At 43.5% G+C, this 57,671-nt stretch carries 50 protein-coding genes and 1 pseudogene (2 of these 51 only partly in view); 22 read left to right on the plus strand and 29 right to left on the minus strand.

Annotated elements, in window-relative coordinates; all coding sequences use genetic code 11:
- A protein-coding gene (locus VTAP4600_RS03880; RefSeq protein ID WP_102521591.1) for a diacylglycerol/lipid kinase family protein crosses the window boundary here: on the minus strand, positions 1-120 show its 5' portion. Its footprint begins 786 nt before the window's first position; the window shows 120 of its 906 coding nt (coding positions 1-120); the start codon lies at positions 118-120; the stop codon falls past the left edge of the window.
- Between the two features lie 312 nt (positions 121-432).
- On the opposite strand from VTAP4600_RS03880, the gene VTAP4600_RS03885 reads away from it, so the two are divergent.
- The gene (locus VTAP4600_RS03885; protein ID WP_102521592.1) at positions 433-1,197 is read left to right on the plus strand and encodes a carbohydrate deacetylase; all 765 of its coding nucleotides are present in this window, start codon (positions 433-435) and stop codon (positions 1,195-1,197) included.
- Positions 1,198-1,371: 174 nt separating this feature from the next.
- Positions 1,372-2,670: a methyl-accepting chemotaxis protein gene (locus tag VTAP4600_RS03890; RefSeq protein ID WP_102521593.1), complete on the plus strand. Its 1,299-nt coding sequence runs from the start codon at positions 1,372-1,374 to the stop codon at positions 2,668-2,670.
- A gap of 82 nt (positions 2,671-2,752) precedes the next feature.
- Here VTAP4600_RS03890 and VTAP4600_RS03895 read toward each other — a convergent pair whose 3' ends face one another.
- From VTAP4600_RS03895 to VTAP4600_RS03940, 10 genes are all read right to left on the minus strand, one after another.
- On the minus strand, positions 2,753-3,118 hold the full coding sequence (locus VTAP4600_RS03895) for a DUF1304 domain-containing protein (protein WP_102521594.1): 366 nt from the start codon (positions 3,116-3,118) through the stop codon (positions 2,753-2,755).
- Positions 3,119-3,226: 108 nt separating this feature from the next.
- Positions 3,227-3,628 (minus strand): VOC family protein, encoded by a 402-nt coding sequence (locus VTAP4600_RS03900; RefSeq protein WP_102521595.1) that lies wholly within the window; start codon positions 3,626-3,628, stop codon positions 3,227-3,229.
- Positions 3,621-4,061, minus strand: coding sequence for a MarR family winged helix-turn-helix transcriptional regulator (locus VTAP4600_RS03905; protein WP_102521596.1), 441 nt, complete (start codon positions 4,059-4,061; stop codon positions 3,621-3,623). Before VTAP4600_RS03905 ends, VTAP4600_RS03900 begins: the two co-directional genes overlap by 8 nt.
- A gap of 174 nt (positions 4,062-4,235) precedes the next feature.
- A complete protein-coding gene (locus VTAP4600_RS03910) occupies positions 4,236-4,904 on the minus strand; it encodes a DUF3047 domain-containing protein (protein ID WP_102521597.1) in 669 nt (222 codons plus the stop codon).
- 60 nt (positions 4,905-4,964) lie between these two features.
- Complete coding sequence (locus VTAP4600_RS03915; RefSeq protein WP_102521598.1) at positions 4,965-5,438, minus strand: DUF2947 domain-containing protein; 474 nt, start codon at positions 5,436-5,438, stop codon at positions 4,965-4,967.
- A 54-nt stretch (positions 5,439-5,492) separates the two neighbouring features.
- A complete protein-coding gene (gene rimJ, locus VTAP4600_RS03920) occupies positions 5,493-6,050 on the minus strand; it encodes a ribosomal protein S5-alanine N-acetyltransferase (RefSeq protein WP_102521599.1) in 558 nt (185 codons plus the stop codon).
- Between the two features lie 8 nt (positions 6,051-6,058).
- Complete coding sequence (gene tyrR, locus VTAP4600_RS03925) at positions 6,059-7,600, minus strand: transcriptional regulator TyrR (RefSeq protein ID WP_102521600.1); 1,542 nt, start codon at positions 7,598-7,600, stop codon at positions 6,059-6,061.
- Positions 7,601-7,719: 119 nt separating this feature from the next.
- Positions 7,720-8,745 (minus strand): YcjF family protein, encoded by a 1,026-nt coding sequence (locus tag VTAP4600_RS03930; protein ID WP_102521601.1) that lies wholly within the window; start codon positions 8,743-8,745, stop codon positions 7,720-7,722.
- The gene (locus VTAP4600_RS03935; protein WP_102521602.1) at positions 8,742-10,136 is read right to left on the minus strand and encodes a YcjX family GTP-binding protein; all 1,395 of its coding nucleotides are present in this window, start codon (positions 10,134-10,136) and stop codon (positions 8,742-8,744) included. Before VTAP4600_RS03935 ends, VTAP4600_RS03930 begins: the two co-directional genes overlap by 4 nt.
- 167 nt (positions 10,137-10,303) lie before the next feature.
- Complete coding sequence (locus tag VTAP4600_RS03940) at positions 10,304-11,818, minus strand: fumarate hydratase (RefSeq protein ID WP_102521603.1); 1,515 nt, start codon at positions 11,816-11,818, stop codon at positions 10,304-10,306.
- Between the two features lie 174 nt (positions 11,819-11,992).
- Between VTAP4600_RS03940 and pabB the strand changes: the two genes are divergently transcribed.
- The 6 genes from pabB (at position 11,993) to VTAP4600_RS03970 (ending at position 19,424) form a co-directional block, all read left to right on the plus strand.
- A complete protein-coding gene (gene pabB, locus VTAP4600_RS03945; RefSeq protein WP_102521604.1) occupies positions 11,993-13,378 on the plus strand; it encodes an aminodeoxychorismate synthase component I in 1,386 nt (461 codons plus the stop codon).
- Between the two features lie 248 nt (positions 13,379-13,626).
- A complete protein-coding gene (locus VTAP4600_RS03950) occupies positions 13,627-14,907 on the plus strand; it encodes a GGDEF domain-containing response regulator (RefSeq protein WP_197708654.1) in 1,281 nt (426 codons plus the stop codon).
- 323 nt (positions 14,908-15,230) lie between these two features.
- Positions 15,231-15,785 carry a CoA pyrophosphatase gene (locus tag VTAP4600_RS03955; RefSeq protein WP_102521605.1) on the plus strand — a complete coding sequence of 185 codons (555 nt, stop codon included), beginning with the start codon at positions 15,231-15,233 and terminating at the stop codon, positions 15,783-15,785.
- Positions 15,786-16,111: 326 nt separating this feature from the next.
- Complete coding sequence (locus VTAP4600_RS03960) at positions 16,112-17,368, plus strand: aromatic amino acid transport family protein (protein WP_102521606.1); 1,257 nt, start codon at positions 16,112-16,114, stop codon at positions 17,366-17,368.
- 121 nt (positions 17,369-17,489) lie between these two features.
- A complete protein-coding gene (locus tag VTAP4600_RS03965) occupies positions 17,490-18,851 on the plus strand; it encodes an L-serine ammonia-lyase (protein WP_102521607.1) in 1,362 nt (453 codons plus the stop codon).
- 96 nt (positions 18,852-18,947) lie between these two features.
- Positions 18,948-19,424, plus strand: a complete 477-nt coding sequence (locus tag VTAP4600_RS03970) for a GNAT family N-acetyltransferase (RefSeq protein ID WP_102521608.1) — start codon at positions 18,948-18,950, stop codon at positions 19,422-19,424.
- A gap of 87 nt (positions 19,425-19,511) precedes the next feature.
- Here the strand turns inward: VTAP4600_RS03970 and queD are convergent, their stop codons facing one another.
- The gene (gene queD, locus VTAP4600_RS03975; RefSeq protein WP_102521609.1) at positions 19,512-19,874 is read right to left on the minus strand and encodes a 6-carboxytetrahydropterin synthase QueD; all 363 of its coding nucleotides are present in this window, start codon (positions 19,872-19,874) and stop codon (positions 19,512-19,514) included.
- A gap of 286 nt (positions 19,875-20,160) precedes the next feature.
- Between queD and VTAP4600_RS03980 the strand changes: the two genes are divergently transcribed.
- From VTAP4600_RS03980 to VTAP4600_RS04015, 8 genes are all read left to right on the plus strand, one after another.
- Complete coding sequence (locus VTAP4600_RS03980) at positions 20,161-21,780, plus strand: methyl-accepting chemotaxis protein (protein WP_102521610.1); 1,620 nt, start codon at positions 20,161-20,163, stop codon at positions 21,778-21,780.
- Positions 21,781-21,920: 140 nt separating this feature from the next.
- Positions 21,921-23,321 (plus strand): asparagine--tRNA ligase, encoded by a 1,401-nt coding sequence (gene asnS / locus VTAP4600_RS03985; RefSeq protein WP_102521611.1) that lies wholly within the window; start codon positions 21,921-21,923, stop codon positions 23,319-23,321.
- Positions 23,322-23,604: 283 nt separating this feature from the next.
- A complete protein-coding gene (locus VTAP4600_RS03990) occupies positions 23,605-23,904 on the plus strand; it encodes a hypothetical protein (protein ID WP_102521612.1) in 300 nt (99 codons plus the stop codon).
- Between the two features lie 210 nt (positions 23,905-24,114).
- Positions 24,115-25,614, plus strand: coding sequence for an HD domain-containing phosphohydrolase (locus VTAP4600_RS03995; protein WP_102521613.1), 1,500 nt, complete (start codon positions 24,115-24,117; stop codon positions 25,612-25,614).
- A gap of 245 nt (positions 25,615-25,859) precedes the next feature.
- Complete coding sequence (locus VTAP4600_RS04000; RefSeq protein WP_102521614.1) at positions 25,860-27,050, plus strand: amino acid aminotransferase; 1,191 nt, start codon at positions 25,860-25,862, stop codon at positions 27,048-27,050.
- A gap of 253 nt (positions 27,051-27,303) precedes the next feature.
- Positions 27,304-28,848, plus strand: a complete 1,545-nt coding sequence (locus VTAP4600_RS04005; RefSeq protein ID WP_102521615.1) for a methyl-accepting chemotaxis protein — start codon at positions 27,304-27,306, stop codon at positions 28,846-28,848.
- Between the two features lie 128 nt (positions 28,849-28,976).
- Positions 28,977-30,860, plus strand: a complete 1,884-nt coding sequence (locus tag VTAP4600_RS04010; RefSeq protein ID WP_102521616.1) for a putative nucleotidyltransferase substrate binding domain-containing protein — start codon at positions 28,977-28,979, stop codon at positions 30,858-30,860.
- 17 nt (positions 30,861-30,877) lie between these two features.
- Entirely contained in the window at positions 30,878-31,594 is a 717-nt protein-coding gene (locus VTAP4600_RS04015; protein ID WP_415239684.1) for a 3'-5' exonuclease, read from the plus strand.
- A gap of 86 nt (positions 31,595-31,680) precedes the next feature.
- Here VTAP4600_RS04015 and VTAP4600_RS04020 read toward each other — a convergent pair whose 3' ends face one another.
- Entirely contained in the window at positions 31,681-33,258 is a 1,578-nt protein-coding gene (locus tag VTAP4600_RS04020; protein WP_102521618.1) for a BCCT family transporter, read from the minus strand.
- Positions 33,259-33,652: 394 nt separating this feature from the next.
- On the opposite strand from VTAP4600_RS04020, the gene VTAP4600_RS04025 reads away from it, so the two are divergent.
- Positions 33,653-34,129 carry a MarR family winged helix-turn-helix transcriptional regulator gene (locus VTAP4600_RS04025; protein ID WP_102521619.1) on the plus strand — a complete coding sequence of 159 codons (477 nt, stop codon included), beginning with the start codon at positions 33,653-33,655 and terminating at the stop codon, positions 34,127-34,129.
- 79 nt (positions 34,130-34,208) lie between these two features.
- Here VTAP4600_RS04025 and VTAP4600_RS04030 read toward each other — a convergent pair whose 3' ends face one another.
- The 8 genes from VTAP4600_RS04030 to VTAP4600_RS04065 all read right to left on the minus strand — a co-directional run bounded on the left by VTAP4600_RS04030 (position 34,209) and on the right by VTAP4600_RS04065 (position 42,911).
- A complete protein-coding gene (locus VTAP4600_RS04030; RefSeq protein ID WP_102521620.1) occupies positions 34,209-34,847 on the minus strand; it encodes a response regulator transcription factor in 639 nt (212 codons plus the stop codon).
- Positions 34,844-36,196, minus strand: a complete 1,353-nt coding sequence (locus tag VTAP4600_RS04035) for a cache domain-containing protein (protein ID WP_102521621.1) — start codon at positions 36,194-36,196, stop codon at positions 34,844-34,846. Before VTAP4600_RS04035 ends, VTAP4600_RS04030 begins: the two co-directional genes overlap by 4 nt.
- A gap of 110 nt (positions 36,197-36,306) precedes the next feature.
- On the minus strand, positions 36,307-37,590 hold the full coding sequence (locus tag VTAP4600_RS04040; RefSeq protein WP_102521622.1) for a TRAP transporter large permease: 1,284 nt from the start codon (positions 37,588-37,590) through the stop codon (positions 36,307-36,309).
- Between the two features lie 12 nt (positions 37,591-37,602).
- A complete protein-coding gene (locus tag VTAP4600_RS04045) occupies positions 37,603-38,133 on the minus strand; it encodes a TRAP transporter small permease subunit (RefSeq protein WP_102521623.1) in 531 nt (176 codons plus the stop codon).
- 156 nt (positions 38,134-38,289) lie between these two features.
- A complete protein-coding gene (locus VTAP4600_RS04050; protein WP_102521624.1) occupies positions 38,290-39,384 on the minus strand; it encodes a TRAP transporter substrate-binding protein in 1,095 nt (364 codons plus the stop codon).
- 406 nt (positions 39,385-39,790) lie between these two features.
- Positions 39,791-40,723, minus strand: a complete 933-nt coding sequence (locus VTAP4600_RS04055) for a class I SAM-dependent methyltransferase (RefSeq protein WP_102523893.1) — start codon at positions 40,721-40,723, stop codon at positions 39,791-39,793.
- Between the two features lie 8 nt (positions 40,724-40,731).
- Positions 40,732-41,424 (minus strand): TIGR01621 family pseudouridine synthase, encoded by a 693-nt coding sequence (locus tag VTAP4600_RS04060; protein WP_102521625.1) that lies wholly within the window; start codon positions 41,422-41,424, stop codon positions 40,732-40,734.
- 152 nt (positions 41,425-41,576) lie between these two features.
- Positions 41,577-42,911, minus strand: coding sequence for a sodium-dependent transporter (locus VTAP4600_RS04065; RefSeq protein ID WP_102521626.1), 1,335 nt, complete (start codon positions 42,909-42,911; stop codon positions 41,577-41,579).
- A gap of 379 nt (positions 42,912-43,290) precedes the next feature.
- On the opposite strand from VTAP4600_RS04065, the gene cls reads away from it, so the two are divergent.
- Positions 43,291-44,745: a cardiolipin synthase gene (cls, locus tag VTAP4600_RS04070; RefSeq protein ID WP_102521627.1), complete on the plus strand. Its 1,455-nt coding sequence runs from the start codon at positions 43,291-43,293 to the stop codon at positions 44,743-44,745.
- A 114-nt stretch (positions 44,746-44,859) separates the two neighbouring features.
- Positions 44,860-46,062 carry a cystathionine beta-lyase gene (locus VTAP4600_RS04075; RefSeq protein ID WP_102521628.1) on the plus strand — a complete coding sequence of 401 codons (1,203 nt, stop codon included), beginning with the start codon at positions 44,860-44,862 and terminating at the stop codon, positions 46,060-46,062.
- A gap of 116 nt (positions 46,063-46,178) precedes the next feature.
- Here the strand turns inward: VTAP4600_RS04075 and ltrA are convergent, their stop codons facing one another.
- From ltrA to pspA, 8 genes and pseudogenes are all read right to left on the minus strand, one after another.
- Positions 46,179-47,462, minus strand: a complete 1,284-nt coding sequence (ltrA, locus tag VTAP4600_RS04080; protein ID WP_102521018.1) for a group II intron reverse transcriptase/maturase — start codon at positions 47,460-47,462, stop codon at positions 46,179-46,181.
- A gap of 833 nt (positions 47,463-48,295) precedes the next feature.
- On the minus strand, positions 48,296-48,871 hold the full coding sequence (locus VTAP4600_RS04085) for a DNA-3-methyladenine glycosylase I (RefSeq protein WP_102521629.1): 576 nt from the start codon (positions 48,869-48,871) through the stop codon (positions 48,296-48,298).
- Between the two features lie 4 nt (positions 48,872-48,875).
- Positions 48,876-51,985: pseudogene (locus VTAP4600_RS04090) on the minus strand (efflux RND transporter permease subunit).
- The gene (locus VTAP4600_RS04095) at positions 51,982-53,067 is read right to left on the minus strand and encodes an efflux RND transporter periplasmic adaptor subunit (RefSeq protein WP_415239674.1); all 1,086 of its coding nucleotides are present in this window, start codon (positions 53,065-53,067) and stop codon (positions 51,982-51,984) included. The pseudogene VTAP4600_RS04090 and the gene VTAP4600_RS04095 overlap by 4 nt, the downstream one beginning before the upstream one ends.
- Complete coding sequence (locus VTAP4600_RS04100; RefSeq protein WP_102523894.1) at positions 53,064-54,098, minus strand: efflux RND transporter periplasmic adaptor subunit; 1,035 nt, start codon at positions 54,096-54,098, stop codon at positions 53,064-53,066. The genes VTAP4600_RS04095 and VTAP4600_RS04100 overlap by 4 nt, the downstream gene beginning before the upstream one ends.
- A 193-nt stretch (positions 54,099-54,291) precedes the next feature.
- Positions 54,292-54,678 (minus strand): envelope stress response membrane protein PspC, encoded by a 387-nt coding sequence (pspC, locus tag VTAP4600_RS04105; protein WP_102521630.1) that lies wholly within the window; start codon positions 54,676-54,678, stop codon positions 54,292-54,294.
- The gene (pspB, locus tag VTAP4600_RS04110; protein WP_102521631.1) at positions 54,675-54,905 is read right to left on the minus strand and encodes an envelope stress response membrane protein PspB; all 231 of its coding nucleotides are present in this window, start codon (positions 54,903-54,905) and stop codon (positions 54,675-54,677) included. The genes pspC and pspB overlap by 4 nt, the downstream gene beginning before the upstream one ends.
- Before the next feature lie 23 nt (positions 54,906-54,928).
- Positions 54,929-55,594 (minus strand): phage shock protein PspA, encoded by a 666-nt coding sequence (pspA, locus tag VTAP4600_RS04115; protein ID WP_102521632.1) that lies wholly within the window; start codon positions 55,592-55,594, stop codon positions 54,929-54,931.
- A gap of 227 nt (positions 55,595-55,821) precedes the next feature.
- Here pspA and pspF point away from each other — a divergent pair, with 227 nt between their 5' ends.
- From pspF to sapA, 3 genes are all read left to right on the plus strand, one after another.
- Positions 55,822-56,772, plus strand: a complete 951-nt coding sequence (gene pspF / locus VTAP4600_RS04120; RefSeq protein ID WP_415239675.1) for a phage shock protein operon transcriptional activator — start codon at positions 55,822-55,824, stop codon at positions 56,770-56,772.
- Positions 56,721-56,834, plus strand: coding sequence for a helix-turn-helix domain-containing protein (locus VTAP4600_RS26660; RefSeq protein ID WP_415239685.1), 114 nt, complete (start codon positions 56,721-56,723; stop codon positions 56,832-56,834). The genes pspF and VTAP4600_RS26660 overlap by 52 nt, the downstream gene beginning before the upstream one ends.
- 111 nt (positions 56,835-56,945) lie before the next feature.
- A protein-coding gene (gene sapA, locus VTAP4600_RS04125; protein WP_102523896.1) for an ABC transporter substrate-binding protein SapA crosses the window boundary here: on the plus strand, positions 56,946-57,671 show its beginning. 894 nt of this gene lie beyond the right edge of the window; only the first 726 of its 1,620 coding nucleotides appear in the window; it begins with the start codon at positions 56,946-56,948; its stop codon lies off the right edge, out of view.

A 57,671-nucleotide genomic window follows, 5' to 3' on the forward strand; every position in this document is an offset into this window, starting at 1 on the left:
GGTTGTTTCGGTAATAATGTAATCAATAACATTCTCGTTAAGTAGGGCTGTTAGGCGAGGCAAATTTCTTTTTGCCTTTCCACCACCCGCCATCGGGTTGACAACAAAACACCAATGCATAGACACCTTTTACCAGATTCATAATTATTAAAAGAGCGTACTCACTCGACATAAAATCACGTTAAGAAAAAGTACATATTAAATTGTGCCCGTATAAGATAGTGCCGTTGTTAATGACAACTGGGATCGATAAAATGCACGAAATTTCATGCAATTAAAATGATGACACTCAGAAGTGGTGACCGCAATCAAACTCTTGAGACTCAGGAATAATATTAGTTAACGATTGCTGTAACATATCAAGTATTGGCAGAGAACACGGTTTATCATCGTTGTCTATGCCCCCAAATAACGTCCATTGTTGGTATTGATATGAAGCTAATATTGAATGCGGATGATTTCGGTTTAACTGAACGAGTCAATCAAGCTATCTTAAAAACCATGACAACGGGCATTGTCCGCTCTACTACGATTATGATGAATCAACCGGGAACACAAGACGCAATTAGGCTTGTAAAATCCGAAAAGATCCAAGATCTTGGCCTTCATCTTAACCTCACTGCCGGACCACCACTGTCCTCTGTCGATAAACTCCCCAACCTCACCGATGACCAAGGCCAGTTCTTTCATATTCGGACTCTCGAAACCTTCGAAAAGGTTGATACAGAGCAAGTATATGGTGAAATCAAAGCCCAATATAAGGCAGCATTACAGGCTGGTTTGAACATAAACCACCTAGATTGCCATCATTTTTCTGCCATTCTTCCTTCCACGAGAGAGGCCTTTATTGCGCTTGCTAATGAAACAGGTTTGCCTTGCAGGCGAATTGATCTTTTCGTTGAGGGTCAGCAAGGATTAACTAGCCAAACACCAGACGCCTTTGACTATAGTTTTTTTGATCATGGCGTAGACAGTGAGTTATTCAAAGCCAGCTTACTAAAGCATAAACTTCACAAGCCAAACGCTTGCGTTGAATACATGTGCCACCCTGGCTATGGGGACGACAAAGTACTTCGTTCTCTGAGCAGTTATGTATCAATGAGAGAAACAGAACTCAACCTTTTAACCAACCCTCAGTTGGTTGACTGGATACGTTCCCATGAAATTGAATTGGTCGGCTATGAACTCTTTAGATAAAATGAAACAACCTGCTAGTTTCAATAGCAATTTGTCTATTCACTTTATAACCGACCGAACCAAAGAAAGATGAACTATACTAATTATTTAGAGAGAGCTCTCACGCACACTCACATCCAGATCTGATATCACTGGTATATTCAAAGCCTAACTTTCGGGGTAATGGTTATAAATATGTTTAGCTTTAATAAAAATAATATCGACAAACTAACCGTTGAAAATGAGCAACTACACTCTGTGGTCAACTCAATTAATCAATGCATTGCAATGATCGAATTCGATACAAAAGGAAATATTCTGGATGCAAATGAACTATTTCTTGCGATTGCTGGTTATTCCAAACAGGATATCCTAGGCAAGCATCACTCTGCTATGTGCTTCCAGTCCTATACCGAAAGCAATGAATATAAACAGTTTTGGAACAGACTAGCCAATGGCGAAATTATTAAAGGTACGTTTAAACGAAAGAATAGTCGCGGCAAGGTGATCTGGCTTGAAGCGACTTACTTCCCTATAAAACAAAACGGTAAAGTGATAAAAATTGCCAAATTTGCGTCAGATGTGACATCTACAACCAATGATGCTCGCGATAAAGATAATATTTTATCCGCTCTTGATAAATCTCAGGCCACGATAGAATTTACTCCCGAAGGCGAGATTCTTAGTGCCAACCAGAATTTCCTTTCCACAGTCGGTTATAATTTATCTCAAGTGAAAGGGCAGCATCACAGAATATTTTGTGATGAACTATTTTATCAAGAAAATCCAACCTTTTGGGCTGATTTAGCTTCGGGGCAATTTAAATCTGGCCAATTCGCAAGGAAAAACAGTTACGGCGAGGTGATTTGGCTTGAGGCAACGTATAACCCAATATTCAACAGCTCAGGCAAAGTGATTAAGGTGATTAAATTTGCCACCGATATAACAGAGCGAGTGAAACGAAATGAATTGGTTAGTCAAGCTGCAGAAATCGCCTACACGACTTCGGTAGAGACCGCTCAAATTGCAAAACAAGGGTCCGATTCATTAAATGAGTCCGTTAATGTCTCTACTAATATCGCGAAACAAGTAAAAGAAACGTCGTGCCAAATTCAGCAACTCAATACTAAATCTCAAAGTATCGAAGCGATAGTGTCGACAATTAAAGGGATCGCCGATCAAACTAATTTATTAGCCTTGAACGCGGCTATAGAGGCAGCAAGAGCCGGCGAACAAGGTAGAGGCTTTGCTGTTGTTGCTGATGAAGTACGTCAACTTGCATCCCGTACCGCTCAATCGACTAACGAAATAGCGACGGTGGTAGCTGAAAACAAAACCCTCACAGATACCGTCACTCATAGCATGTCAGAAGTTGCCAACATTACCGATATAGGCCTCAAGAAAATTGCGGAAGTCGCTTCAGTAATGGATGAGATTCAAGCTGGCGCAGAAAATGTGTCGCAAACTGTTATGAATCTATCGGAAAACGATTAAGTAAAAAACGAAAATAGGGCAACCGTTCTGGGTGCCCTATTATTTCAACGCAAGATGCTATCTAAGCAGACAAGTTAGGATGCTAAGCAAACAGATATAGAGCTGACAACGCAAGCATCGCAGGTGCACCCTGCACATATAATATAGAGCGCTTGGCTGTTATCGAACCATAGATCGCGGCGACAATGACGCACAGTAAAAAGAAGATTTGGATTTGAGCACCGAACTCTGGATTACTATGTAATAACCCCCAAAACAGACCAGCAGCTAAAAAGCCATTATACAGACCTTGATTGGCCGCCAGCGCCGTCGTGCTTTGCGCGTATTCCTGAGTGATGCCAAACACTTTAAGTGTTCTAGGTTTGGTCCACCAAAACATTTCCAGCACTAAAATATAAACATGCTCTAGTGCAACTACCAGCACCAGTCCCTGAATTAAAAGCTCCATACCAACTCATCGTTTAACAAAACGAACAGTATAGCGACCAATTCTTACTTTGTTGTTCTTTAAATAACAAAACCGAGAACTAACTCGGTTTTGCAATACAAATACGTCTTATCCGCGAGCGTACTTAATAATGGAAATCACGCCACCTTGTGCATCACGAAAAGACGCGACACGCCCGATACGCTCAATATCCATTGCAGGCATAACAACTTCAGCACCATTCTCGACTGCGCTCCCTAAGGTTGCCTCAACATCATCTACGGTAACGTAAGCTTGCCAAAAACTTGGAATGCCACGAGCCTTAAGTGGCTCAGGCATAGACAGCATGCCCGCAAAGGGTTCCGTACTGTTTTCGTTAGTGATCAGGCCATAGCGCGAATTATTACGGCCAGGGACTTCACGCACGCTCCAGCCCATGACTTTTGTATAGAACTCTAAAGATTGGTCAAAGTCTGTTGTCATTAATTCTGACCAGCTAAAAAGGCCATGATCTTCAAAAGGCTTATCCATTTTTTTCTCCTAATAAATTGTGCACGAATCTGTTGAGCAGGTTATGCAATTGTTGTTGTTCTTGTTGATTAAAATCAGTCAGGGCTTTATTGAGTACACCAAAGGCTACCCCCTTGCTACGCTCGATAAGTTCTATGGCTTGCGAAGATGCAGTGACACCGTAACTCCTTCCATCACCATTAGCCACTACTCGTGTAATGAGGCCGCGTTTTTCAAGCCCTTTTATCAAACTGGTAATTGAACCTCGATTCTTCATTAACTGCTCTGAAAGTTGCAATGGGGTGATGACGTCAAACTGAATAACCGTCATTAGAAATATCCACTGCTCTTTTGTTAACTCACAATCATTGCGGCTAAATTGAGCTTCGAGTTCGTTAGTCAAGACCCTCGAAGCGAGCCCCACTAACCCACCAATCGTATCTGTTGGTTTCATGCACCACTCATTAAACTAGTTTGAATTTGAACTAGTTTAATGGCAAGAATATATTTGAGCAATAAAAACTTGTATATTGAGCTTACAAACAACGTCGCGGAAGGATAAAAAACTCAACAACGAACTCGTTGAGCTAACGGTAAGTCGTTACGAGGGGCTATTGGGAATGCGCTCTCAGTTCTCGCTAAAAAAGATATCACCATAAAAGGAGATGGCTTGGGTTTGACTATTGTCTGTATCTGTCATGATGACCGTTGCATCGATATAGCGATAGCTATTTAAGTTCGCCTCGACCGAGCCTTTGTCACCGAAATATTCGATTAGGTCTTGGTATATATTTCTCTTTTCATCGTACCACTGTTCTATTTCAGCTGACTCCCCTTTTATTGCAAGCATTTTAACGTTAGAACCGGCAAAAGGGTTATCCCAAGCGTCTCCTTCCATTTGAGAACTAGACCAAACATAGTTAAGTGCTTTAGTGCGCCAAACCATTAGTCCACCATCTACGACCACATACACTCTCGCCGCATAATCGTCACCACCTTTGGTACGTTCGTCAATCCCCATAAGCTTATTCTTAATAAGCCATGACCAATTCAAATAAGGGGTCTCTGACAAGTCGATTCTTTGCTTTCTTATCAATCCAGAGGCACTTTCATTACTATGAGCTTTCAACGCATATCGGTTTTTGTATTCGGTGACTTGGTAATCAGTTAAGTTGAGAATTTGTTTGCTACTCCAACCATTTAGGTTGCCACTTTCTAATGAGGTCATATTAACAGTCGCGTAAGTCGCAGTACTCATTACTAAAATAATCAAGCTGCTAACAAATCTGAACATCATTTTCCCTCCTTAGAATATAAAAAAATCCGTAGGCCTTTCGACCTACGGAGATACTCTATATTATGTGCGATTGCCTATTTTTACTGTGCCATTGGTGCTAAACCAAAGTGCTTCTGAGCGGCGGCGACCAATTAAAAACGGCCCATCATCGAAGAATAAAAAGTTTTTCCAGTTTCGTTTAAAAACCGACCATTTGGTTTCAATGACGTTATATTTTTCATAACAAAAATAAACGGTTACGTCGTCCTGCCAATCAATGTGTTCGAGCACCTCGACTGGAAGGGCGTCTTCATCTGAATCCCATTCCGTCATCCAATCGACTTCATGTAACCAACTATTGGTTTTTGAAGGCCAATCCTGATTACTCAACCTATCTGCATCAGGGCTCTGCGGGCTAATATTCTCTTGCCATAATTGCGATGCTCGCTGCTGAGTCATTGGCTTTAACTGAGCCAAGTCTTGTTCTGACATTGGCATAGATTGATGGGTAAAAATCCACTTTCTAGAGTATTCGTCCAGAGGCAAATATGACATGGTGTTCCTCGATGTTAAGATAACCTCAACAAATGCCTAGCGCATTCTTAAGGTTTATTCAGTCCAATCTTGATTGATCAAAGACGTTAGATTGTGATCTTGCCATTGTCCGTCAATCAATAAATAATCTTTAGCGAACCCTTCTGGGGTAAAACCGATAGCGTGTAACACTCGTTCACTACGCGTATTCGTTGGTATATAAGCGGCCATAATTCTGTGAAGCTTTTGCTCTTTAAACATCCACTCACACGCCATCCTCAGTGCCTGTTTCATCACACCACGACCTTGGTTATTTCCATCCATAGAATAGCCAACATTACACGCATGAAAGGGATGACGCGAGATGTTGCTAAACGAAATAGTCCCCAGCATGTCTCCGCTTTCTTCGTCAATAATCAGTAAATAGAACGCCAAAGCCATGCGATGTAACTCGTGCAGTTTTACGAGCCGTTGCTTCCAGCCAGACTCTTCAAAAAAAGCCGGAGCTCTAACGGGCTCCCAAGGTTTTAAATGCGCTCGGTTTGCCACAAAATAATCAGCAATCAACGCCGCATCATCAGGGGTAGCTGATCTTACACACAATCCATTTTGTTTAAGATTTACATAATACATGACGCTATTTAAGCCTTTCTAATTCCGTAGTCTCGTAATTTATTTGCTATTGAAGTGTGCGAAACATTCAAGCGTTTCGCCAGCTTTCTACTTGATGGGAATGATTGATATAAGTGCTGCAATATTTGCGTTTCATATTGCTTCATTATGTCGTCTAATGACCCGTCAAAATTCAGTCCAACTTGTGTGCTTGTTTCTTCTACGCTTGGTAAAGAAAAATGCTCATACTCCAGCACGCCGTCCGACACCTGAGTCATTGCGCGCAACACCATGTTGTCTAACTGACGAATGTTGCCTGGCCATGGATACATAGACAATTGTTCAATCACACTTTCGTCAACCGTTGGTTTACTGATACCCAATTGCTGCGCATATTTTGCGACAAATAAATCCAGTAGCGGCGCAACATCACTATTACGCTCTTTAATTGATGGTATCTGCAGATTTAGGACATTTAAACGGTAATACAGATCTTCACGAAAATCCCCAGTTTCTGTGAGATGAGAAAGTTTCTCTTTGGTTGCAGCGATCACTCGTACATCAACATGCATTTCTTTTTCTTCGCCAACTCGACGGAAGGTTCCGTCTTGTAGAAAGCGCAATAGTTTAATCTGTAGATGAGGGCTCATCTCGCCAATTTCATCTAAGAAAACCGTGCCGCCATTGGCTTGTTCGAAAATACCGATATGCCCATTTTGATTATTAAATGCGCCCGGAGCATGACCGAACAGTTCAGTCTCTGCAGCGTCGTCTGGCATGGAAGCACAGCTTAAGACTAAGAAAGGCTCGCTCGCTCTTTCACTTCTACTGTGGCACGCTCTGGCGAGCATTTCCTTGCCTGTACCTGTGTCCCCTTCTATCAGCAAAGGTTGGCTCATCATGGCCAGTTTTTTCGCTTGGCTAATTAGGGCTTTATGTTTATTAGAAGTCCCAACGAAGTGTTCAAAACCAAGGCTATTTTTTTCTGACAAGAACTGGCCTAACACAACGGGCGCTTGATTCGATTTTAGTGTCACTACCGCGCTAGCTAATACGGTGTCATTTGATTCGCCTGTTATATATACCGGCATGATTTCTAGTGCGTAATCTAAACCATTTATCACGACGCTATCGCGAAAGCGCGCTTTGCTTTCATCTAACCACTTAGCAAAGGTAACTTGAGGAATCAAATGACCGATGTGCTCATCTATGATGCTTTCTCCAAAAGAAGAAAACAGATCCATTGCTGCGTGGTTTGCAACGTCTATTGTGCCTTTTAGGCTAACGGATAAAACAGGGTCTGGCAGGTTAGCAAGTAACGCCATTAACTCGGTGCTTTGACGTTCGCTAGGCATAAATTGGATTTTTCTGACATCAGTAACGCCATTGATAAGTCGAATTTGCGCCATCAACTCTCGAAACGCATCAAACTCAATCTCAGGGCAATTGAGGTAAATGATTCCGCGTCGATCGATTTCTATGCCTCTTAAATCAATTTGTTTGGAGGCAAGAATATCGAGCAATTCACGCGTTAGTCCGAGTCTGTCTTCACATAAAACTTCAAGGCGCACTGTGTTATCCGTCAAGGTGTCAGGAAAAGTTGACACCAGTCTGAAACAAGCGCTTGATACAGTCAAGAATTCTTGAACAATAACGACGAGGTTCAGTGGCTAACTGGTGTTATTTTCATCTAATCCAGTTGTTTATTACTACGCAGGCTTTGGATGATGCTTTTTCTTACTTCTCCAAGACGAATGCTGCCGCCTTTTTGCCAGGGTATAGGGCGCAATAAGGCCGCCGCTTTAATGCCTAATCTAGCCGTTAAGATACCAACCCCTAAACCTTGAGCGGCTCTTGTCGATACTTTTCCCGCTAGATCCATAGAAAGCAAATCCATACTCGCATCCGCGACAAGCTCAGTTGCACCGGCTGCCGCCATGTTTATCAACACCAGCTTAAAGAGCTTAATTCGAGACCAATAGCCAAGCTCTACTCCGTAGACTGACGATAGCTGTTCAATCAGTTTGAAGTTTCTCCACGCCACCAGCAGCATATCAACCACAGCAAGTGGGCTTAAAGCGACCAGCACAGCCGATTCACTGGCAGACTTAGCAATCAATTTTCTACACTGCTCATCTTGGGTTGCAACGACAAAATTGTCGTACATTGCCATGACTTCTTGATCACTATGAGTCGCGTTGATGGCATTCTCCCACCGCTCAAACCCCGGGTGCTCGGCTGCAATACCACTGTGCTTGGCAAGCTGCTGACAAAATGGCTTGGCTTTACCCAAATCATCTAGCTCATACAATGCCTGAGCCTTATCTTGAGCCGAAAACCTGTGCTTAAGCTTACGAAGCTTCCATAATTCGCGACCGATAGCGCCAACACCCATCGCCGAAATCGCCGCAATAAAGCCCGACCACCCTAAACTGAGCCAGTTTTGAGAGGTAACCGCACTGATTACAGAGTCAACCGCTTGCCAAGCAATCAGACCAGAAAATGTGGCCAGCAGTACCGTGGCGAGCATTTTATTTTTGCCGCTCGGCTTAATAACGTGTTCAAGCGCAATTTCAGGTTCTATTTCTATCTCTGGCGCGCTGGGTACAAACTTCGCTTGCGGTTCAAATTGCTGTGCCGCTGTCAGTTCTGGTTTATGCTCACTGTCTTGCTGTAATGGCGAGTCAAAGACCTGCTTGGTTTTCATTCCACTCATTTTAGTTTGTCTCCAATCAGAAATTGCAACGCTTTATCCATACGAATATGGCCACATGGCGTGTTCGTTTCCTGCTCTAACGGCTTAAAACTATAAAATTCGAATTCATTGTGTTGCCAGTAATCTACAGAGGGCAGCTTGGCTGGCACATCGCCAGGATAAAGCGTAATCGGTTGATCATTCTCCATCACCCCTTGTATTGCCGGCTGTGTGCTTTCTTCCGTAGAACGGCTCTTATTCGTTACGAACCCAGCTTGAGTCGCCTTAATCGACGCAAGCGTCATGCACGTCATTTCAATATTTTCATAGGCCGTATGCTGCCATGCTGGGTGAACCATCTGTTTAAGCAGCGAAGTCAAGTTGGCATGTTGGTCAGGTGTCACGTGATCTGCCTTGGTTGCCGCAAAAAGTACTTTATCAATTTTTGCCGAGAACAAACGACTGAACACATTACTGCGACCGTATTTAAAGCTTTTTAGCAGTTGTTCAATCGCGCCCTGCATATCATTAAAGGATTCATGCCCAGCATTGAGCGGCTGTAAGCAATCCACCAGCACGATTTGGCGATCAAATGTAGAAAAATGCTCTTTATAAAAACGTTTTACAACTTTAGTTTGATACTCTTGATATCTCGCTTTTAGCATGGCGTACTGACTATGTTTAGCACTCTTATCAGTATCGTCCGCGATTTGGTACGGAAAAAACTGCAATACCGGTGCCCCCTCTAGTTCTCCTGGCAACACAAAACGCCCCGGTTGTACCCAATGCAAACCAGCGGATTTACAGTCGTACAAAAATTGAGTATAGAGAGCAGAAACTTTAGCCAATTGACTTTCGTCAGCTTCAGCATTGGCATCAAATTCTGCCAACGAAGTTAGCCATGGTTTTGCCAACTCTGCTCGCGTGCCTTTCAACGCTTGAAACTGCAACTCACTCCACTGTTCAAAATCTAGCTCTAGCAGGGGTAAATCAAGCAGCCATTCGCCAGGGTAATCAACAATATCCAGATACAGAGTGGCCGTCTTAGAGAGTAACTTCAACGCTCCCGATTGCGGCTTATAGCGAATAGCTAACCGGATTTCACTGACATCTTTTGTTGGCTCAGGCCATTGTGGAGGAGTTGAATACAAAGACTCCACCGCGGCATCGTAACCAAACCGTGGCACCAACAAATTTGTTTGAGGCTCTCGTTTTGCACCAATCAAGCGCTTTTCACTGGCCCCACTAAACAAAGGCAAGTTATCGTGAGTTGACGTATAAAGCAGTTGATTGACCAAAGAAGTGATATAGGCCGTTTTGCCAGCGCGAGACAACCCCGTCACGGCCAGCTTTAAATGCCGGTCCATACTTCGGTTGACTAAATCATTGACTTCTTGGCTTATTCTTCTCATTTTAGCGCTCTCAATCTGTTGCTACATCGCATGAATACAGAGTATGCAAAATAATGTATTAATACTAGATGAACAAAAACTTAATAAAAAAAAACGCAGCATCAATTGAGGCTGCGTTAGATTATGAAAGCTGACTTGTTTTTTAAGTCAACGAGTCGGAAAACCCGTTATTTTTGCGCTTCCGCGATTTTGACTTTCCAGGTATCAGGGCCAATTTGGTGAGCGTTTGCGCCGCTAGAATCAACCGCGACCGTCACGGGCATATCCTTTACTTCAAATTCGTAGATGGCTTCCATACCCAATTCTTCAAACGCCACAACTCGGGCTTTCTTGATCGCTTTAGAGACCAGATACGCTGCTCCGCCTACCGCCATTAAGTACACCGCTTTGTGCTCTTTAATGAGCTCAACCGTTGCTGGGCCACGTTCTGCTTTTCCGATCATGCCTGTTAGGCCAGTTTCGCTTAGCATCATGTCGGTGAACTTATCCATACGAGTCGAGGTTGTTGGGCCAGCAGGGCCAACCACTTCATCGCCAACCGCATCTACAGGGCCAACGTAATAGATAAACTTACCATTAAAGTCGACACCTTCAGGTAAACCTTCACCGCTTTCTAATAAGCTTTGAATGCGTTTGTGCGCCGCATCGCGCCCCGTTAAGATCTTACCTGAAAGTAGGACGGTTTCGCCTACTTTCCATTCTTGTACGTCTTCTTTAGTAATTTCATCCAGATTCACACGGCGCGTGTTTTCGCCCGCTTCCCATGTGATCTCCGGCCAATCTTCCAGTTTAGGCGGCGTCAATTCAGCCGGGCCATTGCCATCCAGAGTGAAATGAACATGGCGCGTAGCAGCACAGTTAGGGATCATGCAAACCGGTTTAGAAGCAGCATGAGTTGGAGCGGTGTTAATTTTAACATCAACTACTGTCGTTAAACCGCCAAGCCCTTGCGCACCAATACCCAGTTTATTTACTCGGTTGAAGATGTCTAAACGAAGTTCTTCTTCTGCGTTTTCAGGCCCACGTTCAATCAGCTCGTGAATATCAACGTGTTCCATCAACGATTCTTTAGCCAACACAGCGGCTTTTTCTGCTGTGCCACCAATACCTATCCCTAACATGCCAGGTGGACACCAACCTGCCCCCATTGTCGGCAGTGTTTTTTCTACCCACTCAGCGATGTCGTCTGATGGGTTTAGCATCACCATCTTGGTTTTGTTCTCTGAACCCCCACCCTTGGCGGCAATTGCGATTTCTACATGATCGCCAGGGACCATTTCGATATGAACCACGGCAGGCGTATTGTCTTTAGTATTTTTACGAGCACCCGCTGGGTCGGATAGCACCGAAGCTCGCAATGGATTATCTGGGTTGGTATAGGCTTGACGGACGCCTTCATCAACCATTTGTTGAACGGTTAAATCACTTTCCCATTTAACGTTCATGCCAATCTTAACAAAGCAGGTTACGATCCCCGTATCCTGACAGATTGGACGTTTACCTTCAGCGGCCATTCGTGAGTTAATGAGGATTTGAGCCAATGCGTCTTTTGCAGCTTGGCTTTCTTCACGTTGATACGCTTTATCTAGTGCTTGGACAAAGTCCATTGGATGGTAGTAAGAGATGTATTGAAGTGCATCAGCCACACTGCTGATAACATCCTGCTTGTGAATTACGGTCATACAATGCCTCGGTATTATTATTTCTGCTTCCAGTCAGATAGCAAGAGTCAGTTCACGGCACAATTATTATTAACACTTAGTGCAGATCACGTCCCTTGGTGTATGCTTTTATGATACTCTTGCTCGCCATTGGGCGCTACGAACGCATTACTCTCTTTGTCACAAATTAAACAAATGAATAACACTGCCATTTCGAATATCTCTATCATTCCAATAAATTACAGTCATGATCTCACAAGTCAACTTTTTGCTAACATAGAAAGCCAACCGTGGGCGATGTTACTGCGCTCAGTTTGTGAGCATCACCCAGATAACCGCTATGATATTTTGGTTGCTAATCCAATTGCCACCATTACCACTTACGGTGACCAAAGCTTTGTGACGAAGAAGTCCGTCGTAACGCAATCAAAAAATGACCCTTTTACACTGATAGATGAATTACTTAGCGATTCGTTGCCATATAGCGATCCTATCGACGACATTCCATTTATCGGTGGGGCATTGGGATATTTTGGCTATGACCTCGGCCGTCGCGTTGAATCTATGCCAACCATTGCAACGCACGACATCAATACAGCCGACATGGCCGTTGGGATCTACTCTTGGGCAGTTATTGCCGATCACCATACAAAGTGTGCATATGTGGTTGGCGAAAATCCGGAAATTCACTGGCAGTGGCTTAACCAGCAACGTCACGCTCATCAACCAAATTTTTGCCTAACAAGCTCATGGCAATCTAACATGAATAAAGAGGGCTATGCGCCACGTTTTGAGACCGTTCAAGAGTACTTGCGTTCAGGCGATTGCTACCAAATAAACTTGGCGCAACGCTTTAAGGCAGCTTATAAGGGCAGTGAGTGGCAAGCCTACCAGAAACTCGAAACCGCTAATGGTTCGCCTTTTTCCGCTTTCATTCGCACTGATGAATGCGCCATTTTAAGTGTCTCTCCAGAGCGATTTCTCAAACTCGATCAAAAGCAAATTGAAACGAAGCCGATAAAAGGCACTCGCCCTCGGAACCAGAATTCAAAACTTGATAAACAAGCGACCATCGATCTTGCCAATGCAGAAAAAGATCAAGCTGAAAACCTGATGATTGTTGACCTGCTCAGAAACGACATTGGCCGCGTCGCGAAGCCCGGCACAGTAACGGTGCCAAAACTGTTCGCAATAGAGAGTTTTCCTGCGGTACACCATTTGGTGAGCACAATCCAAGCGACACTCGATGATGAGCACTCTGCCAGCGATTTGCTTCGAGCCTGCTTCCCTGGTGGTTCGATCACCGGAGCACCAAAGATACGAGCCATGCAAATCATCGAAGAGCTCGAACCTCATCGACGCAACATGTATTGCGGAAGTATTGGTTATATCAGTCGTTGTCGAAAAATGGACACCAGCATCACAATCCGAACCTTGGTTGCCTACAACAACAATCTTTACGCGTGGGCAGGCGGCGGCTTAGTTGCAGACAGCAAACTTAACGAGGAATACCAGGAAACCCTCGATAAACTCAGTAAGATACTCCCCATATTGGAATACACAGATCCAACCGAACGCTAAGTCACCAATAAGTTCTGCGCTAGATTCTAAAGGGCTCTCACTTCCGGAGCCCTTTGCCTTCTTAAAAACCTAACTCAAATTTGCCCTTTTCTAAAATTCGATTCTATAGTTAATACAACCTTATAATTCTTCTAGTAAAAACGTAATGAGCACCTAATCACTTAGGCAGAAACTAGATAAAACCACAGAATGTAAACAATTACATCGGTTATTGTATTTAACAACGTCGTCAGGCTAGGGAAATCACTATGAAAGAAATGTTGGTCGTAGAGGACAACAATTCCATTGCTACGGTTATTCAACAAATTGGGCAATCTCTCAAATATAAAGTCACGGTGGCAAAGTCACTCGCCGAAGTAAAAGAGATACTCGCAGTGAAAACCGATTTTTTTGTCGCAACCATTGATTATAGCCTGCCAGATGCCTATGAAGGCCAAGCCATTTCTTACATCTTAAGACATGATATCCCTTCCATCGTAGTGACCGGTCGAGTCAGCGACAAAATTCACCAAGAATTACTCAAACTGCCAATCATTGATTATGTTACTAAAGAGAATTCTCAAGCCTATTTCTACCTACAGCGAGTCCTTCACAGCCAATTGACTAATCACAAGATTGGCGTATTGGTTGTTGATGATTCATTGTCTGTTCGTAGTTATGTTTCTGCATTGCTAGAACGGCGAAACTTCACTTTATATTCTCAGCCTGATGGCAAGAAAGCCTTACAAGCGATCAAAGATAATTCTGATATTAAGCTAGTTATTACTGATTATGATATGCCAGGAATGAATGGTATCGATGTGGTTCAAGCGATCAGACGTTTATTTACTGAACGCGAGATCATTATAATTGGTTATTCTGCCTCATCAAAAAGTTATCAATCGGCTCGATTTATTAAAAGTGGCGCAGATGATTACTTGCATAAACCTTTTTGCCCAGAAGAGTTCTACTGCCGCGTATTTAAAAACGTCGAACGGCTTCAGTATATCGAAAATATCAAAACGGCTTCAGTCATTGATTACCTCACTTCTCTACCCAATCGCGATCACTTCATCGAGGTGACTGACAAGCAACTTGATTTCATAGAAATGAATAAGCTCACTTATTTGTTAGTTGTTTTCCATATTGACCACTTTAAAAGAATAAACGATAAGCACTCCTTTTCAGCCGGTGATCAGATTTTGATCTCAATGTCATCGTTACTTAAAGAGCGCTTTAAGGCGGCGACACTCGCTCGATTTTATGGCGCAGAGTTTGGCTGCCTTATCTCCGGAACAGACATTGCCAAAGTTAAATCAGCACTGACCGATTTCATGAGTGACGTTAAAAAACAGAGCATAGCCGTTGACAGTGATCACATTAATTTTAGTGTCAGTATCGGAGCCACTGTTGTAAAGAAACAATCCTCCATTAAGTTATGTATTGAACAAGCGGACGCCGCTTTACAGCAGGCTCAACAAGGAGGAGAAAACCAAATACACATCGACACTAAGTCCGGCCAACCATCAAGTAAAGAAGAAGTTATTTAATATCAAGCAAACACATCTTATCTTTACTGGTGATAAACCAGTTATGCCGGTGTATTTAGACGACTGTTCCTATTTGGTGGGTAATTTCTGCTAAAAATATAGGCGCGAAAGAGATACCAAAAAAGAAATGAATCAACCAAAATTCATTACCTTTAGGTATCGGTTATCCAGTAAGTATCGCAGAGAGCTTTCTAGCGCACCAAATTTACCTTCACCAAAGAAGTATGCATACACTATAGTTATGTAAGCAACCCGATACATCACCAAAGAATTCAAATACGGACAATTAATGAACAAAAACGCATTTCTAATGCCAATTCTACATGAGCCCGCCCAGTCAATATTTCAACGATCGTAGGCTACTCTCTACTAATGCGGATTCGTTTCGTCCGGCCGCTGTACTCATTGGCTTAGTTGAGCGTCCTCATGGTCTACAAGTTATCCTGACAAAACGCGCAATGCATTTACGTCATCACCCTGGGCAAATTAGTTTTCCAGGTGGCAAAGTTGAAGAGGAAGACGCAAGCGTCGTTCACACCGCATTGAGGGAGGCGAAAGAAGAAATTGGTTTAGACCCCAAATATGTCACTGAGATTGGTCAGTTACCAACTCTAGACACTTTCAGTCGCTTTCAAGTCACCCCAATCATTGCCTTCGTATCGCCAAGCTATGAGACTCAGATCGATGAAAACGAAGTTCAAAGTGTTTTTGAAGCGCCAGCTACATACCTATTCAACCGAAGCAATCTCCACGCGCTGCAATTTAAAGTAAAAAATGGGTTGCATAACGTATTTGCCGTGCCATATAAGCAACATCTAATCTGGGGCGTTACTGCCCAAATTATCCACTCCATGCAAACACAATTTAGTAACGCTTAGCACTAATAAAGTTAACAAACTGAGTTAATCGAAATTACCCCTCCACCTTATACACCTATTAGCACAAGAGTTGGAAAACCCTTTGTTAACAAGGGCTGCAAATATACATAACCCTGTAACACATTAATTACAACATTAGAAAAACTAATACCCAGACCTAGTTTAACTCATAAGTGGCACGTGATATACGTGACAGTCTTCGCGTTTATCGAACTAATTCTTCGATGCAGTAGCTTTTATTGATCTAGAGACTGACATTGTTATCAAAAAGGTGGAAAATAAGCCCTGTAATTCCTGTTCCCAATAAATTACACGAGAATATAACTATGCAATCAACTGTTACTACGGCGACTAACGCCAAAGCAACAAACTCTAAGTGGACTTATAAGGATTTCACTTGGGCACTTTCACTTTTCGGTACCGCTGTAGGTGCTGGTGTACTTTTCCTTCCAATTAAAGCAGGCGCTGGTGGTTTTTGGCCATTAGTAATCCTTGCACTAATTGCAGCTCCAATGACATGGTTCGCTCACAAAAGTTTGGCGCGATTCGTATTGTCATCTAAAAACCCAGAATCAGACATCACTGACACTGTAGAAGAGCATTTCGGTAAAACTGGTGCAAACATCATCACTTTCGCTTACTTTTTTGCTATCTACCCTATCGTACTTATTTACGGTGTTGGTATCACCAATACAGTTGACTCCTTTATGGTAAACCAACTGGGCTTTGCTTCGATTCCTCGTCCGATTCTATCTGGCGTGCTAATCATGCTTATGACGGGTGGTGTTGTATTCGGTAAAGAATTGATGCTTAAAGTAACGTCAGTAATGGTTTACCCATTAGTGTTCATATTGCTTGCTCTGTCTTTCTACCTGATCCCTGAGTGGAACACATCAATGATGTCTGTTAGCCCAGATTGGAGCGCGATGCCTTCTATCATTTGGTTAGCGATTCCTATCATCGTGTTCTCTTTTAACCACAGCCCAGTTATCAGTCAATTTACTAAAGAGCAACGCCTTAAGTATGGTGACGGTGCGGTTCAAAAGACCGACATGATCACGGGTGGCGCAGCAATGATGCTGATGACATTTGTAATGTTCTTCGTATTCTCTGTTGTACTGTCTTTGTCTCCGGCTCAACTAGCAATGGCACAAGAACAAAACATCAGTGTTCTTTCGTACCTAGCGAATGTTCATGAATCTCCTCTAATTTCGATTCTTGGCCCTGTTGTTGCGTTCGCCGCTATCACATCTAGCTACTTCGGTCACTTCCTAGGTGCACATGAAGGTCTAGTTGGTCTGGTTAAAACTAAAACGTCTAAGCCAGTTAAAACAGTAGAAAAAGGATCACTAGTATTCATCGTTGTAACCACTTGGATTGTTGCAATCGTGAACCCTTCTATCCTTGGCATGATTGAAACAATGGGTGCACCAATGATTGCAGCTATTTTGTTCCTTATGCCTGTATTCGCAATGCAAAAAGTACCAGCAATGGCGAAGTACAAGACATCAACGTTTGTGCAAGTTTTCACAGCAATTTGTGGCCTTGCATCAATTAGTTCTGTAATCTACGGCGCTCTTTAATCTCAATCAACTCTCTATAAGATGACTATCACCTTATATTGCGAGATTAAGCACAAAATATAATGATAATAAATGAGCCTCCCTACTCCCCTTGGGAGGCTCTCTTTTTGAGGTAATCGCTATGATTAGTGTTTTTGATATCTATAAAATCGGTGTTGGTCCATCGAGCTCTCATACTGTTGGACCAATGAAAGCGGGTAAAGAATTTATTGATGACCTACGTTCAATGGGAAAATTGCGCGACATCACTAAAATCACCGTGGACGTATATGGATCACTATCACTGACAGGGAAAGGTCACCACACAGATATTGCAATCATCATGGGTCTTGCTGGCAACACCCCTGAGAAGGTTGATATCGACTCTATCGCGGGTTTTATTGCTCGTGTTGAAGAAACGGAACGTCTACCTGTTGGTATGCACTGTCATACTGTTTCATTCCCTAAAGATAGTGGGATGAACTTCCATAAAACCAATCTGTCATTACATGAAAATGGCATGAGCATCCATGCTTGGATTGATGACGAAGTTGCCTACTCAAAAACTTACTATTCTATTGGTGGCGGTTTCATCGTCGACGAAGAAAACTTCGGCAAAGAACAAGAAAATCCGATTAAAGCACCTTATGAATTTACGACGGCTGAAGAGCTAGTCAATCAATGTAAGCAAAGTGGTTTATCGATCAGCGCGCTAGTGATGGAAAACCAAAAATCACTTCACTCAGAAGAAGAGTCTCGCACTTACTTTGCTAACATTTGGAAAACGATGCGCGAATGTATGGATCGTGGTATGAATACTGAAGGTATTCTTCCTGGCCCGCTACGTGTACCTCGTCGTGCTGCAGCACTTCGCCAACAGTTACTCACTTCAGAAAAAACAACCAACGATCCAATGACCGTTGTTGATTGGGTCAACATGTATGCTTTCGCCGTAAACGAAGAAAATGCGGCTGGCGGTCGTGTCGTTACAGCACCAACTAATGGCGCATGTGGCATCATCCCTGCTGTTTTGGCTTACTACGATAAGTTCATTCAAACTGTGACCGAAAAAGACTACATTCGCTACTTTGCAGCTTCTGGTGCAATTGGTGGTCTTTATAAGCGTAATGCTTCTATCTCTGGCGCCGAAGTAGGTTGTCAGGGCGAAGTGGGCGTTGCATGTTCTATGGCTGCAGCCGGTCTTGCTGAGTTGATGGGTGGAAGCCCAGAGCAAGTCTGTATGGCCGCAGAAATCGGTATGGAACACAACCTAGGCCTTACTTGCGATCCAGTCGCCGGTCAAGTTCAAGTGCCTTGTATCGAACGTAACGGCATTGCAGCAGTTAAAGCGATAAACTCTACCCGTATGGCCATGCGTCGTTCATCTGACCCTCGAGTTTCTCTCGATAAAGTGATTGAGACTATGCTAGAAACCGGTAAAGATATGAACGCTAAATACCGTGAAACTTCTCAAGGCGGCCTAGCTATTAAGGTAGTTTGCTAAATAAATTGAAAAGTTGATGCGATCTTAGTCGCGCAATTTCACAAGTACGGTATACAATTAAGGCATGGCTCTCCATGCCTTTTTTTATGGCTAAATATGATCGCAATTAAAAAAGCAAAAATTAAGTACTTCTCATCACTTATCGAACTCAACGTCAGCGTAGAACAAAAAGGCTACGTCACGACCTTTGACCACCTGTACGAAAACCGCTCCAACGAAGACGTTATCTATGCCATTACTCATGATGCCCAATACGTCGGTTTTTTTGCACTAGATTTTGGCTTCGAAAAGAAATACACCTTCGTCAAGAATCATGAAATCGGGCTTAAAAACTTTACCATTGACCAACGCCATCAAAAAAATGGCTATGGTAAAGCAGCAATTAAACGCCTTCAGCAATACCTATACTCTAGTTACCCTGATGTAGCGTCTATTTGTGTAATGGTGGACAAAAAAAATGACGCCGCTTACAAGTGCTTTTCCGATGCCGGATTTGAAGACACAAAGAAAATATTCTTTGACGATGACTCCAATCAAATTCGCATACTACGTTATACCGTAGTGGCTCCATAACCCACCTACAAAAATCCCGAACCAAATGGCTCGGGATTTTTTCAGCAAATTTTCAATACTGATTCAGTATTAACGCGAGTAATTCGTTTACTCACCGCGATAGATACAACCCGCAGTACACGTCTCTTTTATTTCTATTTTACTCAGCAATGGCAATGAAGGCTTAAGTTCATTCCAAATCCACTTAGCCAACACTTCACTGGTTGGATTTTCTAAACCAGGGATGTCATTTAAGTAGTAATGATCTAAACGATCATAAATAGGTTTGAAGGCTGCTTTAATTTCGGAAAAATCAATCACCCAACCAGTGTGAGCATCGACCTCACCTTCTACAAAAAGACGCACTAAAAATGAGTGCCCATGTAAGCGACCACACTTATGACCTTCAGGTACATGTGGCAAGTGATGGGCCGCTTCAAACATAAATTCTTTGTATAACTCAGTCGTCATAATCTTTCTCTAAAAACGCAAAAATACCTCGAAGCCGCGATGCTACTCAAAAGCGATTCAATACTCAAGCCTTGATAACGATTAACTCCGAACCAATAATCGCACGCCATACCGCACAAATTCATTTGCAGCTCAACAGCAGACGTCATATGGGTGCAAATAGTGCCACCATCACAGGCCACTCAGTTTCTGCGTGTTCACAATCACACATCCGTAATAAAAACACAAAAAACAAGGTTTTATAACTTATTATTAACACACTCTAATAATTCTTGTTTAGTATCGTATGAATCTATCAATAACGTCAAAGCTCCTTATTACTCTGGTTGCGGTTTTCACCCTCGTTTTAGCCTCATCAACCGGATATCAGTACTACCAACAACGTAACTTACTTAATTCTGTATTGAGTGAGCAGTTGCATGATAAAGCCAGTAATTACTTCGACAGCTTGAATATGATGATGCTCACTGGAACCATGTCTCAAAAAGAAACCCTACACCAAAAAGCACTCGCTCAAGGTGGCATAGAAGAAGTGCGCGTTATACGCTCTGAAACCGTTAACAAACTATACGGAATGGGCACTGTCGGCCAGCAAGCACAAGATGATATCGACAGAAGAGCGCTAAACGGTGAGACCATTATTGAACCATTTACGGCTGAATGGGGCAAAGGCTTAGTGGTCGCCCTACCGATGAAAGCCAGCGAAAACTACCGCGGAACAAACTGTATTGCATGCCATATGGCCACAGAGGGTGAAGTTCTAGGGGTTATCCGCTTAGAATATAACTTGAATAGCCTCAATTCGATGATAAGCCAGAGAACCTTTATTGCGATTGCTATAATGACAATCATTGCAGGCATTGGCTTTGTTGCTGCGTTGTATGTAATTCGTAAAATCATCATTAAGCCACTTAAACAAACGTCATTATTCATGCGAGATGTCAGTCAGAACCGAAACTTAACTTTAAGGCTCACGTCATCACGTAAAGATGAAGTCGGTCAATTAACCAGCGATATTAATTCTTTACTAGAAAGTGTTTCCAATGGCATGACGCAAGTTCAAAAAACATCGCACTCCCTTGCCATGGCTGCGACTGAATTAACAGATGTTGCGAAAGCAACTGAAGACGCAACCACCAATCAACTGAGTGAAAGCGCTGATGTAAGACACAACATGCTGGAACTTCAGCAGCAGCAACAAAACATAGAGCAAGCGACTAGAGAGGCCTCAGGGCTGATCACTCATACAACGGACACGGCAAGAAACAGCGCCACTACGGCGCACCAAGCAAGCCAAGATATACAATCACTGGTCTCTGATATTGAGGAAGTCAAAACGCAAATTGGTGAACTCAATCAACAAACAGATCAAGTAACCACAATTTTGGCCGTAATCAAAAGTGTTGCAGAGCAAACAAATCTACTGGCGTTAAATGCCGCGATAGAAGCCGCTCGCGCAGGCGAAAATGGTCGTGGCTTTGCTGTTGTCGCTGACGAGGTTCGTCAACTGGCAAGTCGAACACAAGAAGCAACAGGAAGTATTCAGTCGATCATCGAGCAACTGCAAAACGGCAGCAGCCAGTCTATGGCATCGGTCGATGAAGTCTGTCAACAAGCTCATATTCGCGCTGAGTCTGTCGACGAGCTTTCTCGCATTTTATCGGAAGTGACAGAACAAATGCAGCAAGCCAATATTCATGCGAGCAGCGTACAAGATCAGGTTGGCATGCAAACTCAGGTGAGTAGCAATGTGAGTGACAAGATATCGGCAATTACAACTCATGCAGAGAAAACATCGCATTCGGCAGGACAAACTCGAGAGATTTGTATGTATCTTGAGCACACATCAGAGCAACTAGAGCTATTACTTAAGCAATTTACCCTGCCAGACAATAATAAAGGTTGAAGCGAAATATTTGACAGGTAATATGTCAGTTTGAAATCAAAGAAAAAATTTCCAGTCGAACTTTTAATCATACTGAGTCAAATGACTTATTAAGATCCCAGTTCGGCTGTATTTTGACCTCAATGGAGAATATATCAAACATGACTTACGCGCCTGTAACAGACGTATTAAGCGGAAAACTTGCGGTAGACAGTGAAGTAACTGTTCGCGGTTGGATCCGTTCACGTCGCGATTCCAAAGCTGGAATTTCTTTCCTTGCCATTTATGACGGCTCTTGTTTCGACCCGATTCAGGCCGTGGTCCCAAATGAGTTGAATAATTACCAGGAAGAAGTTCTTAAACTGACGACTGGTTGCTCTGTTGAGGTAACTGGCAAAATCGTTGAATCTCCGGCTAAAGGCCAAGATTTTGAACTTGCCGCTACAGAAGTTAAAGTTGTTGGCTTAGTTGAAGACCCAGACACCTACCCAATGGCGAAGACTCGTCACTCAATTGAGTATCTTCGTGAAGTCGCTCACTTGCGTCCACGTACGAACGTAATCGGTGCTGTTGCCCGTGTTCGTAACTGCTTGTCTCAAGCTATTCACCGTTTCTACCATGAGCAAGGCTACTTCTGGATGTCTGCTCCGCTTATCACTGCATCTGATGCAGAAGGCGCTGGTGAAATGTTCCGTGTCTCTACACTAGACATGGTTAACACACCAATGACAGACGCTGGCGAAGTTGATTACGACAAAGACTTCTTTGGCAAAGAAACGTTCCTGACCGTTTCTGGTCAGCTTAACGCTGAAGCCTATGCGTGTGCACTAAGCAAAGTGTACACTTTCGGCCCTACTTTCCGTGCTGAAAACTCGAACACAAGTCGCCACTTGGCTGAGTTCTGGATGGTTGAACCTGAAATTGCGTTCGCTGATCTTGATGACGCTGCAAAATTGGCTGAAGACATGCTTAAGTATGTATTTAAAGCCGTTCTTGAAGAACGTCGTGACGATCTAGAGTTCTTTGCTCAGCGCATTAACAAAGAAGCGATTTCTCGCCTAGAGAATTTCGTTGATTCTGATTTTGCTCAAGTTGATTACACTGACGCTATCCAGATCCTTATCGATTCAGGTAAAGAGTTCGAATTCCCTGTTGAATGGGGTATCGACATGTCTTCTGAGCACGAGCGTTACCTTGCTGAAGAGCATTTCAAAGCACCGGTTGTAGTGAAAAACTACCCGAAAGACATCAAAGCATTCTACATGCGTATGAATGAAGATGGCAAAACCGTTGCAGCGATGGACGTTCTTGCACCTGGCATTGGCGAAATCATTGGCGGCGCACAACGTGAAGAACGTATTGAGCTACTAGAAAAACGCATGGAAGAAATGAACATCGATCCTGAGCACATGAGCTGGTACTTAGACTTACGTCGTTACGGTACTGTTCCTCACGCTGGTTTCGGTCTTGGATTTGAGCGCCTGGTTACTTATGTAACGGGAATGGCTAACATCCGTGACGTAATTCCTTTCCCTCGTGCAGCACGCAGCGCTAACTTCTAATTATTAGAAAGTTAACAAAAACGAATATATTAAAGCCATCTAATTGAGATGGCTTTTTTTTATCTCTTGAAAGTCGTCAAAGACAAAACGTGACCAATTCGGCGTTTAAAGCACCAGTAATGAGAGCTAACTCACTTTTATAAATCACTTCTTTGTTACATTTATACTGATAACTAGAGTTTGCTCACCTAAATAAAATGAAACCAATTTAAGTGAACGCTAGTCCAATTATCAAGAGTACTAAAGATTTAGTATAAAGAATAAAAACAAAGAGAGAGTCACAATGAAAAAAATTGATGCTGCAAATTTGGAATACAAAGGCGAATCAAACGGCGTTCACAATTGGACAACATCATCAGGTCAACCCTACTACTGGCACCCTGACTGGCTTCATATCGCTGAAGACGCAACAGGCTCACATCCAAAGCAAGCTTTAGATGTATCCGCTGAAGAAGCACCAAACAAAGAACATGCGGTCGCAGCCATCCTCAAACATGTAAATGATTGGGCTAAATCTAAACTTTCTGACAATCCAAACATCGAATCCGATGCCATCGAATCTCAGTTAAAACTAAAAAAATAAATTTGTGCTCCTAGATTTATCTAGGAGCACCCTCTCTCCTGCTCAAATGTTAGCCTCTTCATCCCCTTATTTACATTTCCAATGAAATTTAACATTTAAATTGACGGTCTTTATAGGTACGCTTGGCTGGCGTAATTTGTATTAATCAGAATGTACAAAAATTCCACTACACTACTAATTGGTTAGTAATAATAAAAATAAGGACTTCCCATGAATCAAAGCAACTATGATGCTTCATTAACGCTGAAATTGTATGTCATTGCAGGCGCACTTTTTGGCATATATGGAGGAAGAGTTTGCCCTATGCTAGAGACTCTAACCGCATCAGAAGTGTTGACTCATGTTTCCATTACTTTCACGTTCTTATTTTTAACTCGCCACTTTTTGCTCGTCCATTCCTCATGGATGAAAGCACTCAAAATTGCCCAACTGGACACCCTTGCTTTCTTTACTGCGAGTATCCCGCTCGCTCTTTACTATAATTTGATGAGCGACTTCCCTCTAGATAGCAACTTAAAAGTCCTATTTGGCATGACACTATTTGGTTTTTTCACCGGCACCATATTGCAGCTAGTTGCTAAAATGAAAAAAATGGACTCATTATCACATGCAGACCATCAAGAGTTTCAACTTAAAGGTGAACGCCAGTCAATGGTCAAGCAAATGATTGGGCTCGTTGTATTGCTGCTTGTCACTCTGACGCTGATGCTTGCATTGGTTGCTCTAAAGGATATTTTTTGGCTTAAGAATAACCCCGAGAGAATATTTGATGGTTCAGGGCAAATTAGCGTTATAAAAGAGTTTGTCTATATCTCTGCAATTTTGGGAGGCTATGCCATAACCATTATGCTGCTTTGGACCAAGTTAATGAAACGTGTCCTATTCAGCCAAGAGTGCTCATTGTTAATGGTCACAAAAGGAGAAATGGACACTCGACTTCCGGTGTTTAGCAATGACGAATTGGGCGTAATGGCCACCTTAACCAATACAATGTTAGACACTTTGCAATCAAGCCAAAACGAAATTAAAACCACTCGTGATGTTGCCATTACCAGCCTAGCCGCGTTAGCTGAATCTCGCGATAACGAAACGGGCGCCCACATCATCCGAACTCAAGAATATGTGCGATCGTTAGCGCTCCACTTAGCTGACACTCCTCAGCATCAGGAGCAATTAACTCCAGACTACGTTGAACTGCTGTATAAGTCGGCACCGTTACATGACGTCGGTAAAGTTGGTATCCCTGACGCAGTATTGCTAAAGCCGGGTAAGCTGACCTTCGACGAATTCGAAATAATGAAGCAACACCCTGAAATCGGGGCTAAAGCCCTTTCGATTGCAGAACAGCACCTTGGCAGCAGTTCGTTCCTTCAAGTGGCGAAAGAGATATCACTCTCTCACCATGAAAAATGGGATGGAAGTGGTTATCCATTGGGGCTATCAGGCCAGAGCATTCCTCTTTCTGGCCGCTTAATGGCTGTCGCTGATGTCTATGATGCCTTAATCTCTAAGAGGGTCTATAAACCGGCATTTACACATGATGAAGCCAAAGAGATCATCATCAAAGGTAAAGGCGCGCATTTCGATCCAGATGTCGTTGACGCTTTTGTTGCAATGGAACACGAGTTTATGGCGATTGCTAAACAATACTCCGACCAGTCAGCACAAAACAGCGAAGACAATGGGATCCCTTCCCCACAGACAGCCTAGTACTTCTCACACGAACAAAGTAAATGGTTTTGCACCTACGTCCAATACAGATGCAAAACCATACCCAAAACCCACTATTCTTAGCTCATTACCGCATTTTGACTGGTTATTTTATGACCTTAATCATTCGAGTTAAATATAAGGCAATAAATTCCCTTTATTTACGGTTGAATCCCTTCTACTGGGAAGGTATAACTAGGTGATACCTTTCACTATCCCCATTTTAATCAATATGGAAGCCGATTATGTTTGAAACAGTCAATGCCGCCCCTGCCGACCCGATTCTTGGTCTTACTGAAGAGTTTAAGAAAGACGCACGTGCAGAAAAAATTAACCTAGGTGTCGGTATTTACAAGAACGAAGAAGGTCAGACTCCCGTTCTTGCTACCGTTAAAAAAGCAGAAGCCGCTTTGTTAGAGTCGGAAAAAACCAAGTCATACCTAACAATTGAAGGTACAGCTGAGTACGGCCTTGCCGTTCAAAAATTGCTATTTGGCGCAGATTCAAACATCGTTAGCAATAAACTAGCAAAAACTGCACAAGCCCCAGGTGGCACCGGCGCTCTTCGCGTTGCTGGTGAGTTCATTAAGCGTCAGTTAAGTAGCAGCAAAATTTGGATCAGTAATCCAACTTGGGCGAATCATAATGGCGTTTTCTCTGCAGCTGGTTTAGAAACCGCTCAATACGGCTATTACAATGCAGAAAGTAAAGACAAAGATTTCAACGCGATGGTTGATAGCTTGAATCAAGCTGCTGCTGGTGACATCGTTCTTCTACACGGCTGTTGTCATAACCCAACAGGCATCGACCCAACGGCGGACGAGTGGGAAGTACTGGCTAAGCTATGTGCCGATAAAGGCCTCATCCCATTGTTCGATTTTGCTTACCAAGGGTTTGCAAAAGGCGTAGAAGAAGACGCATCGGGCTTGCGCACCTTTGCTAAATACAACAATGAAATTTTGGTCGCAAGTTCGTTTTCTAAAAACTTCGGTTTATACAACGAACGTGTGGGTGCATTCACCCTTGTTGCTAAGAACGAAGAAGTCGCAACAACGGCGTTCTCTCAAGTTAAAAGCATCATTCGTTCAATTTACTCAAACCCACCAGCACACGGTTCGGCCGTCGTAACTTACATTTTGAACGACGACGCACTAAGAGCTGAATGGGAAGCTGAAGTTGCAGAAATGCGCGACCGTATTCAAGAGATGCGTGAACTGTTCGTAACGACCTTGAAAGCTGAAGGTGTTTCGCACGACTTTAGCTTTATCGAGCGTCAAAACGGCATGTTCTCTTTCTCTGGCCTAAGCAAAGAGCAAGTAAACCGCCTTAAAGATGAGTTTGCAATCTACATTGTCGGTTCTGGCCGCATCAGCGTTGCTGGTATGACTAAATCAAATATGGGTCCACTATGTAAAGGCCTTGCTGCCGTACTATAGAGCAGAGCTTATCCGTACCCTCTATAAAGCCAGCATTTTGCTGGCTTTATTTTTAGCCAAGTAGACTTGCCTCACAAAATTCGTGCAAATAGCTACAACTATTCCCACAAACTATCTTTTCATCTAATTACAATTCCATCAGTTATGTCACAGCAGGTGTACTTGATCTAAATCACACTGATATTATTCGACTGTGCTAATTTGCAAATCATTACGTACCACGTGAAATTTAATTGCAATATTAGAGAGTTGTATGGCTAATAAATCCTACCCAAAAGAACACAATCTCATTTCAACTACTGATCCTAAAAGCATTATTACTTCAGCAAATGAGTCATTCTGTGATGTAGCAGAATATCAAGAAGACGACCTCCTAGGCAGGCCTCATAACTTAGTGCGACATCAAGACATGCCAAAGCCTGCTTTCGCGCAAATGTGGAAGTACCTTAAAAGCGGCCAAAGTTGGATGGGTCTGGTAAAAAATAGTTGCGCTGGTGGCGATCATTATTGGGTTTCAGCTTTTGTAACGCCTATTGTTAATAGCGCTGGTGAAATAGAAGAGCATCAGTCTGTTCGTACTAAACCGACGAATGAACAAATTGAACGAGCTGAGTCTCTGTATAAAAACCTTCGAGAAGGCAAAAAGCCAGGCATTAAACAGACACTACGCCGCCGATATAATCAATGGCAATTAGTACTCGCTGCCGTGTTATCTCTTGTTAGCGTTGCAGGGTTGTTCTCTGGCGATCAAACTGCCTTGTTTGCCTCAATCGCCGCATTATCTTGCATGACTTTATTCATTGGATTCATTCAACAATCTCGTATTAATGCCATTCAAGATCTTGCCAAAGACTCTTACGATAACGCCCTAATGGAGCATCCATATACGGGGAAATTCGATGATTACTCAAGTATCGAATTAGCTCTGATGATGCGTAAAGCCCAATTGTGTGCTGTTGCCGCCCGAACAGCCGACACGACAGGGAAATTGCTGATTTCAGCCGAAGAGGAATTTGGCAATACACAAACTATTCAACAACAACTCAACCAACAATGTAATGAAACCGAGCAAGTCGCTACAGCAATTACAGAATTGACCCATTCCATACAAGAAGTTTCAGACAGCGCTCTAACGGCCTCTCAGTCTACAGACGAAGCCAACAATGAATCTCTTAAAGGCAAACTCATGATTGAAAATACCATGGGCGCGGTTGAGGATCTTGCGACTGAATTGGAACGCTCACGCGACATCGTTGACAAACTCGCAGAGGATAGTCAGAAGATCGAGCAGATCCTTGATGTGATTGGCGCTGTGTCTGAACAAACCAATTTGTTGGCACTCAACGCCGCTATTGAGGCTGCACGTGCCGGAGAAGCAGGACGTGGATTCGCTGTCGTCGCCGACGAAGTGAGAAACCTTGCATCCAAAACTCAATCTTCGACTCATGAAATTCATGCCATGATCGCTCAACTCCAAGACACCGCGAAACAAGCGGTATCGATGATGTCTCGTGGCAAAGAGCTGTCAGAAGAGTGTAATCACCGAGCTCAAGAAACCGGTGTCGTATTAAATAACATCACCGAAATGCTTGCTAACGTAACAGATAGCAGCCATCAAATCGCGACCGCAGTAAACCAGCAAGCTAACGTTACTCAGGAGGTCAATAGAAACGTAACTAACATCCAAACATTGGCAAATAATACCAGTGAAACGTCGAGCACATCAGTAACAAGAACCAGCGATTTAGTCGTTCGCCTTGAGTCGATGCAGCGCCTTATAGGCCAGTTCATGCGTTAACTTATTGTCAAAAAAATGCGCTCAATAATTGATAGAAGCCATAAAACCATCAGACTTCCATAGCCTGATGGTTTCATTTGTTTGATGTATTGGTTAGGATGGTTAAAACACTTCAATCGAGCCCGCCAATGCAAGCTGAAATACTGGAAATTAAAGCTTTTTTAGCTCAATACCCTCCTTTTGACGAACTGCCAGAAGAAGTTCTCAATGACATTTCGCACAATGTCGAAATTTCTTATTATCGTGAATGTACGCCAATCATTCATTTTGGCGATCAAATACACGATCTCTTCATTGTTCGAAGTGGCGTAGTGGAAGTTTATCGACGTAAAGGTGAGCTGTATAACCGACTCGATGAAGGTGATTTGTTTGGCCAGATGGGGTTATTGACTAATAACAAAGTGCGTTTTCCAGTCAAGGCGATTGAAGACACCTTAGTCTACTGCATACCTGAGGCAACATTTCAAAAGCTCTACGAAGAATATGAGAACTTTGCAGACTTTGTCGAAGTCGAAGACGCAGCCCGCCTACGTCAAGCAATGTCGAACAGTTCTGATGCCAATGATTTAACTACGTCTAAAGTACGCACCCTTCTTACACGTGAACCAATCACCATTGAACGTAGTGAACCTATCCAAAAAGCGGCGATAAAAATGGCAGAAGAGAATGTTTCTGCATTGCTTATTGTCGACCCCGACCGTGAAGAAGAAGACGAAGACGATAACTCAGTCATCGGTATTATTACTGACCGAGATTTATGTACTCGCGTACTTGCAACTGGTTTATCCCCAGAGGATCCAGTGTCAGATGTAATGACAACCGAGCTGGTGTCGCTTGATCATAATGCGTATGTTTACGAAGCCATGTTAACCATGCTTAGGTATAACGTTCATCATCTTCCAGTACTCAAAAATCAGCAACCAATCGGCATTATCGAAGTTTCTGATATCGTACGCTATGAGTCTCAAAGTTCACTGTTGCTTGTTAGCAGTATCTTCCAACAACAAAACATTGATGAACTTAAAGCCTTGTCTGAACAAGTCAAAGATAGCTTTGTTCGAATGGTCAACGAAGACGCAAACTCTCACATGGTGGGAAGTGCGATGTCTGTTATTGGCCGCAGTTTTAAACAACGCATCCTGGAATTAGCCGAAGAAAAGTTTGGCGAACCTCCTGTCCCTTACTGTTTTCTAGCTCTCGGTTCTATGGCTCGCGATGAACAGCTTATTGTGACTGACCAAGACAATGCCATCATCCTCGATGAGTCTTATGACGAAGCCCTGCACGGTGACTATTTTGCGCAGTTAGCCGACTTTGTCTGCAAAGGGCTAGATCAGTGCGGTTACGTCTTGTGTACCGGTGACATCATGGCAACCAACCCTATGTGGCGCATGACAACACGCGAATGGGAAGAATGTTTCGCTGATTGGATTGATAACCCTAATCCAAAAGCACTGCTCAATAGTTCTATCTTCTTTGACCTAGATGGGGTGTATGGCCGGGTTAAATGGGCCGAGCAACTCAACGGTTTTATTGTTCGACGCGCTCGTAAAAACAACCGCTTCTTAGCTTGTTTAGCGCGCAATGCGTTAAACAGAACGCCTCCATTAGGCTTCTTTAAGAGCTTTGTAATGGAAAAAGACGGTCAGCACAAAAATTCAATTAACCTTAAGCGTCGTGGTACGGCTCCGCTAGCGGATCTTATTCGTGTTCATGCCCTTGCCGTTGGCTCACGTTCTCAGAACTCATTCGAGCGCTTAGACGACATCATAGACGCTGGTATCTTGCCACAAGGCAGGGCTCAAGACTTACGTGATGCAATGGAGTTTATCTCTACCGTTAGAATACGTCACCAGGCCATTGATGTTGAGTCACAAATTGACCCTGATAATAATATTGAACCTGATAATTTGTCCGATTTTGAACGTAGAAACTTGAAAGATGCTTTCCAAATTTTAAGTAATGCCCAAAACTTTCTTAAGTTCCGCTATCAAGCAAATAGCTTCAAATAGGGGCCAGAAAGCACATGTTGAATAAACTATTTGGTAAAAATAAGAACGATTGGACCAAGGTATTTGCTGAGAAGGCAAGCTCGGTAAGAGATGAGCGCTTAAAGAGCTTTTACGAGACAGGGGTTGTTTCAGAAGAAACGCCTTTATCGCAAGTCCCCTTCGTAGCACTCGATTTTGAAACAACGGGATTAGACGCGCAAAGTGACGACATAGTGAGTATTGGCCTTGTACCTTTTTCTCTGAACCGGATCTACTGCAACCAAGCTCGGCATTGGATAGTCAACCCAACCACCCCGCTCGCAGAAGAGTCAGTGGTTATTCATGGTATCACTCATAACGATATTGTTGATGCTCCGGATTTAAGGCGAATTCTTGATGAAGTGCTAGAGGCTTTGTCTGGCAAGATTGTCGTTGTTCATTATCGAAAAATTGAACGAGAATTCATGGATAGCGCTCTAAAAGAACGTATAGGTGAAGGTATTGTATTTCCGGTAATGGATACCATGGAAATCGAAGCCCAAGTCCAAGAAAAATGGGCTGGGGGTTTAATGAATCGCCTTAAAGGCGTTAAACCGCAGTCAATCCGATTAGGCTCTAGCAGAACGCGCTATGGCCTGCCCGCTTATACTCCACACCACGCTTTAACCGATGCACTAGCCACTGCTGAACTGTTACAAGCGCAGTTGATGCACCACTATTCTGCCGACACACCAATCAAAGATGTATGGCTATAGGCGCGTAATTTAGCGCGTCACGAAGGAAAAAAAGAGGCGAACTAAGTTCGCCTCTTTTTTTATATTTTCAATTACAGCCAATCAATTTAGCGGTAACCACGCTCCGTGCGCATACCCATTAGCAAGCTCACACACATTGCTAACAAGATAAAGGTAAACGGTAGTGCCGTAGAAATAGCACCCGCTTGCAGCGCCTGAATTGCTTCCGTTCCACCAACCCATAGCAGAGCAGCGGCAATCGCACCTTCCATCATTGCCCAGAACACACGCTGAACAACAGGTGCATCAACTTTACCACCAGCAGTAATGCTGTCGATAACCAATGAACCAGAATCTGAAGACGTGATAAAGAAGACCAAAACAAGCAAGATAGCGATCAGTGATAGAACCGTACCAAACGGTAGCGCTTCAAACATTTCAAACATTGCTAGCGGTACTTCACGTAAACCATTTGCACCTAACACGCCCACTTCGTTGATCACTTGGTCAATCGCAAGACCACCAAATACTGACATCCAAAGAATGGTCACAACTGTTGGTACGATTAATACTGCTGTTAGGAATTCACGTACCGTACGGCCACGAGAAACACGCGCGATAAACATACCTACGAATGGTGACCATGAAATCCACCAAGCCCAGTAGAATACAGTCCAAGCTTGGAACCATGCTTCATCGTTACGACCATGCGGATTACTCAAAGGAATAATGTTTTCAACGTAAGCCATGAACGTCGTTGGGATTGAGCCCAAAGATACCGCCCAACCAACGAGGCCAACAAAAATCAGTAGCACAAGCGCAATAAGAATATTAATGTTACTGATGATTTTCACACCACCATCAATACCACGGATTACCGAAACAACGGCCAATAATGTCACCACAAGGATAACCGCTACCTGTAATCCCATACCGCCATCGATACCAAATACATGGTTGATACCGCTCGCGGCTTGTTGTGCGCCTAGGCCAAGCGATGTCGCCAAACCAAATAGCGTAGCAAGTACGGCAAGAATATCAACAATGTGGCCCGGCCAGCCCCACGCTCTATCGCCCAAAATTGGGTAGAAAATAGAACGAATAGACAGTGGCATGCCTTTATTATAAGTAAAGAATGCAAGAGAAAGCGCTACAACACCGTAGATTGCCCATGGGTGTAGACCCCAGTGAAACATGGTTGCGCCAAGTGCTAATTTTGCCGCTTCCGGTGTATTTGCTTCAACACCAAGCGGCGTTTCAAACCAACCGGTGAAATAAGCCACAGGTTCTGCCACACTCCAGAACATAAGACCGATGCCCATCCCTGCTGCAAACAGCATAGATAGCCACGAGAAGAAAGAATAATCAGACGTCGCGTCTTGGCCACCTAAACGGATTTTACCGTAAGGAGAAACAATCAAGCCTAGGCAGAAAATAACAAAAATGTTACCTGCCCACATAAACAGACCATCAAATGCGCCGATAATCTGCCATTTAATGCCGTCCAATGTTGCTTTTGCAGCGTCTGCATCAGCAACCATGATTGCAACCAAGAACAGGGCGATTAAACCGGCACTGATCCCGAATACTGGGTTGTGTACATCAAAACCCCACTTTTGTACGTTATCTTGACCAACTGTGTAGTCGGTACTGTCGATACTGTACTTATCGATTCCCTTTGTCATTTGTCCTCTCTGTCAATAATTTTGACGTTTTTTGACGTTTTTATAAGGTGAAATTCTATGACGAAAAAACCCATAAAGAGCAAAATAGCCATTTATTAGTTAGTGATCATAACATTTAGCCGTAAATTCGATTGGTAAATTCTAAACAATGACGGACAAGAACGCTAGCATTTGCCCGCAAATTAACCTGTTACCTCTAAATAATCATGCCAAGCGATTACTTAATCTACAGAGTCGATCACGCATTTCATTCGTACACGAAACATTTCTCGTATATCCATGGGATCACAGTTGTCAAAATTATTCACTTTCTTGAAGACAGAAATACGATTTCAGCCTTTTCAGGCAAGGGTTTTTAGTGTAGTTTTGGCAAAAAATTTCATAGGATATTGTGGTGGAAAAACACGAAGAAGTGCTCGTTTCGATTAGGCAAATTATTAGAGCCATAGATCTGCACTCTAAGAAGTTAAGTAAGGAGTCTGGATTAACCGGCCCTCAGCTAATCTTAATGCGTTCAATTCGAGAGTTAGGTGAAGTAACAATACGCAGCCTAGCTAACCATACCAATATGAGCCAAGCTACAGCAACGACCATATTAGATCGTTTAGAACGTAATGGTTATGTTCTACGCCAGCGTAATCTAACAGACAAACGAAAAGTTCATGCTCATTTAACCGATGCAGGCAAAGAAATTCTACAAAAGTCACCTCTTCCGCTACAAGAGAACTTTATCAATCAATTTCAAGAACTCGAAGAGTGGGAACAAAGCCTGTTGCTATCGTCAGTTCAACGTATTTCTTCGATGATGAACGCAGAAAACTACGATGTGGCGCCGCTACTAGAAATCGGCAGTATTACTAAACCAGAATAAAACAGGTTTCACACCTCTGATTGTGACCATTGGTAGTCTATCGATGGTCATACAATCTTATTCCATCATTCAGTTCCCGCTACTCTATTAACCCTTGTTCCAACGCATATTTTGCCAATTCTGCAGTAGAGTGTAAGTCCAGCTTATGCTTAATATTTTGACGATGCGTTTCTACCGTCCGATAACTAATGTTGAGTAGGTTTGCCACTTTTTTGCTACTACAACCAGTCGCCACCAGTCTCAACACAGACTCTTCGCGTCGAGTTAACGGGTTGCTAACTAATGGCGTTGGCGCAACTTGCTGAGTAAACAACGTCTGAGTGACAGACTCGCAAAAGTACGTTGAGCCTTGGTTAACCGTTTTGATCGCTTGAATCATTTTTTCCGCGCTGATTTCTTTAAGCATGTAACCCATCGCTCCAACTTGCATCACCTGCATGATGTACTCTCGGTTGTCATGCATAGTCAACATCACGACTTTGGCCTCTGGTAACTCTTCTTTAATCAACCGCGTCGCATCAATGCCATTCATTACTGGCATGCTAATATCCATTAGGGTGACATCTGGCTTTTTTTGTTTAACGACCTCAAGCGCTTCCACACCATTACTGGCGGTACCAATAACCTGTATTTCAGGCTCGCGTTCAAGACGAGCAATAAATCCATCTAATACCACTTGGTGATCATCAGCAATGACCACAGTAATTAATTTACTCATCCTACTAATCCTTCTAAGTTGAGTAACACGGTAATCTCCGTCCCGATCTCAGGCTCACTTTCCAATTCAAACTCACCGCCAATGAACTCTACCCTCTCGCGCATATTCCTAAGCCCGATACCATCTAGTCCATGGATTTGTCTTGGGTTAAACCCTATACCATCATCTCTTACAACAAGTTGAAGTAGACTTCCCATCTGTTGCAATATGATGGTGATTTTTTTCGCTCTAGCATGTTTTTCAATATTATTAAGTGACTCTTGAGCGACTCGATACAAGGTTGTTGCCGCTTCAGATTTCAAGCGCCCTTTTTGTGTATCATATAACGTTTCAACTTGAATACCAGAATGCGCTTGGTAATCCTGTAGTAATGTCGTTAGCGCCGACTCCAAGCCTATATCATCCAAAGCACTTGGCCTCAAATTGTGAGAAATTCGCCTCACTTCATTAATGGCAGTCATAATAGATTGCTGAGATTGTTCCAAATGTTTCGAATAATTTGAATCGGGTAAGTTGTCGCCAAGTAACTCTAAATGACACTTACTGGAAACCAATAATTGATTGATCCCATCGTGGAGCTCTCGTGCAAGGTGCTTCTTTTCGTCCTCTTGAAACATGACTGTTTTGTGGGCTAACTCTTTAAGATTCTTATCCGCTAATCTATGTTCATGTAAATTTATCGCTAACGTCAAAACAATAATCACCCCGACCGTAACCACCAAAATGACCACAATCGAAAATACCGTTGTTTCAATATTCTTGCTTATTGCCGCTTGCATATTGGCCACTTCTAAGCTGACATCCTCGATATACAGACCCGTACCAATCATCCAGTTCCACTTTCCTAACCATGCTGCATAACTGAGCTTAGGTACGGTTTCTCCCGTTGAGGGTTTTTGCCACAAATATTGATGGAAGCCACCCCCACTTTGAGCTTGGTCTAGCAAGGATTCAATAAGGAAATTACCGTTTTCGTCTTGAATGTGTAGCAAGTTTTTGCCGACGAGTTCCGGCTGTATTGGGTGGACAAGATTGATGCCGTTACTATCATATGCAAAAAAATAGCCGTCACTGCCATAGCGTAGGCGCGTGAGAATCTGACGGACTTGTAACTTAGCTTGATGCTCTTCAAGTGCAGGGTCTTGATAGACATGGCGAATGGCGTCAAAAGCGAGATCAACGCTATCTTTTAATGCTTGCTCTCGGGATTTTATCAAGGAGCTTCTTAGAGTCTCGACTTCACGTTCACCCAACGTTTTTGCCTGATGGAATGAGACCCAACTAATGCTAGCCGTAACAAGCATCAAAGGCAGTAAAGTCAATAAAATCAATTTAGCTTTAAGAGGCATTCCCTATCCTCCAAATAAAAAACGGCCTATCTAACAGTTAAGATAGGCACGTTCAATTTATCAACATTTGTTACATTGTTAAAACTTGTTATTCACAACCTCGAAGCCTGTCACATTCCATAAAATGCAGGGAACGCCAGTATAGAACCGAGAACCAATATCTGAATGCCGATGAATGGCATTACCCCTCGGTAAATATCTCGAGTTGTGACCCCCTTTGGAGCAACGCCTTTCAAATAGAACAAGCTAAATCCAAACGGTGGTGTTAAGAATGACGTTTGCAAGTTCATCGCAACGAGTATCGCAAACCATGTCATATTAATGCCCATCAGCTCAGCGATGGGTGCCAAGATAGGCACGATGATAAAACAGATTTCAACAAAGTCGATAAAGAAACCCAGAATTAAAATGACCAACATCGTAATAACAAGAAAGCCCCATTTCTCCCCCGGTAATTCAAGCATCCATTCTTCAACCAATAAGTCACCACCGGTATAGGTAAATGCCATAGAGAAGGCGGTAGCGCCAAGTAAAATAGCGAATACCATCGCGGTAACTTTTACGGTTTCTTTCGAAGCGTCATAAACCATTTTCCAACTGAATTCACGATACATAATCGCAAGAACAATGGCGCCTGCTCCCCCGAGTGCAGCGGACTCCGTTGGAGTTGCAACCCCAGCAAAAATGGAACCCAAAACAACAACAATCAGAGCTAAAGGAGGAACAACGGCTTTAAGTGCAGTGATCACTTCCTTGCTGCGGCTAATAGAATCGTCTCGGTCGATCGCCGGAGCCGCTTGAGGGTTTCGATAAGCATAAAACAGTATGTATGCAATATAAGCAGCCACTAACATGAAACCAGGACCGATAGCCGCTTGGAATAAGTCTCCTACGGGAACCCCTAATACATCACCGAGCAAAATTAAAACGATAGATGGCGGAATAATTTGCCCTAACGTCCCTGAAGCGCAAATCGTGCCGCAGGCAAGCCCCTTATCGTAATTGTATTTCAGCATCACAGGCAATGAAATAAGCCCCATAGCTACGACTGATGCACCAACAACACCGGTCGATGCTGCCAACAATGCACCCACCAAAACCGTTGAAATGGCGATACCACCACGAACGCCTCCAAAAAGTCGCCCCATAGACTCGAGCAATTGCTCCGCTAGTTTGGTTTTTTGTAGAACTAACCCCATAAAGACAAATAATGGGACGGCCATGAGTACCGTGTTTTCCATAATGGATTGAATGCGATATGGCATGAAGGCAAACATTTCTATGCCTTCAGCCCACACTCCAAAAATTAATGCGATTCCTCCAAACGTAAACGCAACTGGGAACCCTAGTAGCAGCGCAAGCAGCGCAACAAAAAACATTACTATTCCAATCATGATCTCGCTTCCTTACTTCTCTGCTTGGTAAAGCAATCTTGGGTTAACCAGTTTATTGAGCGAATGTAGCAGCAATCCGATGCCGCTTACCGCCATGAAAAAGAATGAAAGTGGAATCATCGCTTTTATAATCCAACGATAAGGTAAGCCACCCGGGTCGCCGGATGTTTCACCTAACGCGTAACTTTCTTTAGCAAAGTCAACACCAAACCAAGCAACTGATAGGCAAAAAGGAATGAGGAAAATAAGGGTGCCTAAAATATCAATAATGGCTTGGGCTTTCATTGAAAGACGCTCGTAAAACACGTCAACCCGAACGTGTCCTCCGGCTTTAATGGCATATGGGACACCTAATAAAAACACACTGGCGAACAGATGCCATTCCATTTCTTGGAACCCAATGGACACATCATTAAACGCGTACCGCATTATTACGTCATACACTACGTTCGCTAGTAGTAGCAAAAACAGTATGCTGGAAAGCCAACCTAATACATCTCCGATGCGGTTGAACATACGTTCGATAACGATCAAACTTCTCATTCCATACTCCCTGGGAAATTAAAGGCAGAACACGATGTCGTGTTCCTAATTGTGGACTTAATTCTCTTAACGACTGTTGTTATTTTTATGGCTAATAATACTAATATGCCAGCTCATGCTTACGCATTGTTGCTGGCATTATTATTGGTCAGTTCGTTATTTCGCTTGGCTGTTTAGATAAGCTCTATGAGAAATATCCGTCCACGAACGTACTTGTTGTAAGTAATCCGCTTGAGATTTTTGGATCTCTTTTGCTAAGTCGTCTTTTTCAGCATGCTTGGTAAGTAAACGATCGTTCGCTTCTTTTAATGCTGACATAACAGACGGTGGGAAGTTTTTCACTTGCACGTCAGGGTATTCCGTTTTCATTGAAACCCAGTTTTTACCACTTTCGTGGGTCGCTTGTGTGTACATATCGTAAGCTGCGGTACGCATTGCTACACGTAAGATTTCACGTAAATCTTCTGGCAATTTGTTCCACGTACGCTTGTTCACAAGAAACTGAAGCTCTGAACCCGGCTCATGCCAACCTGTGTAGTAGTAAGGCGCGATTTTATGGAATCCCATACGCAAATCTAGCGATGGACCTACCCACTCTAGTGCGTCAATCGTGCGTCGCTCTAGTGACGTGTATAGCTCGCCCGGTGCAATGTTGGTTGGTTTCGCGCCGAGCTCCGCTAGGATCTCGCCAGCAAAACCAGGGATACGCATTTTCAACCCTTTAAGGTCTTCTACGCTGTTGATTTCTTTTTGAAACCAGCCGCCCATTTGGATGTCTGTATTACCGCCAGGAAAGGATAAAAGATTGTGAGGCGAGTAAACTTGATCCATCAATTCCATACCACCACCGTGGTAGAACCACGCGTATTGCTCTGCTGGCGTCATACCAAAGGGCATTGAGGTAAAGTAAAGGGTGTTAGGCACTTTACCTTTCCAATAGTACGAACCTGAATGGCCCATATCATATTGACCAGACTTTACCATGTCGAAAACACCCAATGGCGCTTTATGCTTGTTCGCTGAATCAATACGAATTTTCAAACGACCATTCGACATTTTTTCAGCCATTGCAGCCATGTTTTTAGTGGCATCACCAAAAACAGGGAAGTTTGGTCCCCATGTTTCGGCCAACTTCAAACGATATACTTTATCCGCGGCTTGAGCATTTAAGGAAAGCATCGCAATGCTTGTTGTCGCAACAACCAGTACTGTTTTCAGCACTCGTTTTACTGATTGGTTAATCAAGTTCATGTTTCCATCCTTGCTAGATTCGATTCACTTACGTTATTGCAATCAATTTTGCATAACGCAGTGACCCAACCTTGGAACAGAAGCACTAAAAATAAAATCAGCGAGACCACGCAGAAAAGCACTAGGCTTGTGACGCATCCCTTATTATAACTACGTATAAATACGTACAAATCCGTTAATGAAAAAAGTATTCAATTGAAAAATAACAATAATTAGCAACGACCAAATAGGTACTTTAAAAAATTCACCTACGTAGTTGCCGCATCCAATTATTAAAATTAAATTAAACATATGTGACATGCGTGATTCATATTCCGACAAATATGAAATAAAGCGCATAATAAAAAAGCCTCCAAATACATCGTATTTGGAGGCTTAAAATAGACACGGCCTATTTATCGTAAAATTAGCTAAAAACAAGCGCCTTTAATGACGAGTTTGGATCGCTATCTTTAAACTCGAGCGGGTTATCAAGACGATATTGGAAGGTCAGCGCTGGGGCTTCTTCTTTCATCGAATCAATCAGGAAATCCGGTGTCACGCTTGGTGCATTTACACAAGCCAACACCTCACCACCTTGCTCTAATAGATCGGGTAATCGACGGAGGATTTTTTGGTAGTCCTTAGTCAATGCAAAACTGCCTTTTTGGAAAGATGGCGGATCGATAATGATCAAATCGTACGGTCCATATTTTTTAATCTTGCCCCAAGATTTAAAAATATCATGCCCTAGAAACGCAACTTGATTGGTATTGTGGCCATTTAAACGATGATTCTCTCGACCGCGACTTAACGCCCCTTTTGCCATATCAACATTAACAACTTGATCAGCGCCCCCCGCTACGGCAGCAACAGAAAAACCACATGTGTAAGAGAACAGGTTCAGAACTTTCTTTTGCTTTGAACGCTCACCCACCCACTCACGGCCTAAACGCATGTCTAGAAACAGGCCAAAGTTCTGGTTTTTACCTAGCTCAAGTTGGTATTTCAAACCCAGCTCTTCAACGACTGGTTTTAGCTCTGGCACACCAAAAACAGTTTCAAATGGCGAACCTTCAAGGTAACGGTGTTGTACCAAAATAGCGCGACCCATTTTAGCGCTCCAAGCCGTGCTTTCTGTTAGAGCCAATAAACCGTTATTAAGCTCCACTAAAAAATCGTCGCCAGCAGGCTTAAATATATGCACAACCAACTGACCTTGTAGCCAATCGATCGTCATTTGTTCTAAGCCTTCATAACATTGACCACGACCGTGAAATAATCGACGTAATTCATTAGGTGCTTGTTCTAGTGCTTCTTCTAGAAGCGGCCAAAGTTGGGATAACGCGTCTTTATTCATCATTTCACTCATTTAATTGCAGGCCATGCGAGTTGCCAAGGAGTTTGCCATTCTAACAACGCTTGTTTAACAGCTTCACTTGACCATTTCTGACCAAGGTTTGAAATTTCGGCCGGGTTACATACATATTCGAATGTTTCGCCATGATATTCAAATCGTAAGGCATAAGCATGCAAGTAACCCCGGTCTGCTTTATTACCCGCATTGTAGATATCATCACCAACAATGGCAGAGCCTACAGACTTTAACGCTACGCGTATCTGGTGTGTTTTTCCAGTATGGGGTTTACAGAGAAATACGCGCTCGCCATTTTCCCCTGCTACAGAAAAAAACTGTGTCACTGCTGGGTTAACTTTGGTCGTCAGTAGCTTCCAACTTGCGCGTCGAGAACGTTCCATGTCGCCACTTACCAAGCCCTGCTTCTTCTTAGGCTTCTTAGCACCCAGAGTGAGATAGAATTTACTGATTTTTCTTTCTGAAAATAGCGCTGATAAGTCGCGAGCAGCGTTGCTATGTCGGCCTAAAATCAGCATGCCTGATGTCATCTTATCTAAACGATGTACCAAGTATAACTTTGCATCACCGGTGTGCTTCGCCACTTCGATCAATAAAGACGTGTCGCCATCGTCCTTGTGAACACTAACACCAGGGTGTTTATTGATGATGTAAAAATCAGGATGGGTAAACAAGATATCGAACATAAATTACCAATGCGGGTTTGTCGGTTAACAGCAAGATGTGCAGGCGCTAGAGTATAGCCAGATCATGCAATTATTCCAGCCTTTTGATCCCTGATAGAACCAACAAAGCCCTAACTAATTAGGGCTTTGTTGGTGTACAAAATACTTAAATGTTACGCAAAGAAAACCAATAGCATCATCAGTGGGCAAACCACACGAACGTAAGTTGGCCAAATTTTCCAGAACCAGCTATTTTCAATTTCAGGGTTACCCTGTTTAAGCTCTTCCAAAACTTGGTTTCTATGCCATACCCAACCAACCAGTAGCGCATATAACATGCCTAAAATTGGCTGTGCATAAACCGTTGTTATTTCGATGACTAAACCAAACAGTGCGCCAAAATTGAAAACGATCAACCCTGAAACTACGGTAATTATCGCGCCGATCCATAACACAGCGATATTTCGTTTCTGCTTTAACTCTTCAATCGCACAGGCGACTGGCACTTCAAGCATAGAAATAGAAGAAGTGAGCGCCGCAATCATCATTAATGCAAAAAATAACATGCTCGCCAAAATACCAAGGCCGCCCATGGTATCGAACATGGCTGGAAGCACAGCGAATACTAACGTATCTGAACTTAGCAACTCTCCGGCGGCAGAAAAAATTTCGACCCCGTTATGTTTTGCAACAAACATTGCTGGCAATACTAATAGTCCTGCACCAAAAGCAATACCGGTATCAACCAGCGCAACTTGAATGGCCGTTTTCGGAATATTGGTATCCTTTTGCAGATAAGAACCGTACACCATCATGGTGCCGACGCCTAGCGACAACGAGAAGAACGCTTGCCCCATTGCACTGACGAGAAGATCCGCATCAAAATGAGAAAAATCAGGTACAAGATACATTTTTAGGCCTTCAATCGCACCCTCTTGAAATAGGATGTATGTGATCATCAAACCAAATAGCAATAACAAAGCTGGCATCAAACGAGTAGACCAGCGTTCAATACCATTGGCAACACCGGCTCGTACAACGTACATGGTCAGAGCCATAAACAGAACCATCAGCAACAGGTTACGCTCAAGACCAAAACTGGTTATCCACGTAGCGGCACTATTGAGCCCGATCATGTCAAAGGCGCTGCCTGCAAACTCGCCAATCAGCCAGCCCGCGATAATGGCGTAAAAGCTTAGAATTAATGACACCGTCACCATCGCGGTAACGCCCAATAACACCGCTCCTAACTTCCCATTCGGCCAGATCGCTTTAAGAGACTGGATTGGGTTAGATTGACCGTATCGACCAATCGTCAATTCAGCAATAAGCATTGGGCAAGCTAAAATGAACACCATAACTAGGTAGGTGAGAAGGAATACTGCGCCGCCATTGCTTGCTGCTTGAGTTGGGAACCCCCAAATATTTCCTAGACCAACCGCAGAACCTGCCGCTGCCATAATGAAGCCCAGTTTAGAAGAGAACTGACCTCGAGAACTAGTTGCCATAAATCTTTACCGTTTTGTGTTGACCAATACCAGTGTAAATAAAAATTTACACTGGCGGAATTCTGTGTTTATTTACAAGGATGGTAAGTAGAACAGTTTAAGATTAAAATTAAAAGAGGAGATGGCATATTTAATCGCCACAAAGCTATTCATTCGAATCAAACGCTGAAATTTCAATCAAAACCCCTCTTTTTGTCTACATTCAAATCACATTTCAGCCACACAAACCAATCACCTTTAACATGCCCCTTAACTCTTTCATCCATCGACCAAGCAAATAAAGCCAATATGACACCAACGGTAATACTTTCTCGATATTTGTTTATTAATTTTGGTGGTAGTATTGAGGTGAATATTCACTAAGTTACTTACTGAAATAATGGATAAATTCTACCAATTAGTTGCATTAATCGGCCTGATTCTCTACTGGGTGTTAGTTGCTGGTGTCACCATTCGTGTCGTAATGAAACGCCGCCCAGTCAGCGTGTCTTTAGCCTGGTTAATGATCATCTATATCATTCCTGTCGCTGGGGTATTTTGTTATTTCCTATTTGGCGAACTGAACCTCGGCAGAAAACGCGCCGAGCGAGCAAAACAAATGTTCAGTCCATACGAGTTTTGGTTTAATCAGTTGCATGATTGCCAAGCCCATCATCCCGAGTTATTGAATGACCAGATGACACAAATTCACGATTTGTGCTCCAACAGAACGGGAATCCCGGCATTAAGTGGTAACACGCTCTCACTACAGACATCACCCGACGACATTCTTCACTCCATCATTGAAGACATTGAACAAGCCTGTATCAGTATTCGGGTCGAGTTCTATATCTGGCACCCTGGAGGGTTAGCAGATTCAGTCGCGAGTGCGTTGATCCGAGCGGCAAAGCGCGGCGTAACAGTGCAAGTACTACTGGACTCTGCTGGTAGCCATCGCTTTTTCAAAAGCCATTGGAGCCAGATGCTACGTGATGCGGGGGTCGACGTTGTTCAGGCATTAGCCGTGTCTCCGTTTAGGGTATTCCTGCGTCGTCTTGACCTGAGACAACACAGAAAAATAATCGTTATTGATGACGAGATTGGCTACACCGGGTCAATGAACTTGGTCGACCCCGCTCATTTCAAACAAAATGCAGGGGTCGGACAGTGGATCGATGTCATGGTACGCGTAACAGGGCCAACCGTTAATGTGCTATCGGCTATCCATGCTTGGGATTGGGAAGTAGAAACCGGTGAACGTATATTGCCAATGTATCCAACCTGCCCTGTCGACAAAAGTTCAGGTCTACATCCTGTACAAGTTGTCCCTTCAGGCCCCGGTATGCCAGAGAACTTGATTCAACAGGTCCTTACGCTTGCTATTAATCAGGCCAAAGAATCTGTCCGTATTACTACTCCTTATTTCGTCCCAAGCGAAGATCTGCTCAATACCTTAAAAATGACGGCACAGCGTGGAGTTAAAGTAGAACTGATCATCCCTCATCGCAATGACTCGATTATGGTGAAGTGGGCCTCTAAAGCTTTCTACACAGAGCTATTGAACGCGGGAATTGAGATCTATGAGTTCAGCGGTGGTTTACTGCATACGAAATCAGTCGTTATTGACCAACAATACTGTTTGATAGGTACAGTTAACTTGGATATGCGAAGCCTTTGGCTCAATTTCGAAGTGACTCTTGCGGTTGATGATACGGCGTTCACACAAGAATTGTATTGGTTACAACAGTCCTATATAGAAAGCGCACATAAGATCGAATCCGCCACATGGTCTGAGCGTGGTCTGATCCACCGATTTTTTGAGCGCGCGTATTTCTTATTCAGCCCATTGCTTTAAATTATTGAATTATCGCTTGCGTTCCTGTCTCGCAAACGGTTTTATATTAACTCAGTGATAGCAGCTTAAGCCGCTCTTTTAACCACATTAAGATATTTAGAACAAGGAAAGTCGATGAGCGAAAAAAAGCAAACTAAACTGGTCACTGCGGGCCGCAATAAGAAATGGACTCATGGTGTGGTTAACCCACCAGTACAGCGAGCTTCTACCGTTGTCTTTGACACCGTTGCCGAAAAAAATAAAGCCGCTCAAGAACGTCAAAGCTCGACGTTATTTTATGGCCGTCGCGGTACTCAAACCCACTTTGCTTTCCAAGATGCCATGGTGCAAGTTGAGGGCGGTGCTGGTTGTGCATTATACCCTTGTGGTACAGCAGCGATTGCAAATGCCATTCTGTCGTTCGTATCAACTGGAGACCATATTTTGATGGTCGACACCTGTTATGAACCAACCCGAGATTACTGCAACACCATTTTGAAGAAAATGGGCGTAGAAACCACGTACTACGATCCAATGATTGGCGACGGTATCTCCGACCTAATCAAGCCGAACACCACGGTACTGTTCACTGAATCTCCTGGCTCTATCACCATGGAAGTGCAAGACATCCCAACTCTTGCGCGTATTGCTCACCAACATGATATTGTCGTGATGCTCGATAATACTTGGGCTGCCGGTGTCTTGTTTTCTCCGTTTGAATTTGGTGTCGATATCTCCATTCAAGCCGCAACTAAGTACATCGTTGGTCATTCCGATGTCATGCTGGGGACTGCGGTTGCCAATGAAAAACACTGGCCCCAACTGCGTGAACAAAGCTATCTGATGGGGCAATGTGTCTCTCCTGATGACGCTTACTTAGGTCTACGTGGCTTAAGAACGCTAGATGTTCGCTTGAAACAACACCAAGAAAATAGTGTAAAAATTGCAAACTGGTTGGCGACTCGTCCTGAAGTCGATCACGTTCGTCACCCAGCACTTGAGAGTTGCCCTGGCCATGACGTTTACCAACGCGATTTTAGTGGGTGTAATGGCCTATTTTCGTTCGTATTAAAAACCAGCTACCCACGAGCAACCACTGCATTACTCGATGGTATGGAACACTTCAGCATGGGGTATTCTTGGGGCGGTTACGAGAGCTTAATCTTAGCTAACGAACCTAAAAGCTTTAACGCCCTTAGAACCGTTGCCAACCCAAACTTTGAAGGCACACTCATAAGAGTGCATATTGGACTTGAAGACACCGACGATCTCATCGCCGATTTAGAAGCTGGGCTCAACAGATACACTGAATTAGTAGAAGAACACGCCAACAAATAGGTCGTTGTAAATACATAGACAGTTGTAAACAAAAGACAGTCGTAAACATCGAGTAGGGTGAGGCGTCTCCGCCTCATCCCTCTCACAGAACCGTACGTACGGACCTCGTATACGGCTCATGCACATTTCCATTCAGCATAATGGCTGAACACATATCCTGTCCTAACGTGTTCAAGATTCACTAATCCAAGGTCGTTAAACCATTGATTTGGCATCGAGTAACTGGCTAATGGACTCGCAGCATTTCTCCAACTATCCATACAGATATACCTGAATGACCCTTCGTAACCTAGCTGTCTTAGCCTGCGGTGGAGTCGGGTCGGTTTTTTCCATAATCGTAATTGGACGCTGCGAAGTCTTCGCCTTAACCACGCGGCCAGTTTCTTAAACTCCCTGTTGGCATTCGCTATTCGAAAGTACTGGCTGAACCCTCTCAGAAGTGGATTCAGTTGTTTAATGACTTCTAACAATGGCTTACCGCCATTGCGTCTTGTCACTCGCTTCAACTTTCCTTTGAACGTCGACATTTTCTTTGGCTGAATACGGCTATAATGGCTACCGATTTCTATTCCAAGGAATTTCACACCTTCGCCGCTGTGCGCTATGTGTGATTTGGTTTCGTTCACCGTTAACTTGAGCTGTTTTTCCAGGACCTTCGTTGCCTGTACTTGCGCATTTTCTGCACCTTTACGGCTGCGACAGAAGATCAGTATGTCGTCGGCATAACGGACTATTCGATGTCCTCGCTTTCGCATCTCTTGATCAAACGCATCCAGATAGATGTTCGCTATCAGTGGGCTTATTACTCCACCTTGCGGACTACCTATCTCGGTATGCTGCCACTCTCCATCAACCATTACGCCACTTTTCAGGAACTGTTTGATGAGCTCCAGTACGCTACTGTCTGTGACTCGTTTCTTAATGCTTTTTAGAATAAGCTCATGATCGAGCTTATCGAAGCACTTCGATAAGTCCATATCTACGACGTGTTGCATTCCGTATCGACGGATGAACATCGTCGCTTTGTTTATAGCATCGTGACAACTTCGATTCGGTCTATACCCAAAGCTGGATGGGTGAAACTGCTCTTCGAAGATTGGGGTTAATAGATCATTTAGAGCTTGTTGGACAACTCTATCCCGTACTGTTGGGATCCCAAGTAATCGCACCCCACCATCATCTTTCGGTATTTCTACCCGTCTGACGGGTTGAGGGGTGTATCGCTTGGTTTTGAGTTCCAGAAGAAGTTGATCTAGGTTATCACTCAGATTTTGGGCGTAGTCGCTTAGGCTCTGCCTATCTATTCCGGCCGCGCCTTTCGCTTTCCACACTTTTTTAAATCCTTTATAGAGTCGCTCTTTGTGGAGCAAGTGACCATATAAACTGTAGTAAACTCTCAACTTTTTCCTTTAGATTGTGTGCCGTGTGGGGACAAATGCTCTCTCACAGTGTTGGTGTATTTCACTCCACTCTCTAGCCTTCTAGCTCAATGGCAATTTACTAGAGTGAGTCAGAGTTACTCCCTTGTACGGTTTCTCGCTTCAGTGCTTTGCTTTCACAAAGACCGAGACGGAATACCTCGATAGCTAATCAACTTGTATACCACTGAAAAAAAACATCTGCTCATCACAGACTTAAAATGTACTTCATCCCTTCGCAACACCAGATTGCTTTTGGCAAAATGTTGTCCCATCAGACGTGTTACTGATGGTCAGCTCAGTTTTATCCTCCACACCATTACTGGGCTTCACCGGCCGAGCTTTACTCACTACTACGGATTCATCTGCCACCTCGCACCAACATAGATCTTGGCTCTCGCCTTGAGTTTATGCTTCCGACGTTTGCTCGGATGTGATGTCAGGCTTCCCCAGTTACTGCACTGGCTCCCTGTTAACAATGCCACCCTCAAGCACAATCTAGGTCTGATTGAGTATCGGGCTTCACGCTATTTTGCACGCTTACCCACCTAAATTGCCGAATCAGGTTCACTTTCGTTGTGTACTGTTAACTTCCTATCGCTTCCTTCAAACCCTGCCGTTGGCCAGCAACGCCCTTGCGATTCGGATTATCTTCCCCTCAATCAGGGTGATTTAGGCTTCTTTCAGCCTAATGGGTTTGCCAGCTTCGCTGGGCAAACAAAAAGAAGCGAGCTCAAGGCTCGCTTTTTTTATGTCGTTAGTCAGTTATGCCGATTTCACTCAAACCACTCATTGTCTCACTTCTTAGAGCCTCCCTACTTGCCAAATTCTTCTATTTTTCGAGCCGGGCAGCCTACAAGGTGATCATTCACCATGCCTGTGGCTTGCATGAAAGCGTAACAAATGGTTTCACCGACAAACTTAAAGCCTTTTTTCTTCAAAAACACACTCATTGCTTTTGAACGCTCGGTGGATGCGGGCACTTCGCTCATGTCTTGCCAATGATTCACAATTGGCTCACCATCAACAAATTGCCACAGTGCTTTAGAGAAGGAACCATACTCTTTCTGAAGTTCCTGAGCCGCTCTCGCGTTGCCAAATACAGACGCAATTTTTCCTTTGTGCTTCACGACATCAAAATGCTCAATTATAAATGGAACGCGCTCATCATCGTATAGAGCCAACTTATCGATATCGTATTCTTCGAACGCCTGTCGATATCCTTCACGCTTTTTGAGAATGGTCAGCCAACTTAACCCGGCTTGAGCACCTTCTAGAGTGATAAATTCAAATAGATCTTTATCTTCATACACGGGTACTCCCCACTCTGTATCATGATAAACACGATCCAAAGGGTGAGTCACCGCCCATGCACAAGTTTGGTCAGTCATATTGTTAGTCAACCAGTTTGATTCGATGGAAGATACGATACAACACCGGCACAACAATTAACGTTAGAACAGTTGCAAAACCCAACCCAACCCAAACATAATCGTTACCGCCATTGGCTTAAAGAAAATATCAGGTAACAGCGGTACTAAGCCAAGTATCGTTGTTATTGCAGCCATACAAACCGGACGAACCCGACTTAGTGAAGCATCAACAACAGCTAAATAGGGTTCCTTACCGGTCTTCATTTCGATTTCAATTTGATCAAGTAACACAATGCCATTTTTAAGTAACATACCAGATAAACTCAAGAAGCCGAGTAACGCCATAAAACCAAACGGCGTATCAAACATCAGTAACCCTGTTGTCACACCAATGACCGCTAATGGCACGGTTAACCAAACAATGAGTGGCTCTTTTACTGAATTGAACAGGAACACGGTGATTAAGAACATGAACAGATAGCCAAGTGGCATCGTCTTAAACAGGGATGCTTGCGCATCATTGGATGACTCATATTCACCACCCCATTCAATAAAGTAGCCCGGGGGTAACTCAATTTGATCTATGGTTGACATCAAACGCTGTTGCAACGTGGCGGCGGTTTCCTCACCGAATGTATCCGGGTCTGCCATTACGGTGAGAATACGTTTCCGATCTTTACGTGCAATGATTGGATCTTCCCAACGTAAGTCGTAACCAAGCATAACTTGTTGTAGTGGCACGTATTCGCTTAAAGCAGGACTCCAAATTTTCATGCCTTCCATGCTGCGTACATCAACGCGTTCTTCATCAGGTAAGCGCGCAACAATTGGCATTAATGTTGTACCATCTCGATATACACCAATCGATTTACCAGAAAAAGACATACTCAGCATCTGATCAACATCGGCTTTGGTTATGCCATAACGCCTAGCTTGGCTTTCATTAAATTCTGGCTCCAGTACTTTCGTTCTTTCACGCCAATCATGACGAATATTAAATGCACCAGGATCGGCTCGCATAATATCAACGACTTGACCTGCAATGGTTCGCAATACCGTCGGATCCGAGCCAATGACTCTCGCTTCTATCTTGGCTCCGCCACCAGGCCCCAGTTCAACACGCTTAAGTTTATAATCTATTTGAGGAAAGTTACTTTCAAGGTGGTCACGGAACTCTTTCATGAGTGAATCAAGCTGGTCAAAACTCTTCACGCGAGTAACAATTTCTCCGTAAGACGCAAAGGACTGACCGGGAGCGTAAGTTAACATAAAGCGTTGTAGGCCTTTACCTGCGGTGGTCGTGATATGAGCAACTTCTTCTTTCTGCTCTAGCCAATCTGCCAGTACTTTAAGCTGAGTATTGGTTGCTCGAATGTCTGTCCCTTCCGGCATCCAAACGTCCACCATGAACATCGGGGTCGTAGAAGAGGGAAAGAAAGATTGTTTAAGTTGAGTAAAACCATATAAAGAGACGACTAATGCAACCACCAAGACAATGACCGTCATCCATGCCCGTTTCATACAAAATTCTAAGAAGTTTTTATAAACAACAAACACCATGCCTTTATAGGGGTCTTGATCTTCGCCTTGTGCCTCACCTTTGGTCTCTTTGAAAAATAAATCAGCAAAAAATGGCGTCAAAGAAATCGCGGTAAACCAACTTAACATCAGAGAAATCAATAAAACGGTAAACAAGGTTCCACAGTATTCACCCGTTGCATCGTCTGAAAGCCCAATAGGAGCAAAAGCAGTAACTGCGATTACGGTTGCACCGAGTAAGGGCCATTTGGTCTGCGTGACAATATCTCCGGCGGCTTGCAACCTCGTTCGACCTTTCTGTGTCCCTATCAATATTCCTTCGACCACCACAATGGCATTATCAACCAGCATACCAAGTGCGATAACCAATGCTCCTAGTGAAATTCGTTGAAGGTCGATGGCCAAATACTGCATGAAAATAAAGGTACCAAGCACGGTAACTAACAAGATAAGGCCAATTAGAATACCCGACCTAACCCCCATAAAGAACAATAGCACCACGATAACAATCGCGACGGCTTGCCCTAAACTCACCACAAAGCCTTTTACTGATTTGTCCACTTCCTTTGGCTGGCTGTATATTTCGGCAATCTCAATACCGACCGGTTGCTGGAATTTTAACTCAGCCAAACGTCGGTCGAATTGCTGTCCTATTTTTACAACGTTAACGCCTTGGCTAAACGACACCCCAATATTAACGGCGAGCGCACCATTAAAGTTCACAATATTGCTCGGTACTTCTATGTACCCTCGTTTCACCTCTGCGACGTCTCTAAGGTAAATAAGTCCTTTAGAGCCGCTTTCAGTCAGTATTAAGTCTCCCAGTTTATCGACATCGTCAAATTCACCCGTTGGTTGAATCCGTATATATTCTTCACCTATTTTTATTGCTCCCGCATCAGACACGACGTTCTGAGTTGCCAACAAGTTATAGATTGAATTAGGGGAGATTCCTAATGTATTCATCCGCTTCATCGAGATTTCGATGAACACTTGCTCTTGCTGCTGACCCGACACATTCACTTTACCAATACCGTCGATTAACTCGAGTTCTCGTCGTAAATAGTCCACATAGTCGAGCAGTTCTTTATAAGAATAACTGTCGCCAGTGACCGCCAGTAATATTCCGTAAACATCACCAAAGTCATCGATAACTTGTGGTGCATTCACACCGGGAGGTAACTGTGGTTGAATATCGTTAACCTTTCGGCGAAGTTCGTCCCATATCTGCGGCAGGTCGTCGGGCCCATAATTGTTTTTCATCGTTACGGTGATTTGAGATAAGCCCCGCGTGGAAACCGACTTTATTTCGTCAACGTAAGTGAGTTGACCAATGGCTTTTTCAAGCGGGTAACTGACTTCTTCTTCCACTTGAAGAGGAGTAGCTCCCGGGTAGGTTGTTACGACCATGGCGTCTTTGATGGTGAATGCAGGATCTTCTAAACGCCCTAACCCAAAGAAGGCAGACGTACCGCCAATCATAAAAATCAGCGCTAACATCCAACTAATGACGCGATTCTTAATAAAATAGGCGGCAATTCCTGTTTCTTCCTGTGCTTGTGTTTTGCTTAGCTGCGACTGTTGATCACTCATAGTGAAGCCTCCTGCTCTATTAACTCTACGCTCATCCCATCACGCAACCTTGCTACGCCTGCAATTATGACTTGTTGACCCGCTGTTAGTCCTTCTAATACTTGAACTTGGTCAATAGACACTTTCCCTGTTTTTATTTGAGTTTTCGTCACCGTTTGATCTTCATTGAGCACCCAAACATATTTGTTGCTCCGATCTAAAGTGTCACCATCTTGATTAAATATGGCCTCAAGTGGCACCGTGATGCCTCTATTGAAACTGATCGCCGCTTTATTGTTTTTTGCTGCCACTTCAACCGCTGAACCATCTAGAATGGGGCTCTCTTCAGGCATCGGCATCACTAACGTTAAGTTATAGGTGGCTGTTTCTGGGTCTGGTTCTGTTGTGAATTCTTTAATATGAGCACTATATTCCAGCCCCTTACTCACCCGAACGTTAACGGCGACCTTAGAAAAATCCATGTCCTTCGGCTGACTAACAAATATACGGTCTGGCACTTGAACCACGACTTCGACCACATCAATCCGGTGAACATTGACCACCGGTTGCCCGACTTGTACGTTTTCAAATTGATCAACCGCAACCCGAGAAATAATGCCATCAATAGGCGACTTCAACTGGGTATAAGACAAGCGTAGTTTCACCAAGTCCAATTCCGCTTTGGCCATTGCACGTTGCGCCGCCAACTCGTCAAATTGAGATTGCGCCAAATAGCCTTGCTTAACCAATTTAGCGGATCGCTTATATTGGCTGTCAGCAACATTATATTTGGCCTGCGAGTTCTCTACTTTCAATCGATAATCAGTGGTGTCTAACTCTGCAATGACATCCCCTTTACTAACGCGAGTTCCTTCTTTAACAACCAACTTACTGACTTCTCCGGGAACTCTGAAACTAAGCATGGATCGGTCGGCGGCTCTAGCAATAGCGGGATAGTACAAACCGCTTTCGTTGCCATCTTCTCCTACCGTTAACGCTTTAACATTTGGGGTATACTCTCGGGGTTCAATCACCACTTGGCCACACGCCGACAGTAAGAAGGCCAATGAAGAACTGATCAACACGTACTTATTCATCCTCATAGCCCTCTCTCCTTAACCCACTCTCGAATAACCATTCCGTCCTCTAAGGGGTAACCACCCGCGACAACAATTCGATCCCCATCGCTTAGCCCATCAAGAACGTGATTCGCTTCATCCAGTTTTACCGCTGTTTTTTCAACAACGTTGTCGCCATTAAGCCGCCATACCCACGTTTGACTGCCCTCTCCTTCGACTGCTCCAGCGGGTAAACGTGAGGCATTAGCCTGTAGAATTTCAAGTTCGACACTACCCGACATTCCGGGTAACAAACCGACGTCTTGAGGCCTTTCCATCACCATGGTCACTTTATAACTATTGGTTTTGGCATCAGCTTCAGTGTCTATTTCTTGAAATTCGATCGGAAATTTTTGATTCGGAAAGGTATCAAACAGCATTTCAGCCCGAACGACCTCGTTTTCACCAAACCGACGTAGCAAATATTCGGGCAATAAAAACACCACCTTCAATACACTGCTCGTCTGAATATTCATTACACCTTGTTGCGCCGCGACGAATTCATGGTTTTCAATATTGATGAGAGATATGTTGCCGTCGTAAGGCGCTTTTAGAGTGGTGTAATCCACGTTGGCTTGCGCTTGGTCGAGGTTAGATTGTGCTGACTTGTGGTTAGCGACGGCTTTATCAAAATCTTGCTCTGACACCACTTTGTCTTTACGCAATTGCTTGTAGCGCTTGTATTGAACATCCGCGAGTAAAAACTGAGCTTTGGCTTGCTTCATTAACTGCACGTATTCATCGGGATTCAGTTGAGCCAGCACGTCGCCTTTTTGCACATATTTTCCAGCAACAACGGGTAAAGACATCAACTGGCCTTGTACTCTAAAAGCAAGCGCAGCTTTGTCTCCGGCTTCGGCAATTGCGGGGAATTCACGTACCGTATTGGTATCATTCAATGAAACGGTAAACACCTTAGCAGGCCGTGATTTTGGTTCTGGTACGGGGGGAAGTTCTTTTTCACAACCCAAAAGCACAAGGGCTAGTAAAGGTAATAAACAGCCTTTAAATCTCATATTCACATCGTCCATGCATGATCACTATTACTCAACATAGTAGAGTTCAAATAAGCACGCCACTAATTGGCTGAATAAAAGGCATTAATTTTCATGGACTTGAAGGAAGAACTGATGATTATCTAAAGGTGAGCTCAAAATAGAAAGAGTTGGCGGGTGCCAACTCTTTTTTAGAAATCCTGTTAGTCCACCGTTAGAGTCGACTGAATTCTCGGTTTACCTTGAACGTTTCAGAGGTAACGTAAGCTTCCATTTTTTGAATGCTCGCTTCTAATTCGACGAATTCTTTCTCCAAATTTTCAACAACTTGGCTAGGCGAACCACCTGACTGCCAAGGCTTGCTTTTCAGTTTATGATCGTAATGTTGGGCCTCTGGCTGTGCTTGATATGGCTGCTTTTCCAACATCAATGCCAGTGCAACATAAGCCACTACAACAAAGAAGCCTGCCCCTAACAATCCGGCCGTCACAGCAATAATTCGAACAAGCCAAGTTTCTACACCAAAATAGTTAGCAACGCCGGCACAAACCCCGGCTAGCTTACCGTTTACTGGGTCACGATAGAGCGATTTCCCACTCATAGCTTTTGCCTCCAATTTGGTGATTCTTCATCAAGAATTCTCTCCAAAGTTTGCACTCGTTGCTGCATATTTTCTGCTTTGCGAGTTAACCCTTGGAGCTTCTCAAAATCTTCTTCTGATAGTCCTTGGCCACTTTTACGTTTGCTTCGATAATGCAAAGCCAGCCAAAGTGGCGCAACGAAAATCAAAAATACAACCAGTGGTGCTGTTAAAAACGCGGCAGACATATGAAGGCTCCTTGTAATCTAAATTATTTGTCTTGCTTGTTCATTTCTTGCTTCATTTTAGCAAGCTCTTGTTCAATATCATCTTGAGCTTGTAAGTCTGCAAATTCTTGATCAAGCGAACGTCCTGTTGCTGTGTAGCTGTCAGCTTCTGCCTCTAACTCATCGATTTTTCGCTCGTACTGTTCGAACTTTGACATGGCTTCCGCGGTGCGACCAGCATGTAAATGCTTTTGCACATCCCGGCGATTACCCGCAGTTTGGCGGCGAATAACCATCGCTTGTTGCTTAGCACGAGTTTCCTGAATCTTAGTTTCTAGCTTACCTAATTCTCCGGTGAGTTTCTCAATGGTTTCTTCTACCAATGTTTGCTCAGTGCGCAGGCCTTTAACGGAATCTTGCAGCTTTTGTTTTTCAATCAGCGCCGAACGCGCTAGATCTTCTCTTTGCTTGGTAAGGGCAAGTGTCGCCTTTTGTTGCCATTCCATGATTTGCGCTTCAATGGCATCAACGCGGCGAGATAGCTCTTTTTTATCTGCAATAGCGCGAGCCGAGTTCGTTCTAACTTCGACCAGTGTGTCTTCCATTTCTTGAATGATCAAACGAATCATTTTTTCTGGATCTTCTGCTTTATCTAACAAAGCACTGATGTTTGAATTTACGATGTCGGCGAAACGAGAGAAAATACCCATGACTGTTCTCCTAATGATGATGGTTTACATGATCCGCATAAGACGTTTGCTTTGCGTTGGTTACTATCTACTATTCACAATGCGTGCCAACTTTTAATCTTTTAATTTACAACAAGTTAAGTTAAAACGAAAATCAATGTTGATTGTGTTATGATTAGCTAGGCCAACTTTTGGTAAATTTCGCCATATCAATTTAGACATGATTCATGTAACACAGGGAGCTTAGTGTGAAACAACAAAATTTGATTGGGGAGTCCCCTGCCTTTCTCGCCGTACTTGATAAAGTATCTCGCCTAGCTCCCATCGAGCGTCCCGTTCTAATTATCGGTGAACGAGGTACAGGTAAAGAGCTGATCGCACAAAGGTTACACTATTTATCAAAACGTTGGGATCAACCGCTGGTCTCTATGAACTGCTCTACCTTAAGCGAAGGTTTAATTGACTCTGAATTATTCGGCCATGAGTCTGGTTCATTTACCGGTTCGAAAGGCAAGCACCAAGGCCGATTCGAACGAGCAGAAAACGGCACACTATTTTTGGATGAACTTGCTACCACTCCGCCCTCTGTCCAAGAGAAGTTATTAAGAGTCATTGAATATGGTGAATACGAACGGGTTGGCGGCAATAAAACCTTGTCGGCTAACGTCAGGCTGGTATGTGCAACCAACGCCAACTTACCTAAAATGGCGGATCAAGGCGAATTTCGCGCCGATTTACTCGATCATCTAGCATTTGATGTTATCCAACTGCCACCACTAAGAGTACGAAAACAAGATATCTTGCTGCTGGCTGATCACTACGCAATGAAGATGTGCCGCGAGTTACAGCTCCCTTTATTCGCAGGGTTTTCATTAGAAGTACAAGAACAAATGTTGGAATACCCTTGGCCTGGGAATGTGCGAGAATTGAAAAATGCCATTGAGCGCGCTATTTACCAACAAGGGAATAACAGTGATCCCATTGAGCATATGGTATTTGATCCGTTTGTTGCCGATTGGACAGAAGAAGCCGAGGTCGCTTTGCAAAACGAAGGGCACTGTTCCGATGCCACTCCCCCTCCATCGGGTCACTATTCACTCCCTCTCGATTATAAGAGCTGGCAAGAACAGCATTACTCACATTTACGCTGGAAGAAGCAAAGCATAATCAGCGTCAAGCAGCAAAAATGCTTGGCCTAAGCTACCATCAATTGAGAGGAATGTTACGTAAGTACAATTTGGTTGGCCCTCAAGCGGAATAACCATCTCTAATCATTTGGTGTACCTGTAAAAAAGTGTTAAATTGTGCTGATCGAGAGGTAGCGATGACAACGAAATCAGAAGCCTCATTTACCACAGAAATTTTCGTCCCAATGAAGGCATTCTTACAAATATCATTTTCTTTACTTGGCAGCCTGCTATTAACAGCCTGCGGTGAAGATATCGATCATGAAAAAATTCGCAATCAAGGCTTCGTATATTGTGGCCAAGGCCACCCGAATACGTTCAACCCGCAACAAGCCGATAGCGGTATTACGGGTAATGCGCTAAGCCGTCAAATTTTCAATACCCTACTGACTCTTGAACCCGAGACTCACAAACCTATTTCAAGTTTGGCGACCAGTTGGGACGTTAACGAAGAAGGCACGCAATACACATTTAAGTTACGTAACGATGTTAAGTTTCAAACCACATCATGGTTTACCCCGCATCGAGTGATGAACGCTACTGACGTCAAATTCAGTTTCGACCGCATTTTAAACAGTGCGAATCCGTTCCACTATAACAGTCACGGCCGCTATCCTTTTTTCGAAGCCATTGATTTTCAATCTCTAATCAAAGAAATTGAAGTCTTAGATCCCTATCTCATTCGATTTACGTTAACTCGACCTGATAACAGCTTTCTGCCTAATATATCGACTCCTTATGCTGTTATTCACTCTGCCGAATACGCACGACAGTTGCAACTGATCGATGATAAACAAAATTTAGATAATCGCCCTATTGGTACTGGTCCGTTTTACTTAGATGAGTATCAAGTAGGTGATTTGATCCGGTTACGTAAACATACCGAATATTGGCAAGGCGAGCCAAAAATG

The organism is Vibrio tapetis subsp. tapetis (assembly GCF_900233005.1).
Lineage (GTDB): Bacteria > Pseudomonadota > Gammaproteobacteria > Enterobacterales > Vibrionaceae > Vibrio > Vibrio tapetis.

Bases quoted from the DNA above. Each gene is read 5' to 3' on its own strand.
- pspC (WP_102521630.1), bottom strand. From the start codon at position 54,678: ATGAGTGGGAAATCGCTCTATCGTGACCCAGTAAACGGTAAGCTAGCC.
- VTAP4600_RS03950 (WP_197708654.1), top strand. From the start codon at position 13,627: ATGAAAGAAATGTTGGTCGTAGAGGACAACAATTCCATTGCTACGGTT.
- VTAP4600_RS03900 (WP_102521595.1), bottom strand. From the start codon at position 3,628: ATGGATAAGCCTTTTGAAGATCATGGCCTTTTTAGCTGGTCAGAATTA.
- VTAP4600_RS03965 (WP_102521607.1), top strand. From the start codon at position 17,490: ATGATTAGTGTTTTTGATATCTATAAAATCGGTGTTGGTCCATCGAGC.
- queD (WP_102521609.1), bottom strand. From the start codon at position 19,874: ATGACGACTGAGTTATACAAAGAATTTATGTTTGAAGCGGCCCATCAC.
- VTAP4600_RS04030 (WP_102521620.1), bottom strand. From the start codon at position 34,847: ATGAGTAAATTAATTACTGTGGTCATTGCTGATGATCACCAAGTGGTA.
- pspB (WP_102521631.1), bottom strand. From the start codon at position 54,905: ATGTCTGCCGCGTTTTTAACAGCACCACTGGTTGTATTTTTGATTTTC.
- VTAP4600_RS04035 (WP_102521621.1), bottom strand. From the start codon at position 36,196: ATGCCTCTTAAAGCTAAATTGATTTTATTGACTTTACTGCCTTTGATG.
- VTAP4600_RS04085 (WP_102521629.1), bottom strand. From the start codon at position 48,871: ATGACTGACCAAACTTGTGCATGGGCGGTGACTCACCCTTTGGATCGT.
- VTAP4600_RS03995 (WP_102521613.1), top strand. From the start codon at position 24,115: ATGAATCAAAGCAACTATGATGCTTCATTAACGCTGAAATTGTATGTC.
- cls (WP_102521627.1), top strand. From the start codon at position 43,291: ATGGATAAATTCTACCAATTAGTTGCATTAATCGGCCTGATTCTCTAC.
- VTAP4600_RS04065 (WP_102521626.1), bottom strand. From the start codon at position 42,911: ATGGCAACTAGTTCTCGAGGTCAGTTCTCTTCTAAACTGGGCTTCATT.
- VTAP4600_RS04040 (WP_102521622.1), bottom strand. From the start codon at position 37,590: ATGATTGGAATAGTAATGTTTTTTGTTGCGCTGCTTGCGCTGCTACTA.
- VTAP4600_RS03905 (WP_102521596.1), bottom strand. From the start codon at position 4,061: ATGAAACCAACAGATACGATTGGTGGGTTAGTGGGGCTCGCTTCGAGG.
- VTAP4600_RS03895 (WP_102521594.1), bottom strand. From the start codon at position 3,118: ATGGAGCTTTTAATTCAGGGACTGGTGCTGGTAGTTGCACTAGAGCAT.
- VTAP4600_RS04000 (WP_102521614.1), top strand. From the start codon at position 25,860: ATGTTTGAAACAGTCAATGCCGCCCCTGCCGACCCGATTCTTGGTCTT.
- VTAP4600_RS03935 (WP_102521602.1), bottom strand. From the start codon at position 10,136: ATGAGAAGAATAAGCCAAGAAGTCAATGATTTAGTCAACCGAAGTATG.
- VTAP4600_RS03890 (WP_102521593.1), top strand. From the start codon at position 1,372: ATGTTTAGCTTTAATAAAAATAATATCGACAAACTAACCGTTGAAAAT.
- VTAP4600_RS04075 (WP_102521628.1), top strand. From the start codon at position 44,860: ATGAGCGAAAAAAAGCAAACTAAACTGGTCACTGCGGGCCGCAATAAG.
- VTAP4600_RS03970 (WP_102521608.1), top strand. From the start codon at position 18,948: ATGATCGCAATTAAAAAAGCAAAAATTAAGTACTTCTCATCACTTATC.
- VTAP4600_RS04050 (WP_102521624.1), bottom strand. From the start codon at position 39,384: ATGAACTTGATTAACCAATCAGTAAAACGAGTGCTGAAAACAGTACTG.
- VTAP4600_RS03960 (WP_102521606.1), top strand. From the start codon at position 16,112: ATGCAATCAACTGTTACTACGGCGACTAACGCCAAAGCAACAAACTCT.
- VTAP4600_RS03990 (WP_102521612.1), top strand. From the start codon at position 23,605: ATGAAAAAAATTGATGCTGCAAATTTGGAATACAAAGGCGAATCAAAC.
- VTAP4600_RS03910 (WP_102521597.1), bottom strand. From the start codon at position 4,904: ATGATGTTCAGATTTGTTAGCAGCTTGATTATTTTAGTAATGAGTACT.
- VTAP4600_RS03980 (WP_102521610.1), top strand. From the start codon at position 20,161: ATGAATCTATCAATAACGTCAAAGCTCCTTATTACTCTGGTTGCGGTT.
- VTAP4600_RS04100 (WP_102523894.1), bottom strand. From the start codon at position 54,098: ATGAGATTTAAAGGCTGTTTATTACCTTTACTAGCCCTTGTGCTTTTG.
- VTAP4600_RS03885 (WP_102521592.1), top strand. From the start codon at position 433: ATGAAGCTAATATTGAATGCGGATGATTTCGGTTTAACTGAACGAGTC.
- pabB (WP_102521604.1), top strand. From the start codon at position 11,993: ATGAATAACACTGCCATTTCGAATATCTCTATCATTCCAATAAATTAC.
- VTAP4600_RS04095 (WP_415239674.1), bottom strand. From the start codon at position 53,067: ATGAGGATGAATAAGTACGTGTTGATCAGTTCTTCATTGGCCTTCTTA.
- VTAP4600_RS03940 (WP_102521603.1), bottom strand. From the start codon at position 11,818: ATGACCGTAATTCACAAGCAGGATGTTATCAGCAGTGTGGCTGATGCA.
- VTAP4600_RS04010 (WP_102521616.1), top strand. From the start codon at position 28,977: ATGCAAGCTGAAATACTGGAAATTAAAGCTTTTTTAGCTCAATACCCT.
- VTAP4600_RS04055 (WP_102523893.1), bottom strand. From the start codon at position 40,723: ATGAATAAAGACGCGTTATCCCAACTTTGGCCGCTTCTAGAAGAAGCA.
- VTAP4600_RS04020 (WP_102521618.1), bottom strand. From the start codon at position 33,258: ATGACAAAGGGAATCGATAAGTACAGTATCGACAGTACCGACTACACA.
- rimJ (WP_102521599.1), bottom strand. From the start codon at position 6,050: ATGTATTATGTAAATCTTAAACAAAATGGATTGTGTGTAAGATCAGCT.
- VTAP4600_RS04060 (WP_102521625.1), bottom strand. From the start codon at position 41,424: ATGTTCGATATCTTGTTTACCCATCCTGATTTTTACATCATCAATAAA.
- VTAP4600_RS04005 (WP_102521615.1), top strand. From the start codon at position 27,304: ATGGCTAATAAATCCTACCCAAAAGAACACAATCTCATTTCAACTACT.
- asnS (WP_102521611.1), top strand. From the start codon at position 21,921: ATGACTTACGCGCCTGTAACAGACGTATTAAGCGGAAAACTTGCGGTA.
- pspA (WP_102521632.1), bottom strand. From the start codon at position 55,594: ATGGGTATTTTCTCTCGTTTCGCCGACATCGTAAATTCAAACATCAGT.
- VTAP4600_RS04045 (WP_102521623.1), bottom strand. From the start codon at position 38,133: ATGAGAAGTTTGATCGTTATCGAACGTATGTTCAACCGCATCGGAGAT.
- VTAP4600_RS03955 (WP_102521605.1), top strand. From the start codon at position 15,231: ATGAGCCCGCCCAGTCAATATTTCAACGATCGTAGGCTACTCTCTACT.
- VTAP4600_RS03915 (WP_102521598.1), bottom strand. From the start codon at position 5,438: ATGTCATATTTGCCTCTGGACGAATACTCTAGAAAGTGGATTTTTACC.
- VTAP4600_RS03930 (WP_102521601.1), bottom strand. From the start codon at position 8,745: ATGAGTGGAATGAAAACCAAGCAGGTCTTTGACTCGCCATTACAGCAA.